A 41,289-nucleotide genomic window follows, 5' to 3' on the forward strand; every position below is an offset into this window, starting at 1 on the left:
GGGACTACATCCGCCGCTCGGTGTTCAACTTCGCGAAACACCGCCGGATCGAGCATTACGGGCTGATCACGTCACAGACCGGCGTGGAGATCGAAGAATGACCTATTCGCTCGCTGGACGTTGCCCCGATACCGGTCGCATCGGCTTTGCCGTCACCACGTCGTCGGTTGCCGTCGGCGCGCGCTGCGGGGCCGTGCTGCCCGGCTGCGTGGTTTTCTCGCAGGCCCGCACCGATCCGCGACTGCACCGCGTCGGCTTGCGCGCTTTCGAGCAGGGCTCTGACGCAGCTGGCGTGCTGGAGGCAATGCGCAGCGCCGCCCATGCCCCGCATTGGCGCCAGCTTGGCGTGCTGACCATGCAAGGCGACGGGGTCCACCACACCGGGGACTCCTGCCTCGACCATACCGGCGGCCTCGTCGGAACCGATTGCCTTGCCATCGGCAATTTTCTTGGCAGCGCCGAGGTCCTGCCAGAGATGGTTCGCGGCTTCGAAGCGGCATCAGGGCCCCTTGAACTGCGGCTTCTGGCCGGGATGCTGGCGGGCGAAGCGGCGGGCAGCGAGCGTGATCCGCTGCAATCCGCATCCCTGGTCGTCATGGGCGCGGACGAGCTGAAGGATACCGACCTGCGCGTCGACGACTCCAAAACGCCCCTGCAAGATATGGCAGCGCTCTACGCGGGCTGGGCGCCCAAGGCCGAGGCCTACAGGCTGCGCGCGATTGATCCGGACAGTGCGCCCGACTCGTCCGTTGTCGAGGGAAACAGACCGGCCTGAATTTGCGGCGCCCCCTCGACTTTCTCTCACACGAATACGAAGGGAGCGAAAAGCTCCCCGTAACGCGCGCGCAGCGTGGGATCCTCTGCGCGCGCCAGATCCTGCGATCCCGAAACCAACAGTGGAGATTCCCGATGACTTTCAAAATTACAACTCTGGCTTCGTCCTTGGTGCTTGGTCTCGCCGCCAGCGCTGCCTTTGCCGAAACCGCGGCCGAAATGGTCCCCGCGGATATCAGGGAAAAAGGCTACCTCTCGGTCGGCATCGAAAGCACCTATCCTCCGATGGCCTTCCGCAACCCCGAGACCAACGAGCGCGCCGGCATCAACGTGTTGCTGGTGGACGCGCTTGGCGAGGTGCTTGATCTTGAAATCCGTTACGAAGACATGGGCTTCGAGCAGCTGATGACCTCGGTCGCCAGCGGTCGTATCGACATGATCGGCACCGCAATTTCGGACCTGCCGAGCCGACGCGAAACCATGTCCTTTGTCGATTACCTGTCGACCGGCGCACAACCCTTTGGCCTTGCCGCCACCGCCGCCGAATTGACCGAAAACGCCGATCTCTGCGGCCACGCGGTCGGGGCACCGCGGACCACCAGCTATCTGCCCTCGCTCGAAGCATGGAACGAGGAGCACTGCGTTGGCGCAGGGCTCGACGCGATGAACGTGCTGGGCACAGGCGGAGCAACAGACACCCGCCTTTCGCTGATGCAGGGACGTCTCGATGCGGGCATCCTCGGGCAGGAATACGTCGCCTACCTTATGGCGCAGGAGCCGGGCACTTTCGACAGCATCGGCGAACCGATCACGCGCACGCTTTTTGGTTTCGCCTTCGGCACCGAATACCTCGAACTGCGTGATGCGGTGGCACAGGGCGTGACCGAGATCATCGAGAACGGCGCCTATGGGGCCGCGCTGGAAGCCTTCGGCATGGAAGCGCAGGCGCTGACCGAAGTTTCGATCGATCAGGGCACCTGATCCATGACGGCCCAGATCCTTGATGCGACCAAGATGCAGGCCGTGGTTTGGGGCAAGGCAGCAGGCGGAGCACCTTTCGCTTTGCGCGCGCAGCCCATCCCCCAACCCGGACCGGGAGAGGTGCGCCTACGCGTGGCGGCGGCGGCCCTCAACTATTCGGACCTGCTGCTGGCGCGCGGGCGTTACGCGCTTGCCAGCCCGGTCGCCGGGATCGAAGCCGCTGGTGAAATCGACGCACTGGGCCCCGATGTCACCGGCTGGAAGGTCGGTGACAGGGTCTGTGCGCTAAGTGATGGCGGGGCGCAGGCCGATTGGCTCTGCGCTCGCGCCGACCACCTGTTGCCTTGGCCTGAAAGGCTGGATGCGGCAGAAGCTGCCTGCCTTCCGGAAGCGATGGCCACGATCTGGTCCAATCTCGTCGATCTCGGAGGAATGTCGCGTGGCCAGACCTTGCTTGTTCATGGCGCTTCGGGCGGCATGGGCAGCTTTGCGGTCGAGGCTGGCCACGCGATGGGCCTGACCGTGATTGCCTGCGCCAGCGCCTCGAAAACGGAGTTTGTCCGCAGCCTTGGCGCCGACCATGTGATCGACGGACGCGACGCCGAAGCCTGCGCCGCGAAGGTTCTCGCCCTGACAGGCGGGCACGGCGCCGACCTTATCCTTGACGTCATGGGAGGCTCGCACCTGACCGCCAACGTCACCGCCGCCGCAATGGACGGGCGGATCGCGCTCATCGGCCTGATGGGCGGCCCCGAGGCGCAGGCACCGCTCGGCCGGATGATGGCCAAGCGGCTGACACTGTTTACCACTTCGCTGCGCGATCGCCCGGTTTCGGCCAAGGCCCGGATCATCAGCGGTGCCCGGCAGGACCTGCTGCCGCTGGTCGAGACGGGCGCGCTCACACCGCGTATCGCACGGCGCTTTCCCCTTGCAGAGGTTGCACAGGCGCACCGCTTCATGGAAAGCCGAGGCCACCTCGGAAAGATCGTCCTCGAAACACAGACACATTCCGACAGGACCCCAGACACATGACCTTGCCCCCCAACCCCTATGCCGATCTGCCGGTCGTCCACCGTCGCTACCATGGTCGCTACCTGTCGGCGGCGCTGATCCTTTTGGCGCTCGGCGGCATCGCTTACGGCTTTGCCGTCGGCAAGATCGAGTGGAGCTACGTCGGCCGCTTTCTGACCGTACCCGCCATCATGAGCGGCCTCGTGAATACCGTGATCATGTCGATCCTCGCAATGCTGATCGGCATCGCTCTGGGCGTGATCTTTGCGATCATGCGCCTGTCGAGCAACCCTGTGCTCAGCTGGTCCTCGCGCGGCTACGTCTGGTTCTTCCGCGCCGTGCCAGTGCTGCTGCAACTGCTGATCTGGTTCAACCTCGCGCTTATCTTCCCAAGCATCGCCATTCCCGGCGTCTTTTCAATATCGACCGTCGATCTGATGACACCCTTCGTCGCCACCTTGCTCGGTCTTGGCATCCAGCAAGGGGCCTATACCTCCGAAGTGGTGCGCGCCGGCCTCATGTCAGTGGATCGCGGCCAGTATGAAGCTGCGCAGTCCATCGGGATGCCGCAGTTGCAATGCCTGCGCCGCATCGTGATCCCGCAGGCCATGCGTGTGATCGTGCCGCCGATCGGCAACGAATGGATCGGCATGGTCAAGCTGACCTCGCTGGCTTCGGTCATCCAGTATTCCGAGATCCTGCACTCTGCACAGAATATCTATTACGCCAATGCGCGGGTGATCGAGCTGCTGATCGTGGCCTCGATCTGGTACCTGCTCATCGTCACCATCATGAGCATCCTGCAAAGCCGCATCGAAAAATTCTACGCCAAGGGCGTCCGCCAGCACGGGAGCAGGACATGACCGCCACCCCAATCGTCGCCTCTTACGGGCTCGAGAAATATTTCGGCACCTTTCATGCGCTCAAAGGTATCGATCTTGCGGTGCAGAAAGGCGAGGTCCTCTGCATCATCGGCCCCTCGGGTTCGGGCAAGAGCACCTTTCTGCGCTGCATCAACCAGCTTGAAACAGTCAGCGGTGGACAGCTGGTGGTGGCCGGTGATCTTGTCGGGTATCGCCGCGACGGTGACCGCCTGCGTGAGCTCACTGACCGCGAAATCGCCCGGCAGCGGCTGAAAACGGCAATGGTCTTCCAGCGTTTCAACCTCTTTCCGCACAAGACCGCGCTGGAGAACGTCACCGAGGGCCCGATCCAGGTGCTGCGCCACTCCCGAGCCAAAGCCCGTACAAAAGCTGAGGATCTGCTGACCAAGGTCGGGCTTGGGCAGAAGTTGCATGCCTATCCCTCCGAGCTTTCGGGTGGCCAGCAACAACGTGTCGCCATCGCACGCGCGCTGGCGATGGAGCCCGAGGTGCTGCTTTTTGACGAGCCCACGTCGGCGCTTGACCCCGAACTGGTAGGCGAGGTTCTGAACGTGATGCGCAGCCTCGCCGAGACCGGCATCACCATGATCATCGTGACACACGAACTTGGGTTTGCACGAGACGTGGCGCATCGGGTCCTGTTCATGGATCATGGTGAAGTGGTGGAAACCGGCACGCCCGAACAGGTGCTCAGCTCACCAACGGAACCGCGGACGCGTGCCTTCATCTCGGCAGTGCGATCACACGGCTAATCGAAGGATGCTGCTAGATGAGCAGGATCGCAGATTGCTTCGTTTTCCCTGTCACACAAGGCGCAACGATGCCCCGGAAAATCCATCCCATACTTAACTCTCACTCTTAGGAGCCCACCATGAATATCACACGTATCGAACCCGGCGCACGTATGAGCCAGGCTGTCGTGCACAACGGCACGATTTATCTTGCGGGTCAGGTCGGCGAAGGCGCTGATGTGACCGAACAGAGCAAGGCTGCCCTCCTTGAGGCAGAGCGCCTCCTTGCCGTTGCTGGCTCGGACAAATCGCATATTCTCTCGGCCACCATCTGGCTTTCCGACATGTCTCTGTTTGCCGAAATGAACGCGGTCTGGGACGCATGGGTAGACCCGGCCAATCCCCCTGCTCGCGCCTGCGGTGAGGCCAAGCTTGCAACACCTGACTATCTGGTGGAATTCATGATTGTTGCAGCCGTCTCCTGATCAGACCCACGGGGGCGAGCAAAGCAACAGCGCCCCCCTTCCATCTTCTGCCCCAACGGACGCCCGCCAGCGTTGTCACCAGGCTCAGCACCCATCCCATTGCTGTGCGGGGGCCGGGTGCTTATCGATTAAGTCAGCGCCATAGTTCGAAACGGTACACCGGCTGCGATCCGGTAGCGTCCGAGGCTGTTGTTTAATTTCATCGACGCTGCCGGTGCCGGGCGGGGTGGCCATCGAGGTATCTGCTCGAGGCGGTACATCGCGGCGTCAACCGGCCCCACACGCGGATCATGCGGCGCATGGCCTTGCCGGCCGGTGGTTAACCAAAACGACAATGGGCCTGTCCGGGCTTTTGGCCATGCCCGACAGGGCGATTTGCTGCGCAGCTTCGCCTAGGAAGTCCTGCAGCTGATGATGTCGACGGCTTGCTTGGTGCTGGATGGCATGAACGGGCTAATCGGCGTACAACGTGGCGCAATGGCCAGCGCGACAGGGCGCTGGACCCCCGTCTCCGCGGAACCTGCGGCTGCCCAAGCTACCGCAGGGCAGCGATTTTCCGGGCGTCCTCGCGGTGCGCAAGACGTCCGGGCAGGCGTTGGGTGCCGTCATTCAGGAAGCCCAGATCAGCGACGCCTCGACACGGCCCAGTGCAGGCCATGGGGCTGGTCGGCCTTTCGAAAGGCACGGTCTCGAAGCGCTGCAAAGACATCGGTGAACGGGTCGGCGCGTTCCGGAACCGACCGCTCGCGGGCGAATGGCCCTTTGTCCGGCTGGATGGAACCTGTCTTAAACAACGGCCGGGCGGCCGCATCGTCTCGGTCGCGGCCACGATCGCCGTGGCGTCCAACACCGAAAGCGGCAGGGAAATCATCCGCTAGGGGCTGAGGTCGCCCGAGGCCGAGCCCGCCTGGATAAAGTTCCTGCGATCCTGAAAGCCCACGGCCTCGACGGGCTAAAACTGGTGGTCAGCGACGCTCATACGGGTCTGAAAGGGGCTATCGCGCGGGTCTTCGAGGCAAGATGGCGGCGATGCCGCGTTCCTTGGATGCGCAACGCCTTGGCCCATGTTTCACGCGGTCAGCACAGGGTCGTTACCGCCGCGATCCGCCAGGCCTCCGGGCGACCGGGCCGCTCATGCCGCCGGAACAGGGCCCCGGGTGGCCCAAACGCGCCGATCTCATGGACAACACTGACCATGGCCTGCTGGCCTGACCTATCCCCGCCCCCGCTGGCTCAGGCCGCACAGCACGACCCCGGTTGACCACCCCCCTCTCATGAGGGGCAGGGCAAACCGCGTCCTGCGTCCTTGTCGGGCAACGAAACAAGAAGGACAAACGCCGCGTCGGCAGCGTCGGGTTCGGCGGGCAGACGGCGCCCTAGGCTGCCTTGCTGATCCGCCTCGCGCCGCAACGAGGCCTCGATTCTGCGGGTGATGGGGGCAGGCCGGTTCGAGCAGACCGACGACCGGCAGACCTCGAGCCGCGACAGGATGCTCGAGGCCTTCGCCAAGATCGATAAAGAGGAAATCGGCCCGCGCCTCAACATAACCATGAAAGCCACCTGATCATGACCTCAGGCGAACTCGCAATTTACACCAGCTTGACGGACGTGACCCGATCCAGCCGGCCTGCAACCGATGCACGTCGATGCCACACCGCGCCACGAACGCAATCAATACGGCGCCAAGTGCTCCACAAGCCTGTTATCTCGCGCCCCATAAGCCATTCCAAAAACTGGTTTGATTTGTAACGGTATCGCCATTGAGGGATCCCCAAGCACAAGGCCATTGTTGCGCCGTGACCTGTCACAGCCGACCTTCCTACCCTCAAGCAACCCTTCCTCGATCCCTTGCTCGATTGAATGAAGCGCGACCGGAAGCCCGGCCTCCTGCCGTTCCTCATCCATCAGAAGAGAGCAGAGCTTGACGAAGCTGCGCCCGTTTTCCGGATTGTCGAAGAAAACCCGACCGGGTTCGTTGACCAGTTTACGGCGCCGCAGCCGGGCGGCGAACTCGATGGTATCAAGCCCTCCCGGCGCGCGGATCCACAGGTTGAGCCGTCCGAGGACGGCGGCATGTCCCACCCTGTAAGGAACCTAGAGACAAGCCGGTTACAACTTTGCCAGCACCGTTTTGTAACGCACCGAAAGCTGCGGATCTGCTTTTCGTAGCCACCCCTCGAGATGAAATGCGCCTGCGTGCGCTGTTCGTGCCCCGACAGGTTTCGGATCTGGTAGCGGCGGCAGTTGCGAATGGCCGCAATGACATCGGCATGGGCCGCAACAACGGCGTCCCGACAGATCGCCCTGAGATACTTGGAAAAGCGACTGACATAGATGACATGTTCGCCCCATTTGCCGCACTCGGCGCCGAAGACTGCCCGATGAAGCGCATCTGGGAATCGTAGTCGTTTTCGATGATGACCTTGCCGGTGGCGGCGGCCATCTGGTGCAGCCGGACCTTTCCCTGGGTCGACATGCTAACGTTTCCGGGCAGTTGGTGGCTTGGAGTCGTGTAGAGGAGATCCGCCGCTTGCGGTATCGCATCCAGCACCAGCCCGCCCTTGTCGAACGGCACCGGGAACAGGCGGGCGCCCGAGCGCGGAAAACTGTGCCGCGCATCCGGATAACCGGGGTCTTCGAGGGCGACTTGCGTGCCGGGCCGCATCCTCACCTGAGCAATCATGTGCAAGGCGTGCTGGGTACGCGCGGTCAGCAGGATATTCTCTGGCCCGGCAAAGATGCCGCGCCTCGGCAGCAGCTCCTTCGGGATCATCTCCGTCAGGAAAGGATCGTCCGCGCCGGAATTGTCATAGACGCTGCAGGCACGGCGGGGCCCTTCGAAGGCATCGCGCGCCGCCCGCATTCAGGACGAGACGGGAAAGCTCTCGCGCGGCAGCGACGTGGTGATGAACGAATAGCTGACGGTGGCATCATTGGCAGAGCGCTTCACCTCGAGCGGGTTGCCCGGCGTGTCGCTCGCGAAGAAATCATGTTGTTATCGCACGCCCGGCACATGGACCGTCTGCGCGCCCTCTTCGAGCTGCAAAGTTCTGAATTGCTCGTTGACGAACCATCCCGAGCGTTGCGCCGAATAGATCACAGCTTGGGAGTCAAGCTCTTGGTAGAAGAGTGAAATCGTGTTTATCCCAAGGTTCAGAAGCTGGGAGATTTGCCGTGTTGCGGGGATCTTTCCATGGCGGAAATGACCGTCCTGAAGGGCTCGAAGGAGGCCGCGACTGACCTGTATGCAGAGTGGCATGTCTGCCCCGTGATCGAGAACACCGTAGCGTCCTGCAACTTCGTCACTGGCCAGTTCGACAGCCTCTTCCACTCGGTGCTGGCGGGCGGCTGGCTCCAGTCGGGCGTGGTCGGGTGGCCGTCTCACCGGCGCGAGGCATCCAAGCGACCGTAGGCTCTTGATGCTCTTCTGCTACCAGCTAAAGTTGTAAAGTCGTCAATATTGATGGACGCAAACATCGCGTCAAAGTAGCATTCCGGACATCATCAGGCGTTCCTGAGCGCAACTACCTCGCACTCAGGACTGGAGCGTCGCCCGCCCCGCTGCGCGAGATGAAAGCCTTGCGCCGCGGGCGATTGCTTAACCTGAGCCGGTTGGGGTGAGCACGAACATTGCCCAAAGCGCCGCGGGATGAACGTTCAGTGGCACGCCGGCTGCTCAGCCCGGTCGCGGAATTGATCGTCATCAATGCGACATGTCATGATGGCCCAGAGTGATAGTCAAGCAACAGGTGCCTCATGTCCACGACCGGTATCGCCACGCTCGATCATGCGCCGCAGATTTTCGCCGAATGGCTGAACGAACTTTGCGATAATCTCGGCTTTCCGAAGCCGCGCGCCTACATGCTGCTGCACGAGACCCTGCACGACATCCGCGATTTTCTGACCGTCGATCAAGCCGCAGATCTGGCGGCGCAGTTGCCGGTTCTGGTGCGCGGCGTGTATTTCGAGGGCTGGAACCCTTCGAAGACACCGGTCAAGCCCTGCAACAAGAGCGATCTGATCGCGCGGGTGTCTGACGTCAGCTCACCGGGGGCAACACCGCGAAGCATCCGCCTCAGCCCCCGAGCGCCCGTCGAGAATATGGATGATCTGGGGTAAAGGATAGACCCCGCCGTTGCGGTCTGGCTGATAGTGCGGTTCGCTTTGAGCCTGCGTGAGGTCGGGAAGATGCTGCTCGAACGTGGCATCGGCGTCCTCTACAGCACTGCCCGGCGCTGGACGGGCAAGTTCGGGCTGTAGTTCGCGAGGAACCTGCGGCATCAAAAGAGGCGGGCGTCTGTCATGCCACCACGTCTCACTAGTGCGTCCAGTTGCATTCACTTTACGCCGCCCGTGGCCTCCCGTTCCCAAGAGCTTTTCGTTCTTGGTGGAAATCGGGCGCTTTGGTAGCATTCCCCCGCATGAGATGCGACTGCATCAGCAAGTTGGTAACTGGCAGGTATTTTGTTCAGATGACTTTTTTCATCAAATCAACTGGTCAACGAGACCAGCCGGAATGGGTCGCCCTGACCACTGTTCCGTTGGAATACACCCGAGTCTTCAGATTTATTGAAGGGGCTGGGTAGATGCCGAATACAGCAATCGCCTTCGATCTTGGCGGCAGGTATGACGAAAGCTACAATGAAGCCGTCTACAGCGCAGCCGCGGCTTGGGCCGAAGAGACCGGCGGCTCTTACGGTTTCATCGAGACCCAAAGCGAGGCTCAAAGGGAGCTTATTCTTACGCGCTTCGCACACCGCGGGTATGATCGGATCATATCGGTTGGCTTTGGCTTCGACGAAGCCGTGGAAGAAGTTGCTCCGCAATTTCCATCGGTCTCTTTCGCCGCAATTGGCGGCCAGGCCACCGGCACGAATGTAACCTCCTATCAGTTCGACCTATCGGCGATGCTCGAGGCAGCGGGATATCTGGCCGCACAAGCCTCGGAGACAGGACGGATCGGCTTTATCGGCGGAATGTCTACACCTCAGCTGATCGCTGCGTCCGAGGCATACCGAGCCGGAGCCGAAGCGGGGAACCCGGCTGTCATCGTCGATATCGAGATGACGGGCGATACCCCAACCGCGTGGAACGATCCTGTCCGGGGGGCGGAACTGGCGGCAGACATGATCGACGGTGGCGTTGATGTCCTGGTCAGCCCTGCAGGCGGAACCACGCGGGGTGTTCTGCAATACGCAAGCGACAATGGCGTCAAGGTGATCGGGGTCGACATGTACACCCCCGGCGGTTTTTCTGATGTGATGATCACATCTTTCTACCCCGACTGGGGCAGCCATATTCCGGGGCTGCTTTCGGATGAGACCATCGCGTCGGGCACTGTCATGCTCGATTTCGAAAACGGTGGCATCGACTATCTGCTAGACATCGAGAATGACCTGTTCACGCAAAGTCTGCGCCGGGACCTGGCCGAGTTCACCAATGACGTTGGCGCAGCAGGACCGAGCGCAGGTGCGGACTCGCTGCCCGGCACGGATGGCGGGGATATCATTCGCGCTTTGGCGGGCGAGGACACCATTGCCGGACTGGGTGGCAATGATCTTCTGGACGGCGGACAGGGGAACGACGATATCCGCGGCAATCAAGGAAATGATACGATATATGGCCGCGGCGCAAATGACCGAATCGATGGTGGTGTCGGCAATGACAGCATCGAAGGCAATGCAGGGGCCGATACCATCCTTGGCGGGGCGGGGTACGACACGCTGCGCGGCGGCGACGGAGACGACAGGGTGGTCGGAGGAAATGGCGCAGATCTTGTCTACCTTGGCGGCGGGGCGGATCTGTTCCTGGACAACGGACAAGCTGCTGCGCACGGAAATGATACGATCCATGGAAACGCGGGCGCTGATACCGTCAGCGGCGGCGGCGGCAACGATCATGCGTTTGGCGGGCAAGGGAATGACCGTTTGCTCGGCCGGGCGGGAAATGATCGGCTCGACGGCGGAGCCCAGAATGACACCATGTTTGGCGGCAACGGGAATGACACGATCACCGGTGGCAATGGCGCTGACGAGGCCGCGTTGGGCAATGGAAATGATATCTGGATCGACAATGCCCAGGTGGCATTCGGGGATGACGTGGTCTTTGGCGGAAATGGGAATGACACGCTGCGGATGGGCGGTGGGAATGACACAGTGAGCGGCGGTGCCGGCCAGGATGTTTTCATCTTTTCGGAACGGATCAACTCCGACACAATCACTGACTTCCAGCTTGGTATCGACGAACTTCGGATCGATAGCGAGCTGTGGAATGGCGATCTGACGCAGACACGGCTGGACGCGCTTTCCGAAACTGTGTCTGGAACGCTCGTTTTACGACTGGACGAAGGTCACTCGATTACATTGAGCGGGCTCACGTCTAGCGAGACCCTGCTCGACGACATCGTGCTGATCTGAGCAAGCGCGTTGGGTTTGCTGTCGTCTGTCCAGAGCGCAGCACCCAACAAGCCTGACAGACTGTGCGGCCTGCCCCATGGCGCAGCGTGGGACGGCGCTGGTCATCACGGCAACAGTCGCGCAAGGAACGGTGGCGGCTACCGCCCGGCCCGGCGCTGGGACCGCAAGAGAGCTTTTGGCGTTGATTTGCGAGGTGCCCCGCGGCGCATGGGCGACGAAGGTTCATGTCCCGTCACAGCTGGACAGGGGCGCAGCTGGTCAAGGACACCGCCCAATCGACCAGAACTGCCCTGAGACCGCCCTCGATCATCGCCCCGGCTGATTGTCCGGTCCGATCCAGACCTGCGTGAGCTCAGGAGGACGCTGCTCGTCCGGTCCAAGTTCGTCAGCGGACCAGATTACTCTCTTGCCCATGCAAGCAGGTGCTGCCGGTCGAGGGATCGCCAGAGTTCCACGGCACCTTGGCGCCGTCCTGTCGACGGGCGATGACAGATCTCGCGTCAAAGCCACATCGCGACGAGGAAAAAGACAAGTAAGGAAATAGCAACATTGACCAGGCCATAATCTGGCAACCATAAGTAATGACGAGTCATTTCTCGGTGACATCCATCACGTATCGCTCGTGAAGGCGACGCCACGATCAGGAATTTGAAGGAATACCTTTTGCCTAGCACTTATGGAACCGACGCAGCCGAGCTTATTGTGGGTTCGGATCTTGACGACAGCCTTTTCGGCCTGGCCGGTGATGACACCTTGCAAGGGCTGACCGGCGATGACCTTCTGGAGGGGGGCGCCGGCAATGACAGCCTGTCTGGGGGCGGCGGCAACGACACGCTGGCCAGCGGTTATGGCGCCGACACGCTTGATGGCGGATCGGGTGACGACCTGCTTATTGCGGAGCGGCCCATTAGCTATGGTGGCCCCCGCCTGTTCATCGGCGGCGACGGTGAAGACACGCTGTCAATGGATCATTACCGGCTGCAGCAGTTGGATCTTGGTGTCGGAACGGACATCGAGGCGGTGCATTTTGAGTCCAATATACTGTATGGCACCGAAGGATCGGACATGCTGGACATCAGCGGTGTGCGCGATCTGGTGACATGGTACTATAACAGGTTCGAAAACGCCGGGGAGCTCAGTGTCTACCTGTATGACGGTGACGACACCTTCCTTGCAAGTAGCGCTGATGATCGCATTGACGGCGGGTCGGGGAACGACAGCATCAATGGCGGCGCCGGTTTCGATCGGATATTCGGCGACGATGGCGACGACACGCTGCTGGGAGGCGCGGGTGTCGATGTCCTTTATGGCGGCGAGGGGAATGACAGCCTTGCGGGCGGCGATGGCAGCGACCAGCTTTATGACGGCAGCGGCCTTGATACGCTCGACGGCGGCGCGGGCGACGATATGATTCATCTGACCGGCGGATCGGTTGGATCGCCCTCAGGCGTGGTGCTGCAGGGGGGCGATGGCACCGACTCCCTGTCACTGGGGTACGGGTCGTCCGAGCGATTGACTGTCGACTGGCTGGATCTGGATCCTTCCATGGGGATCGAGGCGCTTTACTCGTCGGTTGATATCGACGGAACGGCTGCGGACAACCTGTTCGATTTCAGCGCCTTGCAGCAGGTCAGTACACAGGCAATCTCCCTGTTGGCCGGGGATGACACCTTTCTGGGGCAATCGGCGGATGACAGCGTTGATGGCGGCGATGGCGACGATTTCCTGTCTGCTGGCGCCGGGGATGACACCCTGTCCGGCGGCGAAGGGCAGGACACGCTGGAAGCCGGAGACGGAGATGACTCGCTGAATGGTCAAGGCGGCGCGGATCTGCTGATCGGGGGCAATGGCAACGATACGTTCGAAAGCAGCGCCGGGGGCGATACCTATCTCGGCGGCGCTGGCGACGATGTGTTCCGTGTCTCTGCTGCGCATCTGACAGAGGACAGTGTCTTTGACGGTGCAGAGGGCAACGACAGCATCTATCTGGACGACGGCCAGATCTTTTGGCTGGATCTTTCGGCAGAGCAGGGCATCGAATGGATGGTAACCAGCCCGACCTTGTTGCGCCTTGAGGGGACAGAGGCCTCGGACCTGATCGACTTGTCCGGTCTGTCCACCCTGATCGCGGAAGACGGAGACATTTTCCTTCACGCCGGAGATGACAGTTTCGCGGGCCTTTCGCAGGAAAACGGTTTCCACAATCGGTCGATCGACGATTACGTTGACGGCGGTGCCGGTAACGACAGCATCCGCGGCAATTTCGGGGCGGACACCCTTCTGGGGATGGACGGCAATGATGCCCTGCAAGGCGGCGTGGGTGCGGACAGCCTTCTTGGTGGGCAGGGCGATGACAGCCTCGATGGCGATGCGGGGATGGACACGTTGTCCGGCGGCGAAGGCAATGACAGCCTGACTGGTGGCGACGGTGCGGATACGCTGGATGGGGGCGACGGTGACGACACCCTGCTCGGCGGTCTTGGCGCAGACCTGATGACAAGCGGCGCTGGCGCGGACAGTCTTGATGGCGGCGAGGGTGACGACACGATCTACGGCTCCGACGGCGCGGACACGATCACCGGCGCAGACGGGCGCGATCTGATCGACTATTATAGCTCTGCCGAAGGCATCAGCGTCGATTTCGCCGCGGGCACCTCTTCGGGCGGGCTGGCCGAAGGGGACATCCTGTCGGAACTCGAGGATGTGCTGGCCAGCGAATATGCGGATGTGGTCGGCGGCAATGACGACGACAACGCCTTCGAGGGCTTCGGCGGTTCCGATGTGCTTATGGGCCGCGGGGGCGATGACGTGCTGACCGGGGGCGAGGGCAACGACACCCTCGAAGGTGGCGAGGGAAGCGATGCCCTGAGCGGCGGTAACGGCGTGGACGAACTGGTTTACAGCGCCGACAGCACCGGAGTTTACGTCGACTTGCGCGAAAACCTCGTGCGGGGCGGCGAAGCGGAAGGCGATACCATCGCGGGATTCGAGGATGTCACCGGCGGGGCCGGAAATGACACCATCGAAGGCGACGGCTTCAGGAACGTGCTGGTCGGAAACGCCGGCGACGATCAGTTGTCGGGCTTTGCCGGCAATGACTTCCTGGAGGGCGGATCAGGTGATGACCTGCTTGACGGCGGCGCGCAGAATGACACGATCTTCGGCGGTGACGGCAACGATACAGTCTACGCTGGCAACGGACGGGATCACGTTTTTCTAGGCAACGGGGCTGACCTGTTCACCGACGCGGCGCAACAGGGTGAATTCGGCGCAGACACGGTCTGGGGCGGCGACGGAGCGGATACCATCAATGGTGCTGGCGGCGCCGATCTGCTGCGCGGCGAAGACGGCAATGATGTCATTGCGGGCGGACAAGACAGCGACACTCTTCAAGGTGGCGACGGCGATGACATGCTTGACGGCGGCACGCAGGGCGACGTGCTGTGGGGCGAAGCCGGAGACGACACGCTGCACGGCGGCGGAGGCAATGACAGCCTGAGCGGAGGCTTCGGCGCCGACGCGCTTTCGGGCGGCAGCGCGCATGATCGCATTTGGGGCGACGAGGGCGATGACACGATCTGGGGCGGTGACGGTCGCGATAGGTCGTTCCTTGGTACCGGGCACGATGTCTATTCCGACACCGAGCAGTCCACCGCTGATGGCGCCGACACCGTCTGGGGCGGGGCTGGCAATGACACAATCTCGACCGGCGGAGGGGTAGACCTTGTCCACGGCGAGCTTGGAAATGATAGTCTGAATGGCGGAACCGGCAACGATGCCCTGTACGGAGAAGCGGGGGCCGATACGCTGATCGGCGGCGATGGGGCGGACCTGTTGGAAGGGGGATCAGAGGCCGACCTGCTGATTGCGGGCGGCTGGAACGACACCGTGCGCGGCGGCTTCGGCACCGACACGGCATGGCTCGGACAGGGCAATGATCTTTACACCGACACGTCCCAGACTGGGGTTTATGGCCAGGACACCGTCTGGGGCGGCGACGGCAACGACACGATCAACGGTGGCGGCGGCGACGATCTGCTGCTGGGTCAGGCGGGCCGGGATTCGCTTGTGGGCGCCGACGGCGACGATCTGCTGCGCGGCGGCGTGGATCTCGACACTCTGGTTGGCGGCAACGGCAGCGATACCCTGCATGGCGAGGGGGGCAATGATCGCGTCGAAGGCAGCAATGGTAACGACAGCCTGACCGGCGGCAACGGCAACGATGTGCTGCGCGGCGGCGTGGGTTCCGACACGCTGCTCGGCGGCAGCGGCAGCGATACGCTATATGGCGAGGGAGGCAATGATCGCATCGAAGGCGGCAATGGCACCGATCTTGCGTTTCTTGGCGCGGGCAACGATCTGTATACCGACTCCACGCAAGGCGGCGCCTTTGGGGCCGATACGGTCTGGGGCGGGGCTGGCAACGACACGCTGAACGGCGGCGGCGGCGACGACAGCCTGACTGGCGGCAACGGCAACGACCGGATCCTGGGCGGAACTGGCGACGATACGCTGAACGGCGGCGGCGGGGCGGATGTCTTCGTGTTCACAACCGGGTCCGGGGAGGACCTCATCGCAGGTTTCGAGCTTGCGAATGATCAATTGGAATTCTGGATGGACCCGCGCGATATCCTCGCCGAAGAGCTGGCTGACTCGGTGTTGTTGTCCTGGGAAGATGGTTCAGTGTTGATCGAAGGCCTGAGCCTGAGCGATCTGGAGGACGTGCGGGCCGATTTCTTCTGAAAACCCTCGGGCGGGGCGGCCTCAGAAAAGGCTAGTGCTGCCCCGCCGTTCTACTAAGATAAGGGCATGGGTCGCGATGTAGGTGCAACATCGGGCGGTTTCCGTCCTGGTGAGTGAACATGACATTGCGTCGGTGCAAAAGACATGGGCCCGGATCATGACGACCGGAGATTTCGCCGTGGCCTCTCCGTCGCGCTGCCGACGGCTCTGGTGTTCCTCACCGTCGCTTTCGGGATCGCGGGATGGAGCGGGGTTCACCGGGATGCGGCGGGTGCCCCCATGTGGGGGCACGTCCTATACAACACGATTCCCGCCTTTTTCGGAGACGGGTCCTATCTTCCGGGGCCTGCGAACGCCGCGGCCGATAATCCATGGATCCAGACGGCCCGGTTCACCGGGCTTGCGGCGACGATTTCGGCCTTGCTCGCCATCGTGGCCACCCTGCTGAGGGACACGCTGACGCGAATGCTTGCCGGGTTCCGGCGCGCGCATACCGTTGTCGTTGGGGTTTCGGATTTTGCCGTCGATCACGCGGCGCATACTGCGCGCACGACGGCCTTCGACACGACGGAGAAGCTGGAACGCCAAAGCGCAAACCGCAGCGACCTTCGCGTACTGCGCATTCCCGATGGAATGCGTGGCGGAACCGCGACTGGCTGGAGCCTGGGGCGACCTGCCAGAATCGTCTTTGGCGACAGGAATTCGATGATCAATGTCGAGCGCGCGCGAAACTGGCTTGGCACAACCAAAGCCCCCGCCGCAGGAACCTGCGCCTGACATTGCGGGTCGAGGAAAAATCCGTGGCGCGCGACCTCGGCCTGCTGACGCCGGATCTTGCCCATGCATCGCTGATTTCCCGCTCTGAAACGATTGCACGCTCGCTGGTGACAGGCATGGCGCTGGCGGCGATGCGCGGGCAAGACCGGGTGCATATCGTGCTAATCGGATTGGAAAGCGTCAATCTTGCTGTCGCCGAAGAGATCGTCCTGCGCTGTCACGACCCGTCGCAAAAGGCGCCGATGCTCACCTTGGTCGATTGCGATCCCGCCAGAGCGGAAGCGCGGCTGAGAGTTGAATGCCCCGACCTTCTCAACCCGGATTTCGGCCCTGATGGGCCATGCATCCGCTTTTTCGGGATGGATGCGGTGCAATGCTGCGCCGCGGGCGTCGCGGATGCCTTGTTCGAGGTCGAGCGCAACACGCCGCTGACGGCTATCGTCGTGTCGACCGGCGATCGAGCTGTTCTATGCGGCCGGGCTTGCGCCACCACCCAGTGCCGGCATTGCAGGGCTGCGGCTTGCCTCTGCGGCGGGCAATGCCGTGCTTGGGAACACGCAATTGATCAATACGCTGTCGATGGCCGAGCATGGCCGATGGTGCGCGGAGCGCCGAACCGATGGCTATTGCCACGCACCGGTGCGCGACACCGAGCGCAAGCGTCACCCGCTGATCGTGCCCTTTTCCGAACTGCCCGATGATCAGCGCGCCAAGGACAGGCGAAACGTCAAGGAAGCGCTGACATTCTCGATGTAGTTGCGTGAGTCCGCCCCGCGTCAGCCGTGCTGGCGGATGCAGCTGCGTATCGGCGTCATCGGCCCGCTGGCGACAGAGGCGGTCGATCTCGGCGCGGCGCTGGACACGATCCTTAAGCGGCGGCCCGGTGCCGAGGCTTGTGATCTGGAGAATCTGACCCCCAATGCGCCGGGATTTGACCGGGTGGCCACCGTCGAACTGGCCGCGCGCTGGTTCGACCGGACGGGTCGCACCCTGCGCATTCTGGCGATGAACGCCGCCAGCCCGGAAACGATGGACAGGATCGCGCTAAAGCATCTCGGGACGAAGGGCGCTGACGAAAACACCGCCTGCGCATCGCTCAAGCGGCAGACAGCAGCCTTCGAAGCCCTGCGCGACAAAGGTCACAGCGTGCGCAGGATGGATGGATCTGCACCCGCTCGACGTTTCGGATACGGAGTTGCAGGCGGATCCGGCGGCCTATCTCGCCAATATCGCGCGCACGCAGGACAGGCTGCTCGATCTTGCGGATGAGATGATCTTCGCAGGTTCGGGCGAAACCGCGGACTGGACCATGCGGGCCATCCAGAGATGGCGCGCGCGCGGACGCCAACCAATCATCGCCCGCTAAGGCGCGCGGCTATCACGCCACCGTTGGCTGTATCACGAAAAACATGCCGGCCGCGACGGCGACCCCATTGATCACCGACAGGTTCGGCCGGACTAGCGCCGCGGCACTGAGCAGGAGGAGCGCTTGAGTGCACCGACCCAGTGAAAACCTGCTCATGCTACAAGGGAAACGTAGCGATGGGTAAGACGATAGACGACCCCGAAAACCGCGACATCCTGCCCTCGGGACATCTCGCAGGTTACACCAGCTTGACCGACGAGATTGACCCTTTCGCGCTGCTATCAACGAAAGATCGTGTCGCTGTCTGCGGTACGTGCGTCATCGGGTCTTTTCCGGAACACACCCGCCATGTCGTGGCAATGCGTTCGAAGCGATGCTGAAAGCCTCATTGGGTACGCTGCGAGCAGCACCAATGAACGGGCCCAACGGCACGCCTTCAGCGCGCGGGCCTCACACTCGGATGCCGTAACGGCTGATCTTGTCGTTCAGCGTGCGCCGGGCAATACCGAGCGCCTTTGCAGTGCGCTCGGTATTGCCGCGGCAGCGCTCGAGCGTGAGGCGGATCTCGCGTGCCTCAAAGGCAGCGACCCGCTCAGCAAGGCCTTCCGGCTCGGTGAGCGGGGCGGCGGTGTCCTCGGGGATGTCAATCCCAAGGGCAAAGCGCTCGGCCAGGGCCTTAAGCTCGCGCACGTTGCCGGGCCAGGGACGGCGCAGCAGGCGCTGTTTCAGCGCGTAGGACGGCTGCGGCATCTCGCGCCCGTAGCGCGCCGCGGCAAGCCCGGCGTAATGGCTGAACAGCAGCACGATGTCGTCGCCGAGCGCGCGCAGCGGCTCGACCGCGATCTCGGTCCCGGCGAGGCGGTAAAAGAGATCGGCGCGGAAGCTGCCGTCGAGGGTCAGCGGGCGCAGGTCGGCCTTGGACGTGGCGATGATCCGCAGATCGAGCGGGCGCAGCCGGTTCTCGCCCAGCCGTTCCACCATGCGCTCCTGCAGCGCGCGCAGCAGCTTGGGCTGGATGGCGGGTGGCATGGCCTCGACCTCGTCGAGCATCAGCGTCCCGCCCGAGGCCGCCTCGAGCTTGCCCGGCTTGTCCTGCGCGCCCGGAAAGGCGCCCGCGACATGGCCGAAGATCTCGATCTCGAACAGGCTCTCGGGCAGCGCGGCGCAGTTCACCGCGACGAAGGGCCCGGCGGCGCGGGCGCTGGCCTCGTGCAGCGCGTGGGCGACGAGTTCCTTGCCGGTGCCGGTCTCGCCGGTGATCACCACGTCGAGATCGGTGGGGCCGATCGCGGCGATGCGCGCGCGCAGGGCAGACATCGCCGCCGATTGCCCCAGCAGCCCGCCCTCGTCGCGGCGGGCGATGCGGTCCTGCAACCGGCCGATCTCGGCGCGGGCGGCGCGACTGCGCAGGCTGCGCTCGATCACGCTCAGAAGGTGCATGCCGTCATAGGGCTTTTCGAGGAAATCCTCGGCCCCGCCGCGCATCGCCTGCACCGCTTGCGCCAGGTCGCCATGACCCGAGATCAGCACCACCGGGCAGTCTGGATCGCGCTCGCGCGCCGCCTCGAGCAGCGCTTGGCCATCCATTCCGGGCATGCGCAGGTCGGTCAGGATAAGGTCGGGACGGCTGGTTGCCGCCAGCGCCTCGCGGCCGCCGGCGAAGGGTTCGGCGCGGTAGCCGGCGGCCTCGATCAGATCGCAAAGCGCAAGACGGTGGTCCCGGTCGTCTTCGACGACGTGGATCAGCGGGATCATTCGGCGGCCTCCTGCGTGTCGTCACTTGCCAGCTGCGGCAGGATCACCGCCACCTCGGCTCCCTTGCCGGGGGCCGAGCGGATGTCGAGCCGCCCGCCGAACTGCTGGACCACCTCGAAGCTGATCGCAAGCCCGAGGCCCAGTTTCTCGCCGCCGACCTTGGTCGAGAAGAAGGGCTCTGTGATACGCGGCAGCACGTCGGGGGCAATGCCGGGGCCGTTGTCGCTTACCAGCAGGACAACCTCATCGCTGCGGCTCTCGATCGACAGCGTCACCTCGCCGTGGCCCGGCTCGACAGCCTCGATGGCATTGTGCAGCAGATTCACCAGCACCTGTTCGAGCCGGGCCTGACCGGCTTTTACCACCGGGTCGATACCCGGCGACACAAAGCGCAATTGCACGCCCACCGCATCGGCGCGCGGCTCGGCCAGCGCCAGCGCCGAGCGGGCGACACTGGCCACCGCAACCGACGATAGCGGCGCCGCTTCACGGCGCGAGAAATTCTTCAGATGCTTGGTCATCCGCTGCATCCGGCGGATCAGTCCGCGCGCCGATTGCAGCCGTGCGGCAGTCTGCTCCGGTGCACGTGACAGCCCGAACTCGGCGGCGGTCAGCGTCGCCTCCATCGCGGCAAGCGGCTGGCTCACCTCGTGGACGATGGCGGCGGACATGCGTCCAAGCGCGGCCATCTTCTCGGAATGCACCAGCGTCGCCTGCGTGGCGCGCAGATCGTCCTCGACCTGACGGCGCGCATCTATCTCGCGCGCAAGCTCGGCGGTACGCTGGCGCACCTTGCGTTCCATCACTTCGGTCTGGCGCAGGCGCAGCGCAATGAGCCGCTGGCGGTGACGTCGCATCTCGGCCAGTCCGAGTCCGAGCAGCCCGGCCAGCAGCACCAGCGCAGTGGTGGCCATGGCGGCCCCGCGCGCCGGCCAGATCGGCGTGGCTGCAAGCAGCCGCCAGCCGTTCTCGAACGGCGTGCCGCGCAGCGTGGTGGCGCGGCGCCCGCCGTCGATCGGCAGCTCCGAACCCTTGGGCAGAAGTGGCTCGGCAGCCCTGAGATCGGCCGCGACATAAAGCTGCGAGGATGCGATCCGGGCAAGGGCGTCTTCGGGCAGCGGCGTCAGCGGCCGGTAGCGCCAGCCCGCGATCGAGGAGAGAAACACCACCTCGTCCTTGTCGGTGACGGCGATATGTTGGCCAGTCTCGGCCCAAGCCCGCTCCAGCGGTCGCAGATCGATCTTCACCACCATCACCCCTTGCACCCCAAGGCCGGGATCATCGACGCGGGCCGAGATGAAGTAGCCCGGCTCGCCGGTCGTCACACCAATGGCGTAGACAGCGCCATTGCCGGTGACGCGGGCATCGGTGAAATAGGGGCGGAAGCTGTAGTCGTGGCCAACGTAGCTGTCAGGCTCGTTCCAGTTCGACGAGGCGATGGTCACACCGGCATCGTTCAGCAGATAAAGCCGCCCCGAGCCGGTCTGCGTGGCGATCTTCTCGAGATAGCGGTTGGCGGCGTCGATCGCCACCGGGTCCGCCGGATTGTCGAGGGCGCTGTGGATGCGTGCATCCTCGCCAGCCACGCGCGGCAGGTAGCGGAAACGGTCGAATTCGGCTTGCAGGGCGCGGTGGCTGACCAGAAGCCCCTGTTCCAGCCCGTGCCGCAGTTCGGCCATCACCAGTTGCCAAGCCAGCGCGCCACAGAGCAGCGCCCCGAGGCTCACCAGCAACAGACGCAGCCGCCAGACAGCGCGGATGCGGGGCAAAAGGGCGCGGTGCCGGGACATCAGCCTGCGTCAGGGCAAGGGGCAAGTTGCACCGGCTGTCCCGGGCTTGCGCCAAGCTCGGTGCATTCCTTGGCGCAAACGGTCCATGCCGAGGGAGTCTCGCCGGATGCGGCAAGGCTCAGCGTCGGCACCGGCGGCAGATCCGGTGCCCAGACCCACCAGCCGTTCTCGAAATGGCCACCTGCGCCGGGCTCCATGCCCGCGCCCGAGCCTTTGACCGCCGCCTCGGTGAGGTGGAGGCGACGGTCTTGGGTAACTTCCCATGTCTCGCGCCATTGCTCGCGCTCGACTGAATGGGTCCACTCCAGCGTGAAGCTGCTGCCCTCGGCAAGGGCGAGCATCATCGCCCCCGCCATCAGGCAGCCGGTCATGCCGACACCGGGGCCTTGCGCCGCCACAGCAGCAGCCCGAAAACCACCACAAGGGCAAAGCCGATCTCGTCGGTGATCGGCAGCGCCGCGACGAGCGTGAAGGCAGCGACCACGGCAATGATCCGCTCCCAGATCGCCAGCGGACGACCCAGCCAGCCGATGACGCAGGCACCCCAGAGCGCAAGCGCTATCAGCGCCTTCAGCACGATGTAGGCAACCGCGGGCCAGTAGCCGATGGCTTCCGCCAGCGCACCGCCGTCCTGCAGCATCAGTGCCGGGGTGTAGACCGCCATGAAGGGCACCACGAAACCGGCCGCCGCGACCTTGATGGCTTCGAAGCTGATCCTGAGCCCGCTTTCCTTGGCAATGGGCGCGGCGGCAAAGCAGGCCAGCGCGACCGGCGGCGTCAGGTCGGCGAGAATGCCGAAGTAGAACACGAACATGTGGCTGACGATCAGCGGCACGCCGAGTTCCAGCAGCGCCGGGCCGGCGATCGACGAGGTGATGATGTAGTTCGGGATCGTCGGGATGCCCATGCCAAGGATGATGCAGGTGAACATGGTCAGCACGAGGCTCAGGAACAGGCTGTTCTGGCCCACCGAAACGATGAACTGGCCAAAGGCGTTGGCCCCGCCGGTCAGGGTCATGACGCCGATGATCACGCCAACGAGGGCGCAGGCGATGCCGACCGGCACAGCCGTCTTGGCGCCATCGGCGAGGCTGTCGCGGCAGACCGCAAGCGTCGCGCGTCCGCCCTTGAACGCGGCGCAGGCGGCGATGAGCAGGGCGACAACCAGCAGGATGGCGTGGATGCCGAACTTGAAGAAGGCCGAGGCGCAAAGGCCGAGGACGATCCAGAAGACCACCCGCACCGCCATCGACGGCAGGCCCATGGCGATGGCCGTCCCAAGGATCAGCATCCCGGTAAGGGCAAGCCCGATGGTGCCCGCAAAGAGCGGCGTATACCCCGAGAACAGCAGCCAGACCAGCACGGCCAGCGGCAGGATCAGGTACCAGCCTTCCTTCAGGGCCTTGCGGGCCGAGGGCATCTCTTCGGCCGAAAGACCGCGCAGGTCGCGCTTGCCTGCCTCGAGGTGCACCATCCAGAAGGCGCCAGCGAAGTAGAGGATCGCCGGAACCAGCGCAGCCCTGACCACTTCGATGTATTGCACGCCAAGCGTCTCGGCCATGATGAAGGCGACGGCCCCCATCACCGGCGGCATGATCTGTCCGCCCATCGACGCTGTCGCCTCGACGCCGCCGGCAAAGGCGGATCGGTAGCCGAAGCGCTTCATCAGCGGGATGGTGAACTGGCCGGTGGTGACGACGTTGGCCACGCCCGAGCCCGAGATCGTGCCCATCAGTCCAGAAGACAGAACCGACACCTTGGCGGCGCCGCCCATGCGGTGCCCGACAAGCCCGAGCGAGACGTCGGTGAAAAGCTTGATCATCCCTGCCTTCTCGAGGAACGAGCCGAACAGGATGAAGAGAAAGATATAGGTCGCCGAGACATAGGTGGGGATGCCGTAGATCCCCTCGGTGCCATAGGCGATCTGTTCCACCACCTGTTCAAAGGCGTAGCCACGGTGGTTGAACGGCGAAGGCAGATACTGCCCGAACAGCGCATAGGCAAGGAACAGGCCGCAGATGATCGGCAGGGCCGGGCCCATGAGCATCCATGCGGCGACGAAGACCGTAAAGATCGCAACACAGCCAAAGACGAGGTCGGCGGTGTTGGGGTCACCGGCGCGGAACAGCAGCGGCGTGTATTCGATCCACTGGTAGGCGGCGACGGCGACACCGGCGGCGGCGAGCAACCAGCAAAACGTCCGCAGCGGCGTTTTGAAGCCGCGGCCGAGCGCCAGCAGCGGGAAGCCGAGCGCCAGCAGGAAGCCGACGTGCACCGCGCGCATCACCTGACTGGGCAGGTCGATGACGTGGGCGGCGATGGAAATCTGATAGAGTGAGAAGGCCACTGCCAACCAGAAGAGAAAGCGCCCGGTCAGGCTCTGCGGAAAGCTCGAGGCCAGCGGGTCGTGCAGTTCGGCCAGTTCCTCGGCCCGGCCGTGCTCAGCCGCATTTTGTCCGGTCATGTCGTCCTCCTGTCGTGCAAGCCGCCCGGCCGAAGCCGGGCCGCCGCACTGGGCTGCTTAAAGCAGGCCCTGTTCCTTGTAGTACTTCTCGGCGCCCGGGTGCATCGGAATCGGCGAGTTCTTGATCGCGTTCTGAATGTCGATGGCGCCCGCAGCCGCATGCGCCGCCTTGAGCTGGTCGAGGTTTTCGAACAGCAGCTTGGTCATCTGGTAGGCCAGCTCGTCGGACACGTCGCTGCTGGTCACCAGGATGTTGGTGATCGTCAGCGTCGAGATATCCTCGTCCTGACCCGGGTAGGTGCCTGCCGGGATGATGCCTGACGCGTAGGGCGCACCAAGTTTACCGGCCACGTCCTCGGGGATCGACACGTAGGTGACGTCCTGCGTCGACGACAGGTCCTTCAGAGCCGCCGAGCCGAGGCCCGAGCTTTGCAGGGTGGCGTCAAGCTGGCGGTTCTTCATCAGTTCGACCGATTCCGCGAAGGGCAGGTATTCGACCTTGCCCAGATCGTCGTAGGTCATGTCGAGCGCGCCGAGGATCTTGCGTGCGTTGACCTCGGTGCCGGACTTTGCGGCGCCGACCGAAACCGACTTGCCAGCCAGTTCCGCCGCGGTGATCACGCCGGCGTCGGCCGAGGCAGCGATCTGGATGTAGTTCGGATAGATCGCGGCGATGCTGCGCAGTTTGTCGAGGGGCTTGGAGAAGCCAACTTCGGCGTTGCCCTCATAGGCGTCCTTTACAGAGTCGCCGAGCGCGAAGCCGATTTCGCCGCGGCCCTGCTGTAGCAGGTTCAGGTTCTCGACCGACGCCTTGGTCGATTGCACCTGCGCGCGCGCGTCAGGGATATTCTTGGCGTAGATGTCGGCAATTGCAACGCCGAGCGGATAGTACACGCCCGAGGTGCCGCCGGTGAGCACGTTGACAAATTCGGTGGCCATCGCAGCGGGTGCGGTGACGGCGAGGCTGCCGGCGATCAATGCGCCGAGCCCGAAGGTTCTGATCATGGTTGTCCTCCCAGACATCAGTTGCGCGTCAGAGGTCTGACCGATCCTGACGCGACGTGCGCGAACCATGGGCAAGCTGGCGGCTCTGAGCAAGATGGGAGAAGGTGGAAAATGAAACTATATCGCAGATTCCCGCTCCTGCCCGGGCAGATCTCCGCCCGAGCAGGTTCCGGGATGGCGCCTGCCTCCGCCGCAGCCGGTCTCAGGGGGGAGCGCATTCGGGAGCTGTGTAGCGCCTCGCTGCCGCTTCCCGTGGGACCGGCGCGTCTAGTCGGCTGTCAGCGCCCCTCCGGTGGGAAGGCAGATTGGCCGTTTTGCCCAAACCCCGTCAGGGAGCCACTGCGTGAAGCCAGCAAGACAGCTGGAGGGCATGCGCAGTTGCCCCCCACGACATCCAAAACCACGCAGTGGGCGTCTTGCAATCACCGCTTGAAGCAGCGCGGTTCGTTGGCGATCCCTTGACCGGCAGCACATGCTTACATGTGTGAGAGGTTGGTCTGATCCTGAGACGACTTGGACACCGCGACCGACCGGCAGGCGTGCTCGCCAATGCAAGTTCAGCGATGCTGCGATCCAGAGCTGTCTGACCACCGCCCGGCAGGCGATTTGCATGGCAAATCTGCCGATAGGGGAGATCACGACGGGCAAGGTTGGTGACGCTGCGATGTTACCCAAGTGCCTGACCAAGATCGCACCTCATCAGTGACGACAGGCGGTAAATGCCATGATGAAAATGGCGCATGCGGCGCTCACACTGCCCTTCCGCCGCGCAAGACTGCCAAGCCGTGGCAGCCCATGAGCGCGATCGCCCGAAAGGAAACCGTCAATGCTTTACGATACCTAGGGCGCGCACTCTGGCGACGTTGGAGCGGATGCCCACGCCGAAGCCGCGTCGAGACCAAACCTATCGTGACATTGCTTTGCGATGCGCGACCTGCGTTCTGGTCGGTCAGTGGAGGCTCTGCCGGGGACGGATGGGATAACACCCCAGGGCACGGGACTTCAACCGCTAGGCAGCGGACATCCAGATCCGTATCGCCGCGCTCAAGCGCTATTCTGCGCTTGGCATAGCTGTCGCCGTGCCCGCGGGCTAAAGCCCTCTGAGGAAAGGGAAAGAACGTCCTTCACCCGTCTTGTGCGGCAAAGCCTCTCCCGGTGCCAAATCCCCGGCGAAGGGTAGCGTCATCCGGGCGGAACAGGAGACGGACATCGCGGTCAAATTTCGGCGGTTGGCTCTTGCGCCGCGCCGAGACTGGCGGCCACTGGATGGCTCGCCGACCCGTCATAGCCACCAAATCCGGACGGGCTTTCGTCAAGGAACCTGTTCGGTTTGGTCTCACGGTGAATCGCCGCGTTCAAGCGCTGCAGTCCAAAGGGCATCTTCGCCAGCCTTCACCGCTCGATCTTCTGCCGGATCGGGGCTCCAGCGCCATGGCGTTGCTCACGGATCGTGATCCAGCCCCTCTGCGATCAGGTCGGACAGCGCGTAGGCCGTGGCGGCTGTCAGGTGCATCCGGTCCACCCGCGTCAACTGCCGCGAGGCAAACAGCGGGCATTTGCCCTGCGCGCAGAACCAGTCGCGCGTCGGGACATAGGTGACGTTGTCGAAGGTGTCCGCCACCGCCGATTCCGCCTCTGCCTTGGCCTTGTGGCGCGCCGAAACCGGCACCACGCAGCTTTCGGGCGGCGAGAAGCGCGTGGCGCAGTCGGCGGGGCTGGCGCCCCAGGGCGGGTCTTGCAGCACAACCAGCTGCTCGACCTCTGCGAGGCGGGAAAAGGTCCGCTCTGCCCCGAGCTTCCAGAGTTCGGCGGCGGTGTCGAGTTCATGCCCCGTAAAGGTCAGCGCCGATTCCGAGGCCGACAGGAAGACGATCGAGGGTTTCAGCGCGTCGAGAAAGGCGAACATCTCGGCGCGCCGCTGTTTGCAGGCCTCGCGAAAGCCGGGGGTCCCGTGGGCGTCGGTCACGTCGGTATCAAACAGCGAGCAATTGGAATAGGCCAGCGCCGCCACGTCCCAGCCCCTGTCCTGCCCGATGGCGGAAATCGCCGGCACCCAGCTGGCGGCGATGGAATCGCCGATCACCGCCACGGGGGTGTCGCCGTGGGTATAGCGGCAGACCCGCCGCGGTGCCTTCCACAGCGGGTTCTGGCGACAGGCGAACATCGCATCGGCGAAATCCGCATCGGACAGTTGCGAGAGCTGCGGCGTGATGCCTCCGGGCCAGCGCTGCGCCGCCAGCGCGTCGCCGATATCCTGCTGGCGTTCTTCCTGCGACATCGCCTTGTCCACCGTAGCGAAGTCGACCGGTCGATCCAGCAGCTTCATCCACGGCCCCGCCGAGCGCACAGCGGCGTGGCCCTGCAGCTGCACGATGGACAGCCCCGCAATGACGCCCAGCACCGCGACCCCCAGCGCCAGCTCGGCGGGGCGCGTCCAGCGCCCCTGCCCCGGCCTCAGGAAGCGGCTGTCGAGCACCGCGCGCTCGACATAGCGATAGCTGAGCCACGACAGCCCAAGCATCAGCGGCAGCGTCGCCAGCGCCACGATCAGCCCCGTGCCGAACTGCGCCTGCGCCAGCACCAGAACCGGGAAATGCCACAGGTACAGGCTGTAAGAGACATCGCCCAGCCAGCGCGACAGCGGGTTGCCCGGCACCGAACGCGGCCCCGCCGGGGCGTCGGCGCCCAGAACGAGCACCGCGCCAATCACCGCCGGCAGCACCGCCGGCACCGGGATGACCCACGATGCGCTAAGCAGGATGGCAGAGCCAAGGATCAGCCCCAGACCGCAATGCCCCCCCCAGCGGCGCAGGCGTGGGCCAAGCCGCCACGGACCGGCCATCGCCAGCAGCGCCCCGGCCAGCAGTTCCCACGCGCGCACGCCGGTGTCGAAATAGGCCATGGCGGGCGCGCCGATGGACCGATACAGCCCCCAGCCAAGGCTCACCGCCGCCAGCAGCGCCACAAGCCCGATGCGCAGCCCCCGCCCGCCCGGCAGCAGCATCACCCCAAGCAGCAGGATCGGCCAGAGCGCGTAGAACTGTTCTTCGATCGACAGCGACCAGTAATGCTGAAACGGTGAGACCGCCGCATCATGCGACAGGTAATCGGTCCCCAGCGCCATGAAATGGATATTGGCGACGAAGCCGATGGCGCTCAGCCCGTCCAGCAGCACCTGCACGGCGCGCGGCGGAAACCACAGCACGAAGGCCGCCAGCACCGTCACCGCCGCCACCAAAAGCGCCACCGGCAGAATCCGCCGCACCCGCTTGGCGTAAAAGCCAAGGATCGACACCGTGCCGGTTGCCTCGATCTCGCGCAGAAGATGGGCGGTGATCAGGTATCCCGATATGACAAAGAAGACATCGACGCCGACAAACCCACCGGCCGGAAAGCCGAAGACATGGTCGAGCACCACCAGAACCACCGCAAGCGCGCGTAGCCCCTGAATATCACTGCGCAAGCGACCGCGATCCGGCGCCATCATCGCGCAAGGATCTCTTTGCCAGCGCGCCATGGCGCGAGCCCTGTTGTCGGCGGTCGTGTTGCGGCACCTAGAAAAAAACCACGCAGGCGCCCGGTACCGTACATGCCTGTACTCCTACCCGGTTCGAATGCAGAGGCCACCGCCACGGCGCAACCTGCACCCCAAGACTGGCGCGAGCCATTCCGTACCTTGGATGCTGCGACGAATTGGTTAACAGGTCAACGATTCCACCGCCCGCCGAGGCGGCGCTCGGCGACATCCCGCCTTTGGGTGCCGCGTGTCTTTCTACGCCGCCTTGACCTTAACCGAGAGCGAGACCAGCTCGGCAGGCCCGACAGAATCCATGAAGGCGATGTCATAAGCGTCGCGGCCCACGGCGATCAACGCAGTATCATCGGCCGAGGCCATGCCGGTCGCATCGACCAGATGCCAGCCATCGCTGAGCCAGACCTCGGCCACCGCGTGAAAATCCGAAGGCGTCACGCCGGGGCTGTAGACCGCCGCCATCCGCGCCGGAATCCCGGCGGCCCGCACCATCGAACACATCAGATGCGCGTAATCCCGGCACACGCCCTCGCGCCCGGCAAAGGTTTCCAGCACATTGGTGTCCGCATCCGAGGCGCCGGGCACATAGGTCAGCTCTGCCTCGATCCACTCGCGGATCGCCGCCACCTTGGCACCGCCCGAACGGCCACCGAAGCGCTTGGCAACAAAGGCGGTGAATTTGTCCGACTGACAATAGCGCGACGGGCGCAGGTAGGGCGCGACATCGCCGGGAATGCGGTGCAGCGGCACTTGTTTCAGCGCAGACGGATCAAACGGCGGTCGGTCGATCGCAACCAGCGCCTTGTAGCTCAGGGTCATGTCCTTACCGGGGATGCGCGCCCAGATCCGCTCGCCAATGCCGGAATCGCCGTCGAACCGGTGCAGCTCGGCATCGCCCAGATCAAGATGCGCCTCGAGCACCCGCTGACCGGGGCTTTTCGCGGCCTCGAAGGCAAGCAACAGCGTGTCGGGCTTGGCAAAGCGGTAGTGCATGTCGACGTCGATGCGGATCTGCATGAATGAACCTCTGGCTGCGCAAATTGGCTGCGCAAGGGCAACGCTCACGGGCCAGAGGCGTTCCGTCGTGCAACAGGTTTCAGCGCCGAGTGATACCCCGGAAACCGCCCCTCTGCAAACCTGTCAATCTTCGCTCCGCCGCACGGGGGATCTGGATCAGTCGAGCCGCGCGCGCGGCTGGGGCGGCAGCGGTCCCCCCGGCGGTGGCCGCCCGCATGACAAGGCCGGGCGCGGTCTTGTCGCAGCCGCCCATCAGCACCGGCGCGCAGAGCGCAGCCTGTCGGGGGTCTTGGTCATCGGCCCCTCCGAAGCGCCTAATCGCCGCGCAACCGGCTGACCGTCGTGCGGGTGGAGATCTGTTCGGGATCAGTCATAAGCTCGATCACCGTCGGTCCGTCATGGTCAAAGGCGCGCAGCAGCGCCGGCCTAAACTGCGCGGTTTGCGTCACGCGGATATGCGCCGCGCCCAGACCTTCGCTGATACGGCCAATATCCATGGTGACGATGTCGGTGCCCGAGATCCGCTCCGGGTGCTCGCGCTCCTGATGCATGCGGATGGTGCCATAGGTGCCGTTGTTGAACACCAGCACGACGGGCCGTCCGCCATGCTGCACGGCTGTCGCGATCTCCATGCCCGACATCATGAAGCCGCCGTCGCCGACAAAGGCGATGGCCTGACGCGCCGGAACCTGCAATGAGGCGGCAACCGCCGCAGGCACCGCATAGCCCATCGACCCGCAGGTCGAGCCGATCTGCCGTCCGGGCCGCGCGTAGCGCAAAAAGCGCTGCGCCCAGCCGGTGTGGTTGCCCGCATCCAGCGTGATCACCGCATCGGCGGGGACCAGTTCGCGCATCTCGGCCATGGCTTGCCCCATGTCCAGCGGGTAGTCATGCGGCGGCGGTTCGCAATCCGCCAGATAGTCCGCCCGCAGCGCCGCCGCCCAATCCGCATCCGCAGGGGCCGGCGGCTGCGCGCACAGCGCCTCAAGCGCGGCATCGGGGCCGGATACCGCCGAGAGCGTCGGTGAATAGACCCGGCCAATCTCGTTCGCATCGACGTGGATATGCACCAGCGTCTGCGCCGGGTTCGGCACCGACAGCGTGGCATAGGTCTTGGTGGTGATCTCGCCCAGCCTTGCGCCGATGACCAGCAGCAGGTCGGCCTCGGCCAGCCGCTTGACCAAAGACGGCGCCACCCCGGTGCCGAAATCGCCGACATAGGCGTCTGAGCGGTTGTCGATCAGATCCTGCCGCCGAAAGCTTGTGGCGACCGGCAGGTTGTTGGCCGTGGCAAAGCGCTGCAACGCTGCGGCGCCTGCATCGCTCCAGCCGGACCCACCGGCCAGCAGCAACGGGCGCTGCGCCTGCGACAGCGCGGCCATCACGGCGGCGGCGTCCTGCGGCGACAAAGCCGGAACGCTTGGCGCGAAGGGGCGGGCGTCGGGCACCTCGACCACGTCGGTCAGCATGTCCTCGGGCAGCGCCAGAACCACCGGGCCGGGCCGCCCCGAGGTGGCAACGCGAAAGGCGCGGGCGATGTATTCGGGGATGCGCTCGGCACTGTCGATCTGCGCCGCCCACTTGGCGACGGGCGCGAACATCTGGCGATAGTCGATTTCCTGAAAGCTTTCGCGGTCCATGGTCTGGCGCCCGACCTGCCCCACCAGCAAGATCATCGGGGTCGAATCCTGATAGGCGATATGCACGCCGACTGCCGCCTGACAGGCGCCGGGGCCCCGGGTGACCATGCAGATGCCGGGCGTGCCGGTGAGCTTGCCATAGGCCTCGGCCATGTCGGCGGCGCCAGCCTCGTGCCGCGCGTTATACAGCGTGAAACGCTCGCGCACGTCATGCAGCGCGTCGAGCACCTCGAGGTAGCTCTCGCCCGGCACGCAGTAGGCGCAGTCGGCGCCGTGGATCAGAAGCTGGTCCACAAGCACCTGTCCGCCGGTGCGCTTTGCGATCTTTGTCATGGTTGTCCTCCCAGGATGTGCCGTTTTGGTTGCTCACAGGGCAAGGCGATGCGGTCAGGCCCTCGGCGAAGGCGCGGATCGTGCCGGGCCGGTGGCGCGCGCATGTCATCGGCCCCGTTGCGACGGACGCGCCGCAGAGCGAACGTCTCTGTCCGGGCCTGCATGTCGGGGCGTGCAGGCCCAAACAGAGCAACGGGACCGATGGTCATCAGTTGCGGCCCTTGATCAGCGCGCGCATCATCTCGACCTCTTCGCCGCTCAGATCGGTGAGCGGTGCGCGCACATGGCCGGTCTCGAAACCGCGCAGCGCGACGCCGGCTTTGATGGCCGAAACCGCATAGCCGGACTTGCGGTCGCGGATGGCGGCAAAAGGATAGTAGAAATCGCGCAGCAGCTGCTCGCATTTCGCGTCATCCCCGGCCAGAAACGCACCGTGGAATTCCAGCGCGGTCTCGGGCACAAAGTTGAACACCGCCGAGGAATAGGTCGGCATGCCCGCGCCGCGATAGGCCTGCGCGAACAGCTCATGCGTCGGCATGCCGCCGATATAGGACAGCCGGTCGCCAAGCCGCACGGTGACGCGGCGCACGGTGTCGATGTCGCCCGTGCCATCCTTGAAGCCGATGAGGTTGGGGCAGTCTTCGGCGAGCTGTTCCAGCGTCTCGGCCGACACCTGTGCCTGACCACGGTTGTAGACGATGACCCCCATGTTGGTGGCTTTGCAGACCGCGCGGATGCGGTTGGCCACGCCGTCCTGTGGCCCCTCGGTCAGGTAATGCGGCAGCAGCAGAATGCCGTCGCCCCCGGCAGCCTCGATCTCGCGGGCGAGATCGCAGGCCATGCGCACCCCGTAGCCGCAGCCCGCGATGACCGGCGCGTCCCCGGCAACCGCGCGGGCAACGCGCACCACGTCGACGATCTCTTCTGGCGTGAGCGAGAACATCTCGCCGGTGCCGCCAGCGACGATCAGCCCGGCCACCTTATGCGGCTTGAGCCATTCCAGATGCGCCTGAAACGGCTTGGGCGCAAAGCGGTCCTCGGCATCGAAGGGGGTCACCGGAAAGGACAAAAGCCCGTGGCGGATGATCTCGCGCAGCGCGTCGGGTGCGATCATGGTGTGTGTCTCCTCACTCTTTGTGTCGTGTCCGCATGTCGCGGGATATTATCTGGCGGGTGCCGGGCGGGTCCGAGCAAGGCCCGCCCCCGCCCCGCTATTGCCAGCCGGCAGGCATCAGCGCGTCCGGCAGGTTCTGGTAGCTCACCGGGCGCTGAAAGCGGCGGATCGCCATGGTGCCAACCGAGGTGGCGCCGAAATTGGTCGAGGCCGGATAGGGCCCGCCGTGCACCATGGTGTCGCAAACCTCGACCCCGGTGGGGAAGCCATTGGCCAGCACCCGGCCAGCCTTGCGTTCCAGCACCGGCAGCAGCGCGCGCGCATCGGCGCTGTCGCCCGCGTCCATGTGCAGCGTCGCGGTAAGCTGACCTTCGAACCCCTTGGCAAGCGCCACCATCTGTTCAGGGCCGCTGACCCGGATCACCAGTCCAAGCGGGCCAAAGACTTCCTCGCCAAGCGTGTGGTCCTGCAGGTAGCTGGCGGCGTCGGTCTGATAGAGGTTGGGTCTGGCGCTGCGCCCGTCCTGCGCGGTGGTGAGCAGCGGCGTGACGGTGTTGCGCCCGTCAAAGCGCGCCTTGCCATCGCGGTAAGCCTTGGCGATGCCATCGGTCAGCATCACCTGCGCGGGGGCATCCGTCAGCGCCTCGACCGCCGCAGCAACAAAGGCGTCACCGTCGGGGCCAGTTGCGATCACCGCGATGCCGGGGTTGGTGCAGAACTGGCCAGCCCCCATGGTCAGCGAGCCCGCCCAGCCCCGGCCGATCTCGGCGCCGCGGGCGCTGGCGGCCTGCGGCAGGATGAACATCGGATTGACCGAGCCCAGCTCACCAAAGAACGGAATCGGCTCTGGCCGCTGCGCGCACAGATCGAACAGCGCGCGCCCTCCGCCGAGCGAGCCGGTAAAGCCCACCGCCTTGATCAGCGGGTGCTGCACCAGCGCGGTGCCCACGTCACGTTTGCCGCCCTGCACAAGGCTGAAGACGCCGCCCGGCAGGCCGCAGATCTCGATGGCGGCCTTGATCGCCTCGGCCACGATCTCGCCGGTGCCGGGGTGGGCCGAGTGGCCCTTGACCACGACGGGGCAGCCCGCCGCCAGCGCCGAGGCGGTGTCGCCCCCGGCGGTGGAAAAGGCCAGCGGGAAGTTCGAGGCGCCAAACACCGCCACCGGGCCGATCGGGCGCTGCATCAGCTTGATGTCGGGGCGCGGCAGCGGCGCACGGTCGGGCAGCGCTGCGTCATGGCGGCGGTCAAGGCAATCGCCAGCGCGGATATGGCTGGCAAACAGCCGAAGCTGGCCGGTGGTACGGCCACACTCGCCCTGAAGCCGCGCTTCGGGCAGGCCGGTTTCCTGCGTGCCGATCTGGGTGATCTCTGCGCCGCGGGCGTCGATCTGCTCGGCGATGGTCTCAAGGAAACGGGCGCGGGTCTCGACATCGCTGTAGCCATAGCTCCAGAACGCCGCTTCGGCGGCTTCGACCGCCGCGTTCACCAGCGCCGGTGTGCCGATGGCAAACTCATGCGCCGTGCCCTGAGCGGGGTCCGAACGGAAGGTTGCCTCTGCCGCAACCCACTCTCCTGCGATCAAGTGCCTGCCGTGCGGAACAAAGCCGTTTGTCGTGCCGTCCATTGCCTGAACCTCCTGTTGCTGCGCGGCCGGGCGGCCTGCCCTGCCACGCCTGTTTCGCGCGCCACCACCGCAAAGCGCGGGCGAAATCGGGCCGCAGCCGCCGCGTCACGGGACTTGTCATGTACTAATATTTTAGTTTATCAGTATGGTCAACCGGTCCGCAGATGCGGTTAATTGTCCGTCAGCAGGGAGAAGACTTGGAGAGCGGCATGAAGACACCGACGATGACACTCGCTTTTGACATGATGCGGCAGGACACGCCGATGGGGCGCCCCATGGCCTCGTCGCGAATCTATGACGATCTGCGGCAGCGAATCCTGTCGCTGGATCTGCCGCCGGGCACCGCGCTGACCCGCGCCGATCTGGCGCGGGAATACGATGTCAGCCAGACACCCCTACGCGATGCAATGCAGCGGCTCGATCAGGACGGGCTGATCCGGATCTATCCGCAATCCAAAACGCTGGTGACGCGCATCAACCTTGCGCAGATCCGCGAGGCCCTGTTCCTGCGTCAGGCGCTGGAAACCGAGGTGACGAAAAAGCTCACCCGCGATCCGCCCCCCGAGACTTTGGCGCGGCTGCGCGAGGTCATCGCCCTGCAGCGCGCCGTCGCCCCCGACAAGACCAAGCTGCGCCGCTTCCAAGAGCTTGACGAGTTCTTCCACTACGTCATGTTCGAAGGCGCCGGGCATCCAAACCTGCACGCGCTGCTGCGCGCCCAGACCGGCGATCTGGACAGGGTGCGGCGCCTGCAAACCCATTCCAGCGACAGGCTCGAGCTGATCCTGCAAGGGCACGAACGCATCGTGGCCGCGATCGAATCCGGCGATGTCGATGACGCGGTGCGCAAGATCCGCCGCCATACCCACAAACCCGACGACTGGGCCGATGAATATCGCGCCCGGCACGAGGATTACTTCACCTGACACCCGGCCCAACAGAGCCTCAGCAGGATCATCACCAGACAGCGCGGACCACCCCGGCCCGCGAAGGGAGAGTCCATGTCCAAAGCACTTGCCGAAACCTGCGGCCTTCACGTTGTCGCACAGACGCCGTTCCTTGAGGACGGCGCGCTAGATCTTGCCAGCATCGACACGTTGTCGGCGTTCTACTACCGCCACGGTGCGCAGGGGCTGACCGTGCTGGGCGTCTCGGGCGAGGCACAGAAGCTGACCGTGGACGAGACCATCGCCGTCGCCGCCCATTACGTCGCGGCGGCGGACGGGCATCGCATCATCGCCGGCGTCTCGCACCCCAACCTCGCCACGCTGGTCGAGGTCACCAGAGAGGTCATCGCCGAGGGCGCCGACGCGGTGATGATCTGCCCGCCCGCTGGCATCCGCACCGACGAAGACCTTTTGCGCTATTTCGACGCGGTGTTCGAGCGCATCGGCGACGTGCCCACGGTGTTGCAGGATTTCCCCGCCGCCTCGGGCGTGGTGATGTCGGTACCCGCCATCGACCGGCTGATCACCGCCTTCCCGCAGATCGTCGTGATCAAGGAAGAGGATTTCCCCTCGCTCCCTAAGATCACCCGCATGCGCAACGAGCTGTCGCGCCCGGTGCGGATTCTTACCGGCAACAACGGCCAGTTCCTCGTGCAGGAGATGGAGCGCGGCGCCGATGGCCCGATGGCGGGGTTCTCGTATCCCGAAATGCTGTCGGGGGTGTACGGGCTGATGACGGCGGGCAAGCGGGCCGAGGCGCATGACCTCTTCAACCGCTACCTGCCGCTATTGAAACACGAGGCACAAGGACAATGGGGCATCGCCCTGCGCAAGGAGATGATGCGTCGCCGCGGCGCGCTGCGCTCGAATGCGCTGCGCGGGCCGGGGCCACGGCTGACCGAGGCCGATCTTGCCGAGCTCGACTTTCTTGTCAGGCGCATGGACCTGCCGCAGGACTGAGCGCCGCGCCCCCGCAGGGAGAGGCGCGGCCCGTTGGCCGCGCCCACCGCTCAGCCCTTCGGCGTAAAGAAGGGCACCGGCCCCAGCAGCTGGTTGACCTGCGAGACAAGGTACCCTGCGTCGGCGCTGATCTTCAGATAGGCTTGCCACTCGGGGTCCGCCGCCAGCGCCGCCCGCTTTGCCGCCCGGTCGGCGGCATCGGCATAACACCAGATATGCACGTAGGAATTCACGTCCCCGGTCTCGACCGCGCCGTAAACCACGGGTTCGCCCAGATGCCGACGCTGCACGTCGAACCCGTGTTCGCCATAAAGCGCGAGGTGTTTCTTGATGGTGCCCGGACGGCAGCAATAGGTCCGGTGATCATAAAGCATTTCTGTTCCTCCATCTATTTCAGAAACTTGACCCGATCTCTCCGGGGAACCTCAAGGAGGCTTGCCAGCTTCGCGTCAATTCATATAGTAATGTATTAGTTGGTTGGGGCGCAAGCACCACCAGCGATTCCGGCCCGTGGGGCCCAGGCCGACGGAGGGGGAGCACAGAGCGCGCAAGCGCCGTGGCACGGGCCGGAAAGCAGAACACGGAAAACGACGGGACGGCCTGCGGCTGCTTCCGAACGGTCTTAGGAGGAGACACATCATGACACCCAGCTTCATCGGCACCCTTGCCGCCATCACCACGGCCCTCGTGCCGCTTGCCGCACTGGCCGAATACCCCGAGCGCGACGTGCGCATGGTGGTGCCGTGGGGCGCAGGCGGGGGCACCGACGGCATCGTGCGCAAGGTGACCACGCTTGCCGAAGACGCGCTGGACGGCACCATCTACGTCGAGAACATCGAAGGCGGCAATTCGGCCACCGGCGTCGGCCAGCTGATGAGCGCAAAACCCGATGGCTACACGCTGGGCGCGCTGACCTACGACAGCATCGTCACCGTGCCGTGGCAGGGCATGCTGCCAAGCTACAAGATGGACAAGCTCGACCTGATCGCCCGCATCACCAGCGAAGCCGACGCGATCATCGTCGATGCCGATTCCGACTACCAGTCGCTTGACGACCTGATCGCCGCCGCCAAGGCCGATCCCGGCAACCTGCGCGTTGGTGTGCAGAACCTTGGCGGGCGCGTGCACCTGACTCTGCTGCAGCTTCAGCAGATCACCGGGGCCGAATTCCGCATCGTTTCCTACCCCGGAGGCGCTGCCCCGCAGAAAGAGGCGCTGCTGTCCGGCGAGGTGAACGTGGTGCTGACCTCGCTGGGCGATTTCGCCAACCTGATCGAAGACGGCACCGCCCGCGGCATCGTCGAATTCTCGGACGCCAAGAACCCGACCTACGACGTGCCCACTGCCGAGGAAGCCGGCATCGCCCTGCTCAACGGCTCGTTCATCGTGCTGGCCGCCCCCGCCGGTACCCCCGACGATGTGATCGCTGCGCTCGAGGCCGCCTATGAACAGGCCTACAACACCGACGAGTTTCAGGACTGGCTCGCCACCATGGGCGTGACCCCCAACTGGCTTGCTGGCGATGCGCTTGACGAATGGGCGGACGAGACGGCGCAAGGCCTGTTCACCCAGATGGATATGCTCGTCGAAAACGGCGTTCTGTCGAAATAACCGCCCCCACCATCCCAGCGCCATGACAGGCGGCATCGGAGCACGCTCTGGTGCCGCCCCAACCCGGAGACCACGATGGCCGACCGCGAGCCCCTTCTCAGGACAGGTGTCCTGCTGCCCCTCTTTTTCCTGATCGTCACCACCGTCTACCTTGCCGCCGCGTTCGACATCCGCTCGCAATTCGCGGGGGCCGGCGAGATGAGTCCACGCTCGGTGCCGATCCTCATGGCCTGCCTGATGTATGTCGCCCTCGCGGCGGTCTTCATCGCCGAGTTCCGCAGCCCCACCCAAGACGGACCGGTGCGCGAATTGCTGCGCCCGCTTCTGGTGATCGTGGCAACCGCTGGCTACATCGCCCTGTTCCGCCCGCTGGGCTACTGGCTGGCGACCCTCGTCTTCACCTCGGCGCTGTTCGCGATCTTTCATTTCCAGCTGCGCCGCCCGCTGGTCTTCGCGTTTTACGCCATCGCCGTGACGGCGCTGTTCTACGGGCTGTTTGCCGGCATCTTCGGCGTCCGCCTGCCGACCCTCACCGCAGGGGTGTTCTGATGGACATCTTCATCGACATTCTCGGCGGCATGTCCGCCCTCGCCGATCCTTACGTCATCGCTTTCATGATCGGCGGTTTCCTTGTTGGAACCTTCTTTGGTGCCATGCCCGGCCTGACCTCGGTGCTGGCCATCGCGCTGCTGCTGCCGATCACCTACACCATCGACGTGGTGCCGGCGCTGGTGATGTGCGCCTCGATCTTCATGGCCGGGATGTATTCCGGGTCGATCACCGCGACCACCATCAACATCCCCGGTGCGCCCTCGTCGATGATGACGGCGATCGAGGGCAACGCCCTGATGAAGAAAGGCTTCGGCGCCAACGCGCTGGGTCACGCGGCGCTGGGGTCGATGATCGGCGGGGCCATTGGCGCGGTGCTGCTCATGGCCTTCATGCCGATCGCGGCCGAGCTGTCGCTGCTGATCCGCACGCCGGGCAAGTTCTCACTGGTGCTGTTCGCGCTGGTGGTCATCGTGATCGTCGACAAGGGCAACATCGCCAAGGGCTTTGTCGCCACGCTGCTGGGGGTGATGATCGCCACCGTCGGCATCGACGTGCTGCAACCCATCCCGCGCTTCAGCTTCGGCACCGAGACGCTGGTCGAGGGCATCGACATCATGCCCCTCGTCATTGGCGCCTTCGCAATCTCCGAAGTGCTGATGCAGTCGGAAAACTGGAAGAGCAACCTCAGCTCGACGCTGGAACAGGCCAAAGACCTGAAGATCCGCCGCCGCGATTTCCTGCCGCCGCGCGCCGAGATCCGTGAGATCGGCCTGCTGGCCTACCTGCGCGCGTCCTTCATCGGCTATGGCATCGGCATTTTGCCCGGCGCTGGTGGCTCGATGGCGGCCTTTGTCTCCTACGCCATGGCGCGCTCGTCGTCCAAGACCCCGGAGCAGTACGGCAGCGGCTCGCGCGAAGGCATTGCCTCGGCCGAGGCGGCCAACAATTCGATGTGCGGCGGCGCCTTCGTGCCCATGCTGATGTTCGGCATTCCGGGCGATCCGACCACCGCCATCGTGCTGGGGGTTCTGGTGATCAACGGCCTGCAGCCCGGCCCGCGCCTGCTCGAAAACCAAGCCGAGCTGCTGGGGCCGATGCTAGGCTCGCTGTTCTTCTCGGCGCTGGTCCTGATCCCGCTGACGCTTTGGCTGTTCGGGCCGTGGTTCATCAAGATCGTGTCGATCCCCAAGGGCCTGCTCTACACTGGCATCGCCGTGGTGGCGCTTGTCGGCAGCTATGTCGCGACCTACTCGATCTTCCAGATGTCGCTGGCGGTGCTCTTCGGCATCTTGGCCTATTTCATGCGCAAACAGAACTATTCCACGGTGTCGATGCTGCTAGGCTTCATTCTGGGCCCCGACCTTGAGGAATATCTCAGGCGCGCCCTGTCGCTGAGCGATGGTAACCCGGTGGTGTTCCTGACCAATCCCGACAGCCTGTTCTTCCTTGCGCTGACCGCGCTGTTCGTCTGGGCCATCCTGATCCGCAAGCCCAAGAGAGCCATGCCGCGCACCGAAAGCGGCGAAATCTAGGCCCCCCGCCTGCTGCACCGACGCAGCGGCAGGCTCCCGTTTCCACAGATCGAAGGGCCGCTGCACCGCAGGCGGCCCTTTTCGCGCCCAGTGCCGCAGCGCCTCGCAGATCGAGGCATCGGCCAAGACCGACGGATGGTGATGGCCATTTTCCCGCGCCCGCCATGCTGGGCGCACCAACGCGCCTTGCATCCTGTATCAGGCTTATGATCCATCGAGCTGTTGGGAGGCCCCCTGCCCTCATTGCCGCCAGTATGTTCAACCGTCCGTAAAGGCGCCGATCAAGCCGCATGGTTTGCAAGAGCGCCGCCGTTCGGGCTGCCGCGAAAGGCGATGGTTTCGGCCTCGGCCAGACGGCGCAGGTGCCGTTTCTGCGGGCGAGTTGGACCATTGGTGCGACAGCGGGTCGTCAGGCAACGCCAGCGCTGCTGACCCCCGCTTTAGCCCCCATGATCTCTGTGTGAGCCTGACTGGGCCAGTGGCCTCTCCCGCAGCAATTTCGGTTCGAGGGTTGCGGCCGGTTGGCGGGCGCCGAGCCTCAAGAATGGGGGAGAGACCACATGCAGGGCAGCACTTTCATCGGGTTGGATGTCCATAAGGCAACGATTTCGGTTGCCTTGGCGCAAGGAGGACGCGGCGGCGAGGTCCGTCACCTGAGAACGCTGGCGCATCGGTCTGATCATGTGCGCAAACTGGTCGACAAGCTCGCGGCTGGCGGCGCGCGGCTGCATATTTGCTATGTAGCAGACCCCTGCGGCTATGGCCGCCATCGACAGCTTGTCCGAGATGGGGCGTGACTGCACCGTAGTGGCCCCATCGTTGATACCGATCAAAGCCGGTGGTCGAATAAAGACCGACCGCCGTGATGCGGTGATGCTGGCAAAGCTGCACCGGGCAGGTGAACTGACGGCGGTCTGGATGCCTGACGAAGCGCATGAGGCGATGCGCAACTTGGTCCGGGCGCGAGCGACGGCCATGCCGGTGGTGGGCAAGGCGCGCCAGCAAATCCAAGGGTTTCTGTTGCGCCATAGCCGGATCTATCCCTGGAAAAAGCGCTGGACGGGAGCCTATCGGCACTGGCTTGCGATGGTGCGCTTTTCGCATCCGGCGCAGCAGATCGTCCTTCAAGACTATATCCACGCCGTTTCGGACGCCGAAGCGCGGGTGGAGCGGCTGACCGGCCAGATCGCGGACAATGGTGGTCGAGAGATTTCGGACCAGTTGCTAGGGTCAGGATGCATT

The 41,289-nt window shown here is 64.4% G+C and carries 38 protein-coding genes and 1 pseudogene (1 of these 39 running past the window's edge); 26 read left to right on the forward strand and 13 right to left on the reverse strand.

All coding sequences use genetic code 11. The annotated features are described in order from the left end of the window. The 9 genes from KO516_RS08065 to KO516_RS24725 form a co-directional block, all read left to right on the forward strand. Nucleotides 1-101, forward strand: the final stretch of a protein-coding gene (locus KO516_RS08065; RefSeq protein ID WP_216003277.1) for an N-carbamoyl-D-amino-acid hydrolase. It extends 835 nt beyond the left edge of the window; the window shows 101 of its 936 coding nt (coding positions 836-936); its start codon lies off the left edge, out of view; its stop codon occupies nt 99-101. Further along, nucleotides 98-775, forward strand: coding sequence for a DUF1028 domain-containing protein (locus KO516_RS08070; RefSeq protein ID WP_216003278.1), 678 nt, complete (start codon nt 98-100; stop codon nt 773-775). Before KO516_RS08065 ends, KO516_RS08070 begins: the two co-directional genes overlap by 4 nt. Nucleotides 776-909: 134 nt before the next feature. Further along, the gene (locus tag KO516_RS08075) at nt 910-1,755 is read left to right on the forward strand and encodes a transporter substrate-binding domain-containing protein (protein ID WP_216003279.1); all 846 of its coding nucleotides are present in this window, start codon (nt 910-912) and stop codon (nt 1,753-1,755) included. Between the two features lie 3 nt (nt 1,756-1,758). Then, nucleotides 1,759-2,787, forward strand: a complete 1,029-nt coding sequence (locus tag KO516_RS08080) for an NAD(P)H-quinone oxidoreductase (protein WP_216003280.1) — start codon at nt 1,759-1,761, stop codon at nt 2,785-2,787. Further along, on the forward strand, nt 2,784-3,629 hold the full coding sequence (locus KO516_RS08085; RefSeq protein ID WP_216003281.1) for an amino acid ABC transporter permease: 846 nt from the start codon (nt 2,784-2,786) through the stop codon (nt 3,627-3,629). Before KO516_RS08080 ends, KO516_RS08085 begins: the two co-directional genes overlap by 4 nt. Next, entirely contained in the window at nt 3,626-4,402 is a 777-nt protein-coding gene (locus tag KO516_RS08090) for an amino acid ABC transporter ATP-binding protein (RefSeq protein ID WP_216003282.1), read from the forward strand. Before KO516_RS08085 ends, KO516_RS08090 begins: the two co-directional genes overlap by 4 nt. Before the next feature lie 119 nt (nt 4,403-4,521). Next, on the forward strand, nt 4,522-4,866 hold the full coding sequence (locus KO516_RS08095) for a RidA family protein (RefSeq protein WP_216003283.1): 345 nt from the start codon (nt 4,522-4,524) through the stop codon (nt 4,864-4,866). Between the two features lie 425 nt (nt 4,867-5,291). Further along, nucleotides 5,292-5,744, forward strand: coding sequence for a transposase (locus tag KO516_RS24720; protein ID WP_371742047.1), 453 nt, complete (start codon nt 5,292-5,294; stop codon nt 5,742-5,744). Between the two features lie 83 nt (nt 5,745-5,827). Beyond that, nucleotides 5,828-6,127 (forward strand): transposase, encoded by a 300-nt coding sequence (locus KO516_RS24725; RefSeq protein WP_371742048.1) that lies wholly within the window; start codon nt 5,828-5,830, stop codon nt 6,125-6,127. A gap of 410 nt (nt 6,128-6,537) precedes the next feature. On the opposite strand, the gene KO516_RS08105 is transcribed toward KO516_RS24725, so the two are convergent. Next, entirely contained in the window at nt 6,538-6,948 is a 411-nt protein-coding gene (locus tag KO516_RS08105) for a hypothetical protein (RefSeq protein ID WP_216003284.1), read from the reverse strand. 104 nt (nt 6,949-7,052) lie between these two features. Between KO516_RS08105 and KO516_RS08110 the strand changes: the two genes are divergently transcribed. The 9 genes from KO516_RS08110 to KO516_RS08150 all read left to right on the forward strand — a co-directional run bounded on the left by KO516_RS08110 (nt 7,053) and on the right by KO516_RS08150 (nt 18,071). Next, on the forward strand, nt 7,053-7,271 hold the full coding sequence (locus tag KO516_RS08110; protein ID WP_216003285.1) for a hypothetical protein: 219 nt from the start codon (nt 7,053-7,055) through the stop codon (nt 7,269-7,271). Between the two features lie 125 nt (nt 7,272-7,396). Next, nucleotides 7,397-7,999, forward strand: coding sequence for a hypothetical protein (locus tag KO516_RS08115; RefSeq protein WP_216003286.1), 603 nt, complete (start codon nt 7,397-7,399; stop codon nt 7,997-7,999). A 60-nt stretch (nt 8,000-8,059) separates the two neighbouring features. After that, nucleotides 8,060-8,278: a hypothetical protein gene (locus tag KO516_RS08120; RefSeq protein ID WP_216003287.1), complete on the forward strand. Its 219-nt coding sequence runs from the start codon at nt 8,060-8,062 to the stop codon at nt 8,276-8,278. Nucleotides 8,279-8,622: 344 nt separating this feature from the next. Further along, complete coding sequence (locus KO516_RS08125) at nt 8,623-8,985, forward strand: DUF2267 domain-containing protein (protein WP_216003288.1); 363 nt, start codon at nt 8,623-8,625, stop codon at nt 8,983-8,985. A gap of 467 nt (nt 8,986-9,452) precedes the next feature. Next, nucleotides 9,453-11,282, forward strand: coding sequence for a BMP family ABC transporter substrate-binding protein (locus tag KO516_RS08130; RefSeq protein ID WP_216003289.1), 1,830 nt, complete (start codon nt 9,453-9,455; stop codon nt 11,280-11,282). A 663-nt stretch (nt 11,283-11,945) separates the two neighbouring features. After that, complete coding sequence (locus KO516_RS08135; protein ID WP_216003290.1) at nt 11,946-16,025, forward strand: calcium-binding protein; 4,080 nt, start codon at nt 11,946-11,948, stop codon at nt 16,023-16,025. A gap of 144 nt (nt 16,026-16,169) precedes the next feature. After that, nucleotides 16,170-16,802, forward strand: a complete 633-nt coding sequence (locus KO516_RS08140; protein ID WP_216003291.1) for a hypothetical protein — start codon at nt 16,170-16,172, stop codon at nt 16,800-16,802. Nucleotides 16,803-17,363: 561 nt separating this feature from the next. Further along, the gene (locus KO516_RS08145; protein ID WP_216003292.1) at nt 17,364-17,558 is read left to right on the forward strand and encodes a RyR domain-containing protein; all 195 of its coding nucleotides are present in this window, start codon (nt 17,364-17,366) and stop codon (nt 17,556-17,558) included. A gap of 36 nt (nt 17,559-17,594) precedes the next feature. Then, nucleotides 17,595-18,071 (forward strand): hypothetical protein, encoded by a 477-nt coding sequence (locus tag KO516_RS08150; protein ID WP_216003293.1) that lies wholly within the window; start codon nt 17,595-17,597, stop codon nt 18,069-18,071. Between the two features lie 547 nt (nt 18,072-18,618). On the opposite strand, the gene KO516_RS08155 is transcribed toward KO516_RS08150, so the two are convergent. From KO516_RS08155 to KO516_RS08175, 5 genes are read right to left on the reverse strand one after another with little or no spacing between them, the layout of a single operon-like run. Continuing rightward, entirely contained in the window at nt 18,619-19,923 is a 1,305-nt protein-coding gene (locus KO516_RS08155; RefSeq protein WP_216003294.1) for a sigma-54 dependent transcriptional regulator, read from the reverse strand. Beyond that, complete coding sequence (locus KO516_RS08160) at nt 19,920-21,713, reverse strand: ATP-binding protein (RefSeq protein ID WP_216003295.1); 1,794 nt, start codon at nt 21,711-21,713, stop codon at nt 19,920-19,922. The genes KO516_RS08155 and KO516_RS08160 overlap by 4 nt, the downstream gene beginning before the upstream one ends. Further along, entirely contained in the window at nt 21,713-22,084 is a 372-nt protein-coding gene (locus KO516_RS08165) for a DUF1850 domain-containing protein (RefSeq protein ID WP_216003296.1), read from the reverse strand. The genes KO516_RS08160 and KO516_RS08165 overlap by 1 nt, the downstream gene beginning before the upstream one ends. After that, on the reverse strand, nt 22,081-24,177 hold the full coding sequence (locus tag KO516_RS08170) for a TRAP transporter permease (RefSeq protein WP_216003297.1): 2,097 nt from the start codon (nt 24,175-24,177) through the stop codon (nt 22,081-22,083). The genes KO516_RS08165 and KO516_RS08170 overlap by 4 nt, the downstream gene beginning before the upstream one ends. 57 nt (nt 24,178-24,234) lie before the next feature. Further along, complete coding sequence (locus tag KO516_RS08175; RefSeq protein WP_216003298.1) at nt 24,235-25,182, reverse strand: TAXI family TRAP transporter solute-binding subunit; 948 nt, start codon at nt 25,180-25,182, stop codon at nt 24,235-24,237. Nucleotides 25,183-25,560: 378 nt separating this feature from the next. On the opposite strand from KO516_RS08175, the pseudogene KO516_RS08180 reads away from it, so the two are divergent. After that, nucleotides 25,561-26,276, forward strand: a pseudogene (locus KO516_RS08180) (hypothetical protein). Between the two features lie 121 nt (nt 26,277-26,397). Here the strand turns inward: KO516_RS08180 and KO516_RS08185 are convergent. The 6 genes from KO516_RS08185 to KO516_RS08210 form a co-directional block, all read right to left on the reverse strand. After that, nucleotides 26,398-26,562: a hypothetical protein gene (locus tag KO516_RS08185; RefSeq protein ID WP_216003299.1), complete on the reverse strand. Its 165-nt coding sequence runs from the start codon at nt 26,560-26,562 to the stop codon at nt 26,398-26,400. 61 nt (nt 26,563-26,623) lie between these two features. Then, nucleotides 26,624-28,645 carry an acyltransferase family protein gene (locus tag KO516_RS08190; protein ID WP_216003300.1) on the reverse strand — a complete coding sequence of 674 codons (2,022 nt, stop codon included), beginning with the start codon at nt 28,643-28,645 and terminating at the stop codon, nt 26,624-26,626. 309 nt (nt 28,646-28,954) lie between these two features. Further along, complete coding sequence (locus KO516_RS08195; protein WP_216003301.1) at nt 28,955-29,731, reverse strand: transglutaminase family protein; 777 nt, start codon at nt 29,729-29,731, stop codon at nt 28,955-28,957. A 314-nt stretch (nt 29,732-30,045) separates the two neighbouring features. Continuing rightward, complete coding sequence (locus tag KO516_RS08200) at nt 30,046-31,704, reverse strand: thiamine pyrophosphate-dependent enzyme (RefSeq protein ID WP_216003302.1); 1,659 nt, start codon at nt 31,702-31,704, stop codon at nt 30,046-30,048. Between the two features lie 208 nt (nt 31,705-31,912). Further along, on the reverse strand, nt 31,913-32,815 hold the full coding sequence (locus KO516_RS08205; protein ID WP_371742049.1) for a 5-dehydro-4-deoxyglucarate dehydratase: 903 nt from the start codon (nt 32,813-32,815) through the stop codon (nt 31,913-31,915). A gap of 100 nt (nt 32,816-32,915) precedes the next feature. Continuing rightward, a complete protein-coding gene (locus tag KO516_RS08210) occupies nt 32,916-34,445 on the reverse strand; it encodes an aldehyde dehydrogenase (NADP(+)) (RefSeq protein WP_216003304.1) in 1,530 nt (509 codons plus the stop codon). Nucleotides 34,446-34,669: 224 nt separating this feature from the next. Here KO516_RS08210 and KO516_RS08215 point away from each other — a divergent pair, with 224 nt between their 5' ends. Both KO516_RS08215 and KO516_RS08220 read left to right on the forward strand, forming a co-directional pair. Beyond that, nucleotides 34,670-35,371, forward strand: coding sequence for a GntR family transcriptional regulator (locus KO516_RS08215; protein ID WP_216003305.1), 702 nt, complete (start codon nt 34,670-34,672; stop codon nt 35,369-35,371). Nucleotides 35,372-35,446: 75 nt separating this feature from the next. Further along, a complete protein-coding gene (locus KO516_RS08220; RefSeq protein WP_216003306.1) occupies nt 35,447-36,352 on the forward strand; it encodes a dihydrodipicolinate synthase family protein in 906 nt (301 codons plus the stop codon). Between the two features lie 50 nt (nt 36,353-36,402). Here the strand turns inward: KO516_RS08220 and KO516_RS08225 are convergent, their stop codons facing one another. Next, nucleotides 36,403-36,726 carry an NIPSNAP family protein gene (locus tag KO516_RS08225; protein ID WP_216003307.1) on the reverse strand — a complete coding sequence of 108 codons (324 nt, stop codon included), beginning with the start codon at nt 36,724-36,726 and terminating at the stop codon, nt 36,403-36,405. Between the two features lie 265 nt (nt 36,727-36,991). On the opposite strand from KO516_RS08225, the gene KO516_RS08230 reads away from it, so the two are divergent. The 5 genes from KO516_RS08230 to KO516_RS08250 form a co-directional block, all read left to right on the forward strand. Beyond that, the gene (locus KO516_RS08230; protein ID WP_216003308.1) at nt 36,992-37,963 is read left to right on the forward strand and encodes a tripartite tricarboxylate transporter substrate binding protein; all 972 of its coding nucleotides are present in this window, start codon (nt 36,992-36,994) and stop codon (nt 37,961-37,963) included. A gap of 75 nt (nt 37,964-38,038) precedes the next feature. Beyond that, a complete protein-coding gene (locus KO516_RS08235; RefSeq protein WP_216003309.1) occupies nt 38,039-38,512 on the forward strand; it encodes a tripartite tricarboxylate transporter TctB family protein in 474 nt (157 codons plus the stop codon). Continuing rightward, a complete protein-coding gene (locus KO516_RS08240; RefSeq protein WP_216003310.1) occupies nt 38,512-40,047 on the forward strand; it encodes a tripartite tricarboxylate transporter permease in 1,536 nt (511 codons plus the stop codon). Before KO516_RS08235 ends, KO516_RS08240 begins: the two co-directional genes overlap by 1 nt. A gap of 560 nt (nt 40,048-40,607) precedes the next feature. Further along, nucleotides 40,608-40,844 carry a hypothetical protein gene (locus KO516_RS08245; RefSeq protein ID WP_216003311.1) on the forward strand — a complete coding sequence of 79 codons (237 nt, stop codon included), beginning with the start codon at nt 40,608-40,610 and terminating at the stop codon, nt 40,842-40,844. Next, nucleotides 40,807-41,289, forward strand: a 483-nt coding sequence (locus KO516_RS08250; protein WP_216003312.1) for a transposase, incomplete at its 3' end; no start/stop codon positions are given. The genes KO516_RS08245 and KO516_RS08250, both read left to right, overlap by 38 nt.

It is taken from the genome of Citreicella sp. C3M06, assembly GCF_018860705.1.
Lineage (GTDB): Bacteria > Pseudomonadota > Alphaproteobacteria > Rhodobacterales > Rhodobacteraceae > Salipiger.

What these genes read in the sequence shown, in the direction of transcription:
- KO516_RS08220 (WP_216003306.1), top strand. Translation starts at nt 35,447, where the DNA reads ATGTCCAAAGCACTTGCCGAAACCTGCGGCCTTCACGTTGTCGCACAG.
- KO516_RS08125 (WP_216003288.1), top strand. Translation starts at nt 8,623, where the DNA reads ATGTCCACGACCGGTATCGCCACGCTCGATCATGCGCCGCAGATTTTC.
- KO516_RS08245 (WP_216003311.1), top strand. Translation starts at nt 40,608, where the DNA reads ATGCAGGGCAGCACTTTCATCGGGTTGGATGTCCATAAGGCAACGATT.
- KO516_RS08165 (WP_216003296.1), bottom strand. Translation starts at nt 22,084, where the DNA reads ATGACCGGCTGCCTGATGGCGGGGGCGATGATGCTCGCCCTTGCCGAG.
- KO516_RS08200 (WP_216003302.1), bottom strand. Translation starts at nt 31,704, where the DNA reads ATGACAAAGATCGCAAAGCGCACCGGCGGACAGGTGCTTGTGGACCAG.
- KO516_RS08185 (WP_216003299.1), bottom strand. Translation starts at nt 26,562, where the DNA reads ATGCCCTTTGGACTGCAGCGCTTGAACGCGGCGATTCACCGTGAGACC.
- KO516_RS08240 (WP_216003310.1), top strand. Translation starts at nt 38,512, where the DNA reads ATGGACATCTTCATCGACATTCTCGGCGGCATGTCCGCCCTCGCCGAT.
- KO516_RS08225 (WP_216003307.1), bottom strand. Translation starts at nt 36,726, where the DNA reads ATGCTTTATGATCACCGGACCTATTGCTGCCGTCCGGGCACCATCAAG.
- KO516_RS08215 (WP_216003305.1), top strand. Translation starts at nt 34,670, where the DNA reads ATGACACTCGCTTTTGACATGATGCGGCAGGACACGCCGATGGGGCGC.
- KO516_RS08175 (WP_216003298.1), bottom strand. Translation starts at nt 25,182, where the DNA reads ATGATCAGAACCTTCGGGCTCGGCGCATTGATCGCCGGCAGCCTCGCC.
- KO516_RS08235 (WP_216003309.1), top strand. Translation starts at nt 38,039, where the DNA reads ATGGCCGACCGCGAGCCCCTTCTCAGGACAGGTGTCCTGCTGCCCCTC.
- KO516_RS08090 (WP_216003282.1), top strand. Translation starts at nt 3,626, where the DNA reads ATGACCGCCACCCCAATCGTCGCCTCTTACGGGCTCGAGAAATATTTC.
- KO516_RS08140 (WP_216003291.1), top strand. Translation starts at nt 16,170, where the DNA reads ATGGGCCCGGATCATGACGACCGGAGATTTCGCCGTGGCCTCTCCGTC.
- KO516_RS08120 (WP_216003287.1), top strand. Translation starts at nt 8,060, where the DNA reads ATGGCGGAAATGACCGTCCTGAAGGGCTCGAAGGAGGCCGCGACTGAC.
- KO516_RS08080 (WP_216003280.1), top strand. Translation starts at nt 1,759, where the DNA reads ATGACGGCCCAGATCCTTGATGCGACCAAGATGCAGGCCGTGGTTTGG.
- KO516_RS08130 (WP_216003289.1), top strand. Translation starts at nt 9,453, where the DNA reads ATGCCGAATACAGCAATCGCCTTCGATCTTGGCGGCAGGTATGACGAA.
- KO516_RS08085 (WP_216003281.1), top strand. Translation starts at nt 2,784, where the DNA reads ATGACCTTGCCCCCCAACCCCTATGCCGATCTGCCGGTCGTCCACCGT.
- KO516_RS08230 (WP_216003308.1), top strand. Translation starts at nt 36,992, where the DNA reads ATGACACCCAGCTTCATCGGCACCCTTGCCGCCATCACCACGGCCCTC.
- KO516_RS08110 (WP_216003285.1), top strand. Translation starts at nt 7,053, where the DNA reads ATGCGCCTGCGTGCGCTGTTCGTGCCCCGACAGGTTTCGGATCTGGTA.
- KO516_RS08155 (WP_216003294.1), bottom strand. Translation starts at nt 19,923, where the DNA reads ATGATCCCGCTGATCCACGTCGTCGAAGACGACCGGGACCACCGTCTT.
- KO516_RS08210 (WP_216003304.1), bottom strand. Translation starts at nt 34,445, where the DNA reads ATGGACGGCACGACAAACGGCTTTGTTCCGCACGGCAGGCACTTGATC.
- KO516_RS08075 (WP_216003279.1), top strand. Translation starts at nt 910, where the DNA reads ATGACTTTCAAAATTACAACTCTGGCTTCGTCCTTGGTGCTTGGTCTC.
- KO516_RS08195 (WP_216003301.1), bottom strand. Translation starts at nt 29,731, where the DNA reads ATGCAGATCCGCATCGACGTCGACATGCACTACCGCTTTGCCAAGCCC.
- KO516_RS08070 (WP_216003278.1), top strand. Translation starts at nt 98, where the DNA reads ATGACCTATTCGCTCGCTGGACGTTGCCCCGATACCGGTCGCATCGGC.
- KO516_RS08160 (WP_216003295.1), bottom strand. Translation starts at nt 21,713, where the DNA reads ATGTCCCGGCACCGCGCCCTTTTGCCCCGCATCCGCGCTGTCTGGCGG.
- KO516_RS08170 (WP_216003297.1), bottom strand. Translation starts at nt 24,177, where the DNA reads ATGACCGGACAAAATGCGGCTGAGCACGGCCGGGCCGAGGAACTGGCC.
- KO516_RS08150 (WP_216003293.1), top strand. Translation starts at nt 17,595, where the DNA reads ATGCAGCTGCGTATCGGCGTCATCGGCCCGCTGGCGACAGAGGCGGTC.
- KO516_RS08095 (WP_216003283.1), top strand. Translation starts at nt 4,522, where the DNA reads ATGAATATCACACGTATCGAACCCGGCGCACGTATGAGCCAGGCTGTC.